Annotated in this window: 48 protein-coding genes and 3 tRNA genes; 21 read left to right on the top strand and 30 right to left on the bottom strand. The window is 44.1% G+C overall.

Translation table 11 applies throughout. From position 1 onward, the window contains the following. Positions 1 to 69: 69 nt before the first annotated feature. On the top strand, positions 70 to 1,065 hold the full coding sequence (locus JMX94_RS10120; RefSeq protein ID WP_201565221.1) for an NERD domain-containing protein: 996 nt from the start codon (positions 70 to 72) through the stop codon (positions 1,063 to 1,065). Positions 1,066 to 1,263: 198 nt separating this feature from the next. On the opposite strand, the gene JMX94_RS10115 is transcribed toward JMX94_RS10120, so the two are convergent. The 10 genes from JMX94_RS10115 to JMX94_RS10070 all read right to left on the bottom strand — a co-directional run bounded on the left by JMX94_RS10115 (position 1,264) and on the right by JMX94_RS10070 (position 13,840). Then, on the bottom strand, positions 1,264 to 2,232 hold the full coding sequence (locus tag JMX94_RS10115) for a DUF4424 family protein (protein WP_201565220.1): 969 nt from the start codon (positions 2,230 to 2,232) through the stop codon (positions 1,264 to 1,266). After that, positions 2,225 to 3,196: a peptide ABC transporter ATP-binding protein gene (locus JMX94_RS10110; RefSeq protein WP_201565219.1), complete on the bottom strand. Its 972-nt coding sequence runs from the start codon at positions 3,194 to 3,196 to the stop codon at positions 2,225 to 2,227. Before JMX94_RS10110 ends, JMX94_RS10115 begins: the two co-directional genes overlap by 8 nt. Continuing rightward, positions 3,186 to 4,232, bottom strand: a complete 1,047-nt coding sequence (locus JMX94_RS10105; RefSeq protein WP_201565235.1) for an ABC transporter ATP-binding protein — start codon at positions 4,230 to 4,232, stop codon at positions 3,186 to 3,188. Before JMX94_RS10105 ends, JMX94_RS10110 begins: the two co-directional genes overlap by 11 nt. 43 nt (positions 4,233 to 4,275) lie before the next feature. Beyond that, the gene (locus tag JMX94_RS10100) at positions 4,276 to 5,190 is read right to left on the bottom strand and encodes an ABC transporter permease (RefSeq protein WP_025650615.1); all 915 of its coding nucleotides are present in this window, start codon (positions 5,188 to 5,190) and stop codon (positions 4,276 to 4,278) included. Positions 5,191 to 5,340: 150 nt separating this feature from the next. Continuing rightward, a complete protein-coding gene (locus tag JMX94_RS10095) occupies positions 5,341 to 6,357 on the bottom strand; it encodes an ABC transporter permease (protein ID WP_201565218.1) in 1,017 nt (338 codons plus the stop codon). Between the two features lie 220 nt (positions 6,358 to 6,577). Continuing rightward, the gene (locus JMX94_RS10090) at positions 6,578 to 8,218 is read right to left on the bottom strand and encodes an ABC transporter substrate-binding protein (protein ID WP_201565217.1); all 1,641 of its coding nucleotides are present in this window, start codon (positions 8,216 to 8,218) and stop codon (positions 6,578 to 6,580) included. Between the two features lie 543 nt (positions 8,219 to 8,761). After that, positions 8,762 to 10,405, bottom strand: coding sequence for a GMC family oxidoreductase (locus JMX94_RS10085; protein ID WP_201565216.1), 1,644 nt, complete (start codon positions 10,403 to 10,405; stop codon positions 8,762 to 8,764). Positions 10,406 to 10,636: 231 nt separating this feature from the next. Next, positions 10,637 to 10,963, bottom strand: a complete 327-nt coding sequence (locus JMX94_RS10080; RefSeq protein WP_201565215.1) for a DUF779 domain-containing protein — start codon at positions 10,961 to 10,963, stop codon at positions 10,637 to 10,639. Between the two features lie 210 nt (positions 10,964 to 11,173). Beyond that, on the bottom strand, positions 11,174 to 12,202 hold the full coding sequence (adhP, locus tag JMX94_RS10075; RefSeq protein ID WP_265088955.1) for an alcohol dehydrogenase AdhP: 1,029 nt from the start codon (positions 12,200 to 12,202) through the stop codon (positions 11,174 to 11,176). A 111-nt stretch (positions 12,203 to 12,313) separates the two neighbouring features. Beyond that, complete coding sequence (locus tag JMX94_RS10070; protein WP_201565214.1) at positions 12,314 to 13,840, bottom strand: aldehyde dehydrogenase family protein; 1,527 nt, start codon at positions 13,838 to 13,840, stop codon at positions 12,314 to 12,316. Between the two features lie 274 nt (positions 13,841 to 14,114). On the opposite strand from JMX94_RS10070, the gene JMX94_RS10065 reads away from it, so the two are divergent. The 4 genes from JMX94_RS10065 (at position 14,115) to JMX94_RS10050 (ending at position 18,680) form a co-directional block, all read left to right on the top strand. Further along, positions 14,115 to 16,046, top strand: a complete 1,932-nt coding sequence (locus JMX94_RS10065) for an AAA family ATPase (RefSeq protein ID WP_201565213.1) — start codon at positions 14,115 to 14,117, stop codon at positions 16,044 to 16,046. 161 nt (positions 16,047 to 16,207) lie between these two features. Then, positions 16,208 to 17,380 carry a type I glyceraldehyde-3-phosphate dehydrogenase gene (locus tag JMX94_RS10060; protein WP_227673601.1) on the top strand — a complete coding sequence of 391 codons (1,173 nt, stop codon included), beginning with the start codon at positions 16,208 to 16,210 and terminating at the stop codon, positions 17,378 to 17,380. A 155-nt stretch (positions 17,381 to 17,535) separates the two neighbouring features. Next, positions 17,536 to 17,626 (top strand) — tRNA-Ser (locus JMX94_RS10055). A 262-nt stretch (positions 17,627 to 17,888) separates the two neighbouring features. After that, positions 17,889 to 18,680, top strand: a complete 792-nt coding sequence (locus tag JMX94_RS10050) for a hypothetical protein (RefSeq protein ID WP_201565236.1) — start codon at positions 17,889 to 17,891, stop codon at positions 18,678 to 18,680. 106 nt (positions 18,681 to 18,786) lie between these two features. On the opposite strand, the gene JMX94_RS10045 is transcribed toward JMX94_RS10050, so the two are convergent. The 3 genes from JMX94_RS10045 to JMX94_RS10035 form a co-directional block, all read right to left on the bottom strand. Next, positions 18,787 to 19,530 (bottom strand): hypothetical protein, encoded by a 744-nt coding sequence (locus JMX94_RS10045; RefSeq protein WP_201565212.1) that lies wholly within the window; start codon positions 19,528 to 19,530, stop codon positions 18,787 to 18,789. Between the two features lie 237 nt (positions 19,531 to 19,767). After that, on the bottom strand, positions 19,768 to 20,103 hold the full coding sequence (locus JMX94_RS10040; RefSeq protein WP_201565211.1) for a CopG family transcriptional regulator: 336 nt from the start codon (positions 20,101 to 20,103) through the stop codon (positions 19,768 to 19,770). A gap of 208 nt (positions 20,104 to 20,311) precedes the next feature. Then, a tRNA-Asn gene (locus JMX94_RS10035) sits at positions 20,312 to 20,387 on the bottom strand. A gap of 572 nt (positions 20,388 to 20,959) precedes the next feature. On the opposite strand from JMX94_RS10035, the gene JMX94_RS10030 reads away from it, so the two are divergent. The 5 genes from JMX94_RS10030 to JMX94_RS10010 all read left to right on the top strand — a co-directional run bounded on the left by JMX94_RS10030 (position 20,960) and on the right by JMX94_RS10010 (position 25,247). Further along, positions 20,960 to 21,304 carry a multidrug efflux SMR transporter gene (locus JMX94_RS10030; protein WP_271134609.1) on the top strand — a complete coding sequence of 115 codons (345 nt, stop codon included), beginning with the start codon at positions 20,960 to 20,962 and terminating at the stop codon, positions 21,302 to 21,304. A gap of 174 nt (positions 21,305 to 21,478) precedes the next feature. After that, positions 21,479 to 21,967, top strand: coding sequence for a M48 family metallopeptidase (locus JMX94_RS10025; RefSeq protein WP_201565210.1), 489 nt, complete (start codon positions 21,479 to 21,481; stop codon positions 21,965 to 21,967). A gap of 83 nt (positions 21,968 to 22,050) precedes the next feature. Then, positions 22,051 to 23,253 carry a saccharopine dehydrogenase family protein gene (locus tag JMX94_RS10020; protein WP_201565209.1) on the top strand — a complete coding sequence of 401 codons (1,203 nt, stop codon included), beginning with the start codon at positions 22,051 to 22,053 and terminating at the stop codon, positions 23,251 to 23,253. 95 nt (positions 23,254 to 23,348) lie between these two features. Continuing rightward, a complete protein-coding gene (locus JMX94_RS10015; protein ID WP_201565208.1) occupies positions 23,349 to 24,293 on the top strand; it encodes a DMT family transporter in 945 nt (314 codons plus the stop codon). 117 nt (positions 24,294 to 24,410) lie between these two features. Next, positions 24,411 to 25,247, top strand: coding sequence for a sterol desaturase family protein (locus JMX94_RS10010; RefSeq protein ID WP_201565207.1), 837 nt, complete (start codon positions 24,411 to 24,413; stop codon positions 25,245 to 25,247). Between the two features lie 34 nt (positions 25,248 to 25,281). On the opposite strand, the gene JMX94_RS10005 is transcribed toward JMX94_RS10010, so the two are convergent. Further along, a complete protein-coding gene (locus JMX94_RS10005) occupies positions 25,282 to 26,034 on the bottom strand; it encodes a type 1 glutamine amidotransferase (protein WP_201565206.1) in 753 nt (250 codons plus the stop codon). A gap of 211 nt (positions 26,035 to 26,245) precedes the next feature. Here JMX94_RS10005 and JMX94_RS10000 point away from each other — a divergent pair. Both JMX94_RS10000 and JMX94_RS09995 read left to right on the top strand, forming a co-directional pair. After that, positions 26,246 to 26,322, top strand: a tRNA-Val gene (locus JMX94_RS10000). A gap of 364 nt (positions 26,323 to 26,686) precedes the next feature. After that, positions 26,687 to 27,664: a glutathione S-transferase family protein gene (locus JMX94_RS09995; protein WP_201565205.1), complete on the top strand. Its 978-nt coding sequence runs from the start codon at positions 26,687 to 26,689 to the stop codon at positions 27,662 to 27,664. Positions 27,665 to 27,761: 97 nt separating this feature from the next. On the opposite strand, the gene hemB is transcribed toward JMX94_RS09995, so the two are convergent. From hemB to JMX94_RS09970, 5 genes are all read right to left on the bottom strand, one after another. Further along, positions 27,762 to 28,769, bottom strand: a complete 1,008-nt coding sequence (hemB, locus tag JMX94_RS09990; RefSeq protein ID WP_201565204.1) for a porphobilinogen synthase — start codon at positions 28,767 to 28,769, stop codon at positions 27,762 to 27,764. Between the two features lie 256 nt (positions 28,770 to 29,025). After that, entirely contained in the window at positions 29,026 to 30,837 is a 1,812-nt protein-coding gene (locus JMX94_RS09985) for an efflux transporter outer membrane subunit (protein ID WP_201565203.1), read from the bottom strand. Continuing rightward, positions 30,834 to 34,082: an efflux RND transporter permease subunit gene (locus tag JMX94_RS09980; protein ID WP_201565202.1), complete on the bottom strand. Its 3,249-nt coding sequence runs from the start codon at positions 34,080 to 34,082 to the stop codon at positions 30,834 to 30,836. Before JMX94_RS09980 ends, JMX94_RS09985 begins: the two co-directional genes overlap by 4 nt. A gap of 34 nt (positions 34,083 to 34,116) precedes the next feature. Next, positions 34,117 to 35,514 carry an efflux RND transporter periplasmic adaptor subunit gene (locus tag JMX94_RS09975; RefSeq protein WP_201565201.1) on the bottom strand — a complete coding sequence of 466 codons (1,398 nt, stop codon included), beginning with the start codon at positions 35,512 to 35,514 and terminating at the stop codon, positions 34,117 to 34,119. A 673-nt stretch (positions 35,515 to 36,187) separates the two neighbouring features. Next, a complete protein-coding gene (locus tag JMX94_RS09970) occupies positions 36,188 to 37,117 on the bottom strand; it encodes a polyprenyl synthetase family protein (RefSeq protein ID WP_201565231.1) in 930 nt (309 codons plus the stop codon). A 793-nt stretch (positions 37,118 to 37,910) separates the two neighbouring features. Between JMX94_RS09970 and rplU the strand changes: the two genes are divergently transcribed. From rplU to lolA, 3 genes are all read left to right on the top strand, one after another. Then, positions 37,911 to 38,222 (top strand): 50S ribosomal protein L21, encoded by a 312-nt coding sequence (gene rplU / locus JMX94_RS09965; RefSeq protein WP_144297745.1) that lies wholly within the window; start codon positions 37,911 to 37,913, stop codon positions 38,220 to 38,222. Between the two features lie 91 nt (positions 38,223 to 38,313). Continuing rightward, on the top strand, positions 38,314 to 38,571 hold the full coding sequence (rpmA, locus tag JMX94_RS09960; protein WP_055123782.1) for a 50S ribosomal protein L27: 258 nt from the start codon (positions 38,314 to 38,316) through the stop codon (positions 38,569 to 38,571). A 459-nt stretch (positions 38,572 to 39,030) separates the two neighbouring features. Then, positions 39,031 to 39,717, top strand: coding sequence for an outer membrane lipoprotein chaperone LolA (lolA, locus tag JMX94_RS09955; RefSeq protein ID WP_201565200.1), 687 nt, complete (start codon positions 39,031 to 39,033; stop codon positions 39,715 to 39,717). A gap of 180 nt (positions 39,718 to 39,897) precedes the next feature. Here the strand turns inward: lolA and scpB are convergent, their stop codons facing one another. The 8 genes from scpB to mrdA all read right to left on the bottom strand — a co-directional run bounded on the left by scpB (position 39,898) and on the right by mrdA (position 47,890). After that, the gene (gene scpB / locus JMX94_RS09950; RefSeq protein WP_201565199.1) at positions 39,898 to 40,443 is read right to left on the bottom strand and encodes an SMC-Scp complex subunit ScpB; all 546 of its coding nucleotides are present in this window, start codon (positions 40,441 to 40,443) and stop codon (positions 39,898 to 39,900) included. 28 nt (positions 40,444 to 40,471) lie between these two features. After that, the gene (locus JMX94_RS09945) at positions 40,472 to 41,281 is read right to left on the bottom strand and encodes a ScpA family protein (protein ID WP_201565230.1); all 810 of its coding nucleotides are present in this window, start codon (positions 41,279 to 41,281) and stop codon (positions 40,472 to 40,474) included. A gap of 180 nt (positions 41,282 to 41,461) precedes the next feature. After that, positions 41,462 to 42,541, bottom strand: a complete 1,080-nt coding sequence (locus JMX94_RS09940; protein WP_201565198.1) for a tryptophan--tRNA ligase — start codon at positions 42,539 to 42,541, stop codon at positions 41,462 to 41,464. Between the two features lie 163 nt (positions 42,542 to 42,704). Then, positions 42,705 to 43,814 (bottom strand): lipid A biosynthesis acyltransferase, encoded by a 1,110-nt coding sequence (locus JMX94_RS09935; protein ID WP_201565197.1) that lies wholly within the window; start codon positions 43,812 to 43,814, stop codon positions 42,705 to 42,707. Positions 43,815 to 44,104: 290 nt separating this feature from the next. Further along, entirely contained in the window at positions 44,105 to 44,491 is a 387-nt protein-coding gene (rpsI, locus tag JMX94_RS09930) for a 30S ribosomal protein S9 (protein ID WP_183620735.1), read from the bottom strand. Between the two features lie 10 nt (positions 44,492 to 44,501). Beyond that, positions 44,502 to 44,930: a 50S ribosomal protein L13 gene (rplM, locus tag JMX94_RS09925; RefSeq protein ID WP_183620736.1), complete on the bottom strand. Its 429-nt coding sequence runs from the start codon at positions 44,928 to 44,930 to the stop codon at positions 44,502 to 44,504. Between the two features lie 211 nt (positions 44,931 to 45,141). Then, complete coding sequence (gene rsmD / locus JMX94_RS09920) at positions 45,142 to 45,834, bottom strand: 16S rRNA (guanine(966)-N(2))-methyltransferase RsmD (RefSeq protein WP_201565196.1); 693 nt, start codon at positions 45,832 to 45,834, stop codon at positions 45,142 to 45,144. A 64-nt stretch (positions 45,835 to 45,898) separates the two neighbouring features. Further along, the gene (mrdA, locus tag JMX94_RS09915; RefSeq protein WP_201565195.1) at positions 45,899 to 47,890 is read right to left on the bottom strand and encodes a penicillin-binding protein 2; all 1,992 of its coding nucleotides are present in this window, start codon (positions 47,888 to 47,890) and stop codon (positions 45,899 to 45,901) included. 673 nt (positions 47,891 to 48,563) lie between these two features. Here mrdA and JMX94_RS09910 point away from each other — a divergent pair. The 6 genes from JMX94_RS09910 (at position 48,564) to adk (ending at position 55,609) form a co-directional block, all read left to right on the top strand. Then, positions 48,564 to 49,898, top strand: coding sequence for a hypothetical protein (locus JMX94_RS09910; RefSeq protein ID WP_201565194.1), 1,335 nt, complete (start codon positions 48,564 to 48,566; stop codon positions 49,896 to 49,898). A gap of 240 nt (positions 49,899 to 50,138) precedes the next feature. Beyond that, positions 50,139 to 52,148, top strand: a complete 2,010-nt coding sequence (locus JMX94_RS09905) for a heme lyase CcmF/NrfE family subunit (RefSeq protein WP_201565193.1) — start codon at positions 50,139 to 50,141, stop codon at positions 52,146 to 52,148. 1 nt (position 52,149) lies between these two features. Beyond that, positions 52,150 to 52,836, top strand: coding sequence for a DsbE family thiol:disulfide interchange protein (locus tag JMX94_RS09900; RefSeq protein WP_201565192.1), 687 nt, complete (start codon positions 52,150 to 52,152; stop codon positions 52,834 to 52,836). Between the two features lie 56 nt (positions 52,837 to 52,892). Further along, complete coding sequence (locus JMX94_RS09895) at positions 52,893 to 53,456, top strand: cytochrome c-type biogenesis protein (RefSeq protein ID WP_374220415.1); 564 nt, start codon at positions 52,893 to 52,895, stop codon at positions 53,454 to 53,456. After that, positions 53,453 to 54,733 (top strand): c-type cytochrome biogenesis protein CcmI, encoded by a 1,281-nt coding sequence (gene ccmI, locus JMX94_RS09890; RefSeq protein WP_201565191.1) that lies wholly within the window; start codon positions 53,453 to 53,455, stop codon positions 54,731 to 54,733. The genes JMX94_RS09895 and ccmI overlap by 4 nt, the downstream gene beginning before the upstream one ends. Before the next feature lie 219 nt (positions 54,734 to 54,952). Continuing rightward, complete coding sequence (gene adk / locus JMX94_RS09885; RefSeq protein WP_201565190.1) at positions 54,953 to 55,609, top strand: adenylate kinase; 657 nt, start codon at positions 54,953 to 54,955, stop codon at positions 55,607 to 55,609. 206 nt (positions 55,610 to 55,815) lie between these two features. Here the strand turns inward: adk and secB are convergent, their stop codons facing one another. The 3 genes from secB to JMX94_RS09870 all read right to left on the bottom strand — a co-directional run bounded on the left by secB (position 55,816) and on the right by JMX94_RS09870 (position 57,514). Continuing rightward, complete coding sequence (secB, locus tag JMX94_RS09880; RefSeq protein WP_149488954.1) at positions 55,816 to 56,268, bottom strand: protein-export chaperone SecB; 453 nt, start codon at positions 56,266 to 56,268, stop codon at positions 55,816 to 55,818. Positions 56,269 to 56,464: 196 nt separating this feature from the next. Further along, positions 56,465 to 56,728, bottom strand: coding sequence for a glutaredoxin 3 (grxC, locus tag JMX94_RS09875; RefSeq protein ID WP_201565189.1), 264 nt, complete (start codon positions 56,726 to 56,728; stop codon positions 56,465 to 56,467). A gap of 330 nt (positions 56,729 to 57,058) precedes the next feature. Beyond that, positions 57,059 to 57,514, bottom strand: a complete 456-nt coding sequence (locus tag JMX94_RS09870) for a rhodanese-like domain-containing protein (RefSeq protein ID WP_201565188.1) — start codon at positions 57,512 to 57,514, stop codon at positions 57,059 to 57,061. Positions 57,515 to 57,671: the final 157 nt, after the last annotated feature.

The raw sequence follows: 57,671 nt of genomic DNA, 5'->3' as shown, positions 1-57,671 counted from the left end.
AAAGTAAGCATTAGTAAGGGATTATCGCTTAAAATAAGTAGTTTAATCCTTTATATAGTAGAAACAATCATGTCGCTAATGTCCAGCTTTAAAGGTGTTTTAGGCGAAACCGTCATCAACATTGCCATGTGGCTAAAACTTGAAAAAGACGTTTATCATCGCCTGAATAATATCACTTTGCCATTAGCCAATGGTGGCAGTACCCAAATCGACCATGTCATCGTTTCTATATATGGCATCTTTGTCATCGAAACCAAAAACTATAAAGGTTGGATATTTGGTAATGAGAAGCAAAGACAATGGACGCAGGTCATCATGGGTCGTAAGTATAAATTTCAAAACCCGCTCAGGCAGAATTATCTGCATATCAAGACATTAGCAGATTTGTTAGCGCTAGATTTGAATTATTTTCATTCGATGATTGCGTTCATTGGCGAGTGTGAGCTTAAAACTCGCGATGAGTTACCAGAGCATGTATTGACGAGCGGCATGGCATCTTATGTGAAGAAAAAACAAGATAAGTTCTTGAGCGAAGATGAAGTTAAAACTATCATTGAGCAGATTGAAAGTAATAGATTTAGTAAATCTTGGAAAACCAATAGACAGCATAAAGCCTATCTAAAAGACAAGCATAGCCCATCAAATAAACCAGCTAATCAGCCTGCGTCTGAGCCAATAGTAAAAGAACTCCCTAAAAAAGCTACCCTTCAAAGTAGAGAGGTGATGCGATGGTCTGGTCAAACGGAAGTGGGGCAGGCTGCTGATATCGCTATTACGCCGTCTATTAGGACTCAGCTTATCGATGAACAGACTAACAATAAACTGCTTAATAATGATGAGTTTTTTATCACCCCTTTTGAGGTTATAGAGTCAGAGCCAAAAACAAATAAAACGGCGACCATTGAGCCGATAAACCAAACAACTATTTTAGCTCAAATACCTAATTGCCCTAAGTGCAATAGCGAGATGGTTAAACGCGTTGCCAAAAAAGGCCCGCAGCAAGGTCAGACCTTTTTTGGTTGTCGTCAATTTCCTAAGTGTCGCGGCGTGGTGAATGTTGATTAGCTATTAGTAGGTATAGGCCGAGTACAGTTAGTAAAGCAAACCGTCCCATGCCTCGCATATTTTCCCAATTTTAAAGCATTGGATGCTGAGGCTAATAATTTTATTTTCTTGCTTGTTTTTGTTCACTAAAACCTAGATACAAGACGACTGTCGAATCAAGTTTTATCGACGCGCTAGACGTACTCTAAAAAATAACGGCTACTTCATAATAAAAGCAACGTCAAAATCATGGGTTGGCACAAAATTACTTTCTTTTATCTCAAACGTCGTTGGTCCAATTTTTTTGACTTTGCCCTTACCTTTCCAGCAAAACGAGACCAGCTCGTTAGGGTCACGTTTGACGGTCAATTTGAAACTGGCAATTGGTTTGGCCCAGTTTGCCCCCGTCGTTAGGATATAGCTTAAGGCATGATAGGGACGACCGTTCTTATTAAAGGCTCTCTGAGTTGAATCATCTACGCAAAAATCCCCGTATTGCCCACTGTCCAAATCTACAGAGCCACCCACTAACGGTTTATACGTGTGTTTGACCTTGGTGATAGTATTGGCTTTAAAAGTTTGCTCCCAACTATAAATCACCTGCGAATCCCAAGTCATATAAAGACTTTCTCTATCATATATGAATTTATCTAATGCCTTATTATTACAATCTAAAAGCTGTTGATTGACGTAGTCAGTATCAACTTGATACGTCCAAGGTCCCATCATATCAGCCTCGTTAAGACCACACGACTTGAATATTTCAGTCGTATCAAGAAAGATGTCTGCATAGGTTCTATCGCCATCTTTGACAACAATTGGACGCATAAAAGTACGGACATGCTGATCAGGAATGATAGGCTTACCATTGACCCAAAGTTTAAAATTATTATAAGTGGCACTAGTATCAGCGTAATCTGAGTCTGTAAAACTGGGCACAGCTGGCATAGGAAAAAGAACCGTCTCGGTAATGTCTTTATTGCTTAGATTTTTAAACTCATAATTGACGCGCACTTCATCTTTTGAGATGTATAAATCTTCGCTATGCATGCTGATATCTTTATTTTTAATATACTCAACGCCGCCTGCACCGACATAGCCGGTAGAGTCATTGGCTTGGGCAGCAGTCATCGCTATCAGCACAGCACAAGATAATGTACCGCTAAACACAAAATGTCGCTTATCCATATATTTCTTCCAAACGTAAACACGCAACCAATCGACCGTCCCACTCTCGCAGTTTTGGTTCTATTTCACTGCATTGTTGTTTGGCATAAGGACAGCGTTTGTGCAGGGCGCAGCCACTTGGCGGATTAAGCGGACTTGGCAGCTCACCATGTAGGGTTAAATCATTTTTATGACCGCTGACAGTCGGTGCCGCTGCCAATAGAGCAATGGTATAAGGGTGCTTTGGGGCATTATAAATCGCTTCTTTAGACCCATGCTCGACGGCTTGACCTAAGTACATCACCATCACATCATCCGCGACATGGCGTACTACTGACAAATTGTGTGAAATAAACACGTAAGCGGTATGATATTCGTCCTGTAAATCCATAAACAAGTTTAACACTTGCGCTTGAATCGAGACATCGAGCGCGGAGGTTGGCTCATCAGCGACGACAATTTTAGGATTAAGCATCATCGCGCGGGCGAGGGCAATTCGTTGACGCTGTCCACCTGAAAACATATGCGGATAACGGCCCGCATGTTCGGGACGTAGACCGACATGTCGCATCATCTCGTTTATTTTGTCACGCTTTTCTTCTTTAGATAGTTTGGTATGAATATCTAAGGGTTCAGTCAATTGATAGCCAATCGTATGACGCGGGTTTAGGCTGCCATAAGGGTTTTGGAATACCATCTGAATTTCGGTACGCAATTCTTTTAATGCTTTTCTACTATAACCGGTCGTTGCCTCATCGTTGATAAACAGCTCGCCGTCAGTGGGCTCTTCAATGAGGGTCAACTGGCGGGCAAGCGTCGATTTACCGCAGCCTGACTCACCAACGACCGCTAGCGTTTTGCCCGCTTCAAGCTCAAACGAGATACCATTTAGCGCTTTAACATACGCTTTAGGCTTGCCCAATCCTTGCGATACCGGGTAATGCTTGTGTAGGTTGTCTGCTTTTAAGACCACTTTATGACTCATGCTGTGACTCCAAAGTAGCAGGGTGAGGGGTGGAGGTGCGAGAAGGTAGATTAGGCAATTCAGAGTGAATACAGCGCACTTTGCCATTGGGCGTATCTAAAATGGGCGGTGGTACTTCACAAGCAGGTTCTTTATACGGACAACGGGGAGACAACAAGCAACCGCTTGGGCGATCATATTGGCTTGGTACCACACCCGGCAAACTATTGAGCCTGTCTTGACCGATAGCCAGCTCAGGGATGGCTTGTAGCAACGCTTCGGTATAAGGATGGGCAGGATGTTGAAAAATCTCCGGCACTGTACTGGTTTCAACCACTTGTCCGGCATACATGACGGCGACATCGCGTGAGTTTTGTGCGACCAAACCCAAGTCATGAGTAATCAAGACCATTGCCATTTGTTTTTCGCGTTGTAAGCGCCCGAGCAAATCCATAATTTGTGCTTGCACCGTGACGTCAAGCGCCGTGGTTGGCTCATCGGCGATAAGCAGTTTTGGCTCGCAAGCAATCGCCATCGCAATCATAACACGCTGACTCATACCGCCCGATAATTGATGCGGATATACTTTGAGTCGATTTTTGGCATCCGGCATCTCAACCAGTTCGAGCAGCTCTAAGATACGCGCCTGTACCGCTGCACCGCGCAGTCCAAGATGCTTACGTAGTACTTCACCCAATTGCATCTCAATGGTGAAGCTTGGATTTAGACAAGACATCGCATTTTGAAAAATCATAGAAATATCTTTGCCAATGATGCCGCGCTTTTCTTTGGCTGACATACTCAGCATATCTTTATTATCAAACATCACCCGCTTGGCACGAACTGTCGCAGAGGGCGGCAGAAGCCCCATGAGCGCCATCATAGTGACCGATTTACCTGAGCCTGATTCACCAACGACGGCGATGACTTCGCCTTGGGTGATTTTTAATGACACGTCATCGACGGCGCGAAAAGCACGTGCGCCTTGACCAAAAGTGACCGAAAGATTTTCAATATCTAACAACAGTGGCGCTTCTTTTATTAACGAGCCATTCATAGAAGTATTGGTAAGCGCTGTTTTATCTAAGGTATCAGTCATCTTAGGTCACCTGCTTTAATTTAGGATCTAGCGCATCGCGTAAGCCATCACCCGTCAGGTTAATCGACAAGGCAGCTAAGAAGATGGCGACACCCGGCCAAATAGCGAGCCAAACATTACTTTGAATATATTGCCGCGCTGTACCGAGCATCGCGCCCCATTCGGCATCTGGCGGTTGCACGCCAAAGCCTAAGAAACCAATTGCGCCTGCTTCTAAAATAGCAGAGGAAAAAATCATCGTTGCTTGGACGATAAGTGGCGCCATACAATTTGGCAAAATGGTTATAAATAATAAGCGCAGCACGCCAGCACCCATGACTTGCGAAGCAACAAAGTACTCACGTTGTAGCTCTACCATGGCCGTCGCGCGTGTCAGACGGATAAAAGGCGGCGTACAAACCAAGGCAATGGTAATAATGGTGTTGGTCATAGACGGCCCTAAAATAGCCGCAATAATAATCGCCAATAGCAAGCTTGGATAGGACATCAAAATATCATTAACCAACATCACCGCCTTGCCCCAAACCTTTGGCCAAAACGCGGCGCTAAGCCCTAGCGAGACGCCGACCAACATGGCAAGGGTCGTCGCACTTAGACCGATAAACAACGAGTAACGTGCGCCATACATCACCCGAGATAAGGTATCTCGACCGGCATCATCAGTCCCAAGCCAAAACATCGTATCGCCGCCACTTAAAAATGCGGGCGGCAATTGCTCTTGACCGGTAAATAATTCATAAGGGTCATGCGGCGCAAGGGCGGGCGCGAGTATGGCAATAATCACCATCAAGGCCAGTACTATAAAACCAAGTACCGCGCCTTTATTGCGGCAAAATGTCGATAAAAATAGCTGCCAAGACGACGGCGGTGTGGCTGCCATCAGCTTAAGATCAGAGGGAAGAACAGAAGGCTTCATGAGCATTTCCTACAGTGGCTAGTGCTTTGCTAATATTTAAAGTTTAGAGTTTTAGCCTTAATAAGTCTTAAGCATTTGCTAAAAAATCACTCAAAACCATGCAAACACCAATAGCCACTATTTATAATATGAGTATTTATCAATGTTAAATTAAGAAGTATGTCTGATGCGCGGATTGATTAGACCATACAAAATATCAATAAATAAACTAACCAAAATCAAGGCGGTGGCGACCAATAAGATACCGTTTTGCACAATAGGATAATCACGGGTAAAGAAGCCATCGAGTAGCCAATTACCAACACCCGGCCAACTAAAAATAGTCTCAGTGATAATAGCGCCAGCGAGCAAGGTTGCCATTTGTAAGCCAATCACCGTCACCACAGTAATCAAGGCGTTGCGCATGACGTGTACCAATATCACGCGGCGCGGCGATAAACCTTTAGCGCGCGCGGTACGCACATAGTCTTCATCCAATACCTCCAGCATCGCCGAGCGCGTCATACGTGCAATCATCGCGAGTGGAATGGTCGATAAAGCAATAGACGGTAAGATAAAGTGTTTTACCACGTCCCAAAATGCGCCAGGTTCTCCTGAGGTCAAGGAACCTAATAACCATGAGCCATATAAAGGTTTGACGTCTAAAAACTGCGCGACAGATATCACACCGGCGACGGGTAATAGGCCTAGATAATGGGCAAATATACCGGTTAAGATAGGTCCTAATAAATAAATGGGCATAGAGTAGCCAGCCAGCGCTCCTGACATCAAGGTGTAATCAATCCATGTACCACGGCGCAGCGCGGCAAAAATACCTAAGCTCACCCCAATGATACTGGCAATGACAATGGCGCACACAGCTAGCTCTAAGGTTGGTACAAAATGGGCAAAGAAGTCTGGTAATACGGGGGTACGGGTACGAAAAGATACCCCAAAATCACCGGTCAATATACCGGTTAAATAATCCCAATATTGGATAACGAGAGGTTTGTCTAAACCAAGTCTTTCTAAGGCACGAGCATGGAGCTCTGGATCGACCATACGCTCACCCATCATAATCTCGACGGCATCTCCAGGGACGAGCCGAATCAGGGTAAAAGTAGATAGCGTTAAGCCAAGATAGACAGGAATGAGGATGGCAATACGACGCAAAATATAAAGTAGCATGGGCTGCTCAATAGTTATGGTTCAATAGTTATGGTTTAATAATTCTAAGTCGATGACTAGAATGTTAGTAATGATGAGAATATCGGTGACAGAATGCTTAACAAAGCGCTTGCTTAACAGGGTGCTTAATTCATATAAATACGGCTGGAGCAGAGTATCTGACCCAGCCGAATAGCAATTAAACAATCGTGCATGTCGTACCGGACTTCATCAGTTAAGATTATTCAATCTTTACACCATCGAAGCGTATTGAGCCAAGTGGACTGATTTTATAATCGACGACGTTTGGTGCGGTGAATACCGTTACCACCGAATGCGCCATCGTGGTCCATGGCAGTTGCTCTTTAAATATCTGCTGAGCTTTTACATAGTCATTGACGCGATCTTCTTGGTTGGTAATCTGACGGGCGTTGGTTACTAAACTGTCAAAGTCTTTATTACACCAGCGTGAGTAGTTATTGCCACCGACCGCATCACAAGATAATAGCGAACCAAGCCAGTTATCTGGATCGCCATTGTCACCCGTCCAACCTGCTAAGATAACATCAGGCTCACCTTTAGCGGCGCGTTTTAGATACTCGCCCCACTCATAAGTGACCAGCTTGGTATTAACACCAATCTTCGCCCAATCTGCTTGCAACATTTCAGCCATGAGCTTGGCATTCGGGTTGTAGGGGCGCTGAACGGGCATATACCAGAGATTAATGGCAAGTTTGTCAGCTCCTGCTTCTTTCATAAGCGCTTTGGCTTTTTCGACGTCATAAGGCGCATCTTTAATTGATTTATCGTAACCCCATTGCGTTGGTGGCATAGGATTAGTCGCTTTAAGCCCTTCGCTTTGATAAACGGCGTTGATAATAGCGTCTTTGTTGATAGCCATATCTAATGCTTGACGAACTTTAAGGTCGCTAAGCTTTGGCTTTTCAACGTTATAGCCGACATAACCGATGTTGAAGCCGGGTTGATCAAGCACGGTGGCCTTACCAGATTTTTTAACAGACTCAATTTCGGCAGGTTTTGGATAAGCGGACACATGACATTCGCCAGCTTGCACTTTTTGCGCACGAACCGCCGAGTCTTTAGTGATAACAAATACAAGATTATCGATATGAATATCGTCTTTGTTCCAATAATCTGGATTTTTGGTATAACGAATTTGCGCATCTTTTTGGTAGGATGTAAAGACGAAAGGTCCGGTACCTACTGGTTTGGTGTTGATATCAGCAGCATTACCAGCAGCCATTAACTTGTCTGCATATTCAGCAGAATCGATGTAAGCAAAGGCCATCGCTAGGTTTTGCAGAAACGGCGCGTTAGTTTCACTTAGGGTGATTTTTACGGTATTTTCATCGACTTTTTCGATAGTAGAGATAAGATCAGGCAATCCCATGCCGACTGAGTACGGGAACTCAGCAGGATAGGCTTTATTGAATTCAAAATCAGGATTGGTGATACGTTCTAGCGTAAAGACTACGTCGTCCGCATTAAAATCGCGGGTTGGGGTAAAGTAATCGGTTTTACCAAACTTGACACCTTTACGTAGATTAAAGGTATAGGTTTTGCCGTCTTCGCTAATAACCCAGCTTTCGGCTAAGGCTGGCTGAATCTCAGTGCCATCTCTTTTGAATTCTACCAAGCCGTTGTAGATAGGATAGGCGCTCGCATCAAAATCCGTACCTGCCGTATACTGTGCGGGATCGAAGCCAGCAGGGCTGCCTTCTGAGCAATAAAGTAGGGTTTTCGCGGCTTTGGCGTCTGAGCTGGCAGCAGTTCCGTCAGTGGTTTTGTTGTCGCCGCTACAGGCGCTGATACCTAAGATAACCGTCGCCAACAGGGTCAATTTGAAAAGTGATTTTTGCATTATTACATCCTATGTAATTATAATTGGTTGCCAAGCATCTTTATAAGTTCGTTTGCGAACCATAGATATGCTTGACGTCCTTTTAATTCCCTTTAAAGCAATTGTTTATATCGTATTATTGATAAGCAAATAAAAAAATGCGTCAGGTTCTATAAACCGTCAGTCAGGTTTGCAAAAAATACTGATATAAATAAGTCGTTTAAATATACTCTGTTAAACACTGCTAATGCAAGGCATCTATAAACTAATTTTGATAGAAAACGTTTCGTTTTAATATCTTTATTGCCGAATTTATTATTTGCCATTGAGTTCAGTAAGTTAGTACATCTTATCGATTTTTTTCGGTATTCTAAAAACCAGAACATAGACTGTTAATATAAAATTGCCTAAATAAGTTCTAAAGATAGCAACGAAAAAATATGAGCCACATTCTTATACCATCAGCTTATTCTCATTTTATTGAATATAAAGTTTTGAATAGATAAGCTTGTTAAAGAAAAGCAGCCATAATAAGCTGCTTATCCCATTCCATCCTAACGTATTTTATGACGCGGCTAGCTCAATATGATGATGGTTGGCTTTAATAAGGTCGGCCAATTTTTCAGCAATCATAATCGTTGGCGCATTGGTATTGGCGCTAATCAAGGTCGGCATCACAGACGCATCAATAACCCGTAATCCACTGACGCCGCGTACTTTTAATTCTAAGTCGACCACTGATTTGTCATCTGAACCCATACGACAAGTACCGACCGGATGATAGATGGTATCTGACTTATTGCGGATATAGCCGAGCATACCGTCTTTTTCAATATAAGGGGCAGGGTAATCTTCGGTGATATATTTGGCGATGGGCGATTCTTGCATGATGGCGCGCGTACGCTCAGCACCGGCCACCATATACTCTACGTCTTTTGGGTGTGAGAGATAGTTTGGATCAATCAATACCGCAGCTGATGGGTCAGCAGAATCAAGCCTAACGGTGCCGCGGCTTTCAGGGCGCAGATAGCAGCTATGACAAGAGACGGCAAAGCCGCGTCTAAGATCACGACCATGCTCAATCACGCGCGATATGACAAAATGCAGCTGAGTATTTGGCCAGTCTTTTGGGTCCTCACCGACACTAAAAAACGCGCCCGCTTCAGCATAGTTGGTAGACAAGAGGCCCGTGCCATCCTTTCTCCACTGGCGAATGCTTTTGGTTAAGGTTGAAATGCTTGCCATGCCAATACCGATGACATCAGTGGTATTAACCTTATAATCAAAGACCACGTCTAAATGGTCTTGCAGGTTACCGCCAACCTCGGGCGCATCGACTAAGACTTCGATATCATGTGACTGCAAATGCTCAGCAGGACCAATACCTGATAACATCAGGACTTTGGGTGAGCCAAAAGCGCCACCTGATAAAATCACTTCATGGTTTGCCATCACCGTATGCTCGACGCCATCTTTTTCATAAGCGACGCCAACCGCTCGTTTGTCTTCAAAGATGACGCGGTTGGCTTGGGCGTGGGTAATGACGGTCAGATTGGGTCGGCTTTGAACTGGATGCAAATAAGCGGCCGCCGCAGAGCAGCGTTGACCTTGTTTTTCGCCATGAAAATGGGTGACTTGATATAAGCCTGCACCGTCTTGTTTTTTGCCATTAAAGTCATCATTTTGATCTAAACCATTGGCAACGGCAGCTTCTACAAATGCTTTTGATATCTCACGCGGACTCAGTAAGTCACTGACGTGCAAAGGTCCACTATCACCATGCAGCTCATCTGCGCCATGGATATTGTTTTCAGCTTTGATAAAGTAGGGCAGTACATCGTCAAAACCCCAACCTTCGCAGCCTTGCTCAACCCAGCTCTCATAGTCTAAGGCACTGCCACGGGTATAAATCATGGCATTAATCGCGGATGAGCCACCCAAGCATTGACCACGTGGTTGGAAGCCGCGCCGGTTATTCAGATGCGCTTGCGGGGTAGTATGAAAGCACCAATTGTTCAATTTTAGCGGCTTGCCTGGGACTAGGAGAATCAAACCTGCAGGGACACGAACCGCAAGGTCTTTGCCTTCGCCGCCATATTCTAATAGGCAGACACTGATGTCTGGATTTTCTGTCAGCCGGCTGGCAAGCACGCAGCCTGCAGAACCGCCACCCACGATGACGTAATCAAACTTTGGATCAACTTCCATGTTATCTTCCTTATAGCATCCATGCTTATTAAAACGCGCTCATTAAAGCGAGCTTCTAAAATCGCTTCCGCCTTACAGTATCTATTATTTTGCTCAAATAATGCAATAAAAATGACCAAGTGGTATTTGGCAAAGTTGTATTGCTCAAAGTGTTATGAAAAACTCAATGTCCAATAAGACATAAAATGCGCTGATATGAGACTTATAGCTTATTGTGAATAAAGTCGCATTTTATAGCGCACATACTTCTGAGCGCACAATAAAGCGCTTACCTTCAGGTATCTCAAGCGAAAAACTGGCCCCGCGTCCATCGACCACATCGATGGTCAAATCGGTATGTTGCCAAAGTTTATGCTGCGCTTTACCCATATAAAAAGGACAGCCAGCGAGCTCGCCGATGAGCACGTCTTGGCCGCCCACTTTAAACTCGCCCAATGGATAACACATGGGTGAGCTACCATCGCAGCAGCCGCCCGATTGATGGAACATCAGATCGCCATGTTTAGATTTGAGTAATTCGATTAATGCTTTGCAGGATTCTGTCGCTTTAAGTTTCATGTCATACTCCTTATCTTCAAAATTATCACGGAATTACTGTCATGCTGATTACGAATATAAGCTGAGGGCGAATATAAAAGGCCGCATCATCATCACTCACATCATTAATAGCATGTGGCTGAAAACGATACGACCTGTTATTTGTGACCAAACGTCGTAATTATCGAGATAATTTCTAAAAAATAAAAATGTCTCAAGTAATTGACATGTCTACATAGAGTAATCAATGACGATGCGACCCTCAATCTTACCATCACGCATACGATCAAGAATGTCATTGATGTTTTCAAGTGGCTCAGCAGCGACAGTCGCTTTTACTTGACCTGCCGCTGCCATGTCGAGTGATTCTTGTAAGTCGAGACGGGTACCAACGATTGAGCCACGAATGGTAATACCGTTTAGAACGGTATCAAAGATAGAGACAGGGAAGTCACCCGTTGGTAGACCATTACAGACCAAAGTACCACCGCGTCGTAACATGCCTAAGGCTTGGTCAAATGCTTTAGAAGATACTGCTGTCACGAGCGCACCATGAGCACCACCGATTTCTGTTTGTAGATATTCGGCAGGGTCGGTATTTTTTGCGTTGACCGTGACTTTTGCGCCCAGTCTTTTAGCAAAATCGAGCTTTTCATCATCTATATCAACAGCAGCAACGTTCAGTCCCATAGCAATAGCGTACTGTACCGCCATGTGACCAAGTCCGCCGATTCCTGAAATAACGACCCAATCACCTGGTTTGGTGTCAGTCATTTTCAGACCTTTATAAACAGTGACTCCTGCACATAAAACTGGTGCAATCTCAACAGAGTCAACGTTCTCAGGGATAATGCCGACATAGTTTGCATCTGCTAGGACGTATTCTGCAAAACTACCATTTACTGAGTAGCCAGAGTTCTTTTGACTTAGGCACAAGGTTTCCCAGCCACCTAAACAATGGGTGCAGTGACCACAGGCAGAGTAGAGCCAAGGCACACCAACTCTATCGCCCTCTTTGACATGATGAACGTTGTCACCCACAGCAGTAATAAGACCTACGCCTTCGTGTCCCGGGATAAATGGTGGGCTTGGTTTTACAGGCCAATCACCTTCGACAGCGTGCAGGTCAGTATGACAAACCCCTGAAGCCTGCATTTTAACCACAATCTGACCAGCACCGGGGGTCGGAATATCTACTTCTTCAATCTGTAATGGTTGTCCGAATTCATGTAAAACGGCCGCTTTCATCTTATTAGTCACGTTACTTTCTCCTTATTACTGCCTTTTAAGTCGATATGCTCAGAGAGCACCAACTAGGCACTTTATAATTATTTATAAAGTGCCTTTAAAAAACTGAATTGAAAGACTGATTTAAAAGAAGCCCATCGCTTTAGGACTATAGGATACCAGCATGTTTTTGGTTTGCTGATAGTGATCGAGCATCATTAAATGGTTTTCGCGGCCGATACCAGATTGTTTGTAACCGCCAAACGCTGAATGCGCAGGATATAAATGATAACAGTTGGTCCAAACGCGACCGGCTTTAATGCCGCGACCGAAACGATAAGCGCGCGTACCATTACGCGTCCAGACGCCAGCACCAAGACCGTATAAAGTGTCATTAGCAAGAGTCAGCGCTTCTTCATCGTCTTTAAAGGTGGTGACAGCTAGCACAGGACCAAAGATCTCTTCTTGGAACACGCGCATATCATTGGTGCCCTCAAAGATGGTTGGCTGTACATAATAACCGTTTGCCATGTCGCCATCGTGTTTGGCAAGCTCACCGCCGACAAGGACTTTCGCGCCTTCTTTTTTACCGATATCGAGATAAGAGAGGATTTTTTCTAACTGATCTGAGCTTGCTTGCGCGCCTATCATGGTATCGGTATCAAGTGGGTTGCCCATTTTGATAGCTTTTACGCGAGCGATACAGCGTTTCATAAATTCATCATAGATGCTTTCGTGTACGAGGGCGCGTGATGGGCAAGTACAAACTTCTCCTTGGTTGAGCGCAAACATGACCAAGCCTTCAACCGCTTTATCTAAGAAGTCATCGTCTTCATCCATGATGTCAGCAAAGAAGATGTTTGGACTTTTGCCACCCAACTCTAGCGTGACTGGAATGATATTTTCACTGGCGTATTGCATGATTAAGCGACCAGTGGTCGTCTCACCCGTAAACGAAACTTTATCGATACGTGGGTTAGAAGCAATTGGCTTACCGGCTTCAACACCAAAGCCATTAATGACGTTTAGTACGCCTTTCGGTAAAATGTCCGCCGCGCCTATGACGTCAAGCATGTACAAAACAGAAGCAGGCGTTTGCTCGGCAGGCTTGAGGACGATACAGTTCCCAGCGGCAAGGGCTGGGGCAATTTTCCAAATCGCCATTAGAATAGGGAAGTTCCAAGGAATGATTTGACCGACGACGCCAAGCGGCTCATGGAAATGATAGGCGACCGTGTCTTCATCAATTTGGCTAATGCCGCCTTCTTGTGCACGAATAACGCCAGCGAAGTAACGCAAATGGTCGATGGCGATTGGAATATCAGCAGCGAGGGTCTCACGTACGGGTTTACCGTTTTCATAACTTTCGGCGATAGCGATTGCTTCTAAATTGGCTTCGATACCGGCGGCAAGTTTGAGCAACATATTAGAGCGTTCAGTGACACTGGTTTTGCCCCATGCGTCTTTTGCAGCATGAGCAGCATCTAGCGCCGCTTCGACATCGGCTTCTTTTGAGCGTGCGACCTGACAAAAAACTTTACCGTCTATTGGACTTGAGTTGTCAAAGTATTCGCCATCGACTGGCGCGACCCACTCACCATTGATAAAGTTGTCATATTTTTTGCGGAATTGAACGGGGCTGTTTTCAGTATTGGGATAGGCGTATAACATGAACGATTCCTTGTTGTGTACTATGATTATATAGATAAACATACCTGGTCTTCCTGACCAAGCTATGACTCTATCGTACTGAGCTTTGGCTTTGAGCGATAATGACTTTTTATAATGATATATTTCGTATCATATAACTTTAGGTTATGTAAGCTTGACGGGTTAAAGTGGTTCGCAAAACTGGCGTAGCTGTTATAATTGTGGGCAGCTTGTCCCTCATAATTTGTTCTTAAGCTCTTTTTCTTATTACTATTAACTAAATTGGTTTAGATATATGCGTCAATCTTCTGCTCTTGATATCTTAAAAACGGGTCAAAATGTATTTTTGACGGGCTCAGCAGGTTCAGGTAAGACTTATACTCTCAACCAATATATTGACTATTTGCGCGCGCGCCGTGTTCCTGTGGCTGTGACCGCGAGTACGGGTATTGCTGCCACACACATGAACGGTACGACCATTCATAGTTGGTCGGGCATTGGTATCAAGGATGAGCTGACTGATCGTGATTTAAGCAATCTATCGCGCAAGCAATTTTTGGCAGATAGATTAAAAGATACTGCGGTATTGATTATCGATGAGATATCGATGCTGCACGCCAAGCAGATTAATTTGGTCAGCCAAGTGCTTAAGCATGTACGCAAAAATGATGCAGCGTTTGGTGGTATTCAAGTCGTCGTTGCAGGCGACTTTTTCCAGTTGCCACCGATTGGTAGCAAGGGCGAGACCAATCGTGAGAAGTTTGCCTTTATGTCGGAAGCATGGCTTGATGCTAAGTTCCATATTTGCTACTTGTCTGAGCAACATCGTCAAGTAAGCGAAGCGGCGAATGGCGGACTTGATTTAGACGATATTCTCAATCAAATCCGCCGTCAAGAAGTGACTTTTGAGGCGATTGCTGCCTTAGAGGCCACCTTTGATCAAAACGTCGATATCAAACGTACCCGTTTGTATACCCATAATCTCAACGTTAATAGTATCAATGATAAAGAGCTTGCCGCGTTAGATGGCGAGATGATGCGTTTTACCGCCACCTCTACGGGTGATAGTAAACTGGTTGAGACCCTTAAAAAGACCGTCCGTACCCAAGATGATTTGGTATTAAAAGTCGGTGCTAAGGTGATGTTTATCAAAAACAATACCGAGCTTGGCGTCTCTAACGGCACCATGGGTGAGCTGATAGGCTTTGCTGCGGTAAAAATTAATGATGATAAAGACAATAATGATGATTTGATAGAAGACGATAGTGAAAGCATTGAAAGTGATACTGATAAGAATATAAAAGGCAAAGGTAAAAAGACCACCAAGGATAAAGAGAAACCAAAAGTTAAAAAACCAACGACGCAAAAGATGCCCGTGGTTAGGCTAAATTCCGGTCGTGAAGTTATTGCCGAGCCGGAAGAATGGATTATCGAAGATGAGACTGGTGACGTGCTGGCAAGCTACGAGCAAGTGCCCTTATGTCTGGCGTGGGCAATTACCATTCATAAATCACAAGGTATGACCCTTGATGCAGCAGAGATTGATTTATCGCGCACCTTTGAGCTAGGACAAGGTTATGTGGCATTATCACGGCTAAAGTCGCTGGCAGGTTTGCAGCTGCTTGGTATGAATGATATGAGTTTGCAGCTTGATCCGCTGGCACGCGGCGCAGATAAGCGCTTTTTAGCATTGTCTGATGAGGCTGATGCCAATTATGCGATGCTCGATGAAGAAAGTATGACGCAGGCACATGAGAAGTTTATCTTAAAGTCAGGTGGAACGCTTAACAAATCAGTGATTGATGCTTATGCCAATTTGCAGAAAAAACGCCGCGAGCAACAGCAAGCGCAGCTCGATAAAAAACAAAAACTCGGCAATCAAGTATCTGATAAGTCGGACAGTACCTTGCTCGCCACCCGAATATTATTAGAAGAAAGCTTATCTATTGCGGAGATTTCGCAAGCGCGTCAGCTATCACAATCGACCATTATGCGTCATATTGGCGAGCTAAAATCTCAAGACCCAAGCCTTGCTTGTGATCATTTGCGCCCAGACGATGAAGTGATGACGGCAGTGGGTAACGCTTATGTGGCGATTAAAGTCGCCAACAATCCAAACGACTTTAATGATGATGGTAGTATTAAGCTGCGCCCAATCTTTGACCATCTTAAGCAAAGCATCGATTACAACACCATTCGTTTGGCTTTGATTTTTATTACGCCTTAGTAAGCCAACTGAGCCAATAAATCATGGTTAAGCCATTTGTATAAAAGCCAATGATAAGAAGTCGGTCATAGTAGTCTGTTGGTTTTTTCATGAGAGCATTGAGCTTGCAGCGCTCAATTTTTTATATCCCTTTATAGCGATACACCTTTATGTCTGATGTTATGCCTGATTTTTCTAGCGCCACTTATCAATTGACGTCTGACCCAGCGGTAGTCGCATATCCTACCACTGGCGAGCACACACAGCCTCTGAGAGTCGCTATTAATGGCTTTGGTCGCATAGGGCGCAATGTACTTCGCGCCTTACTAGAGCGCTTTGAGGTATTAGGTCGTGCCATTCATGTGGTGGCGATTAATGATTTGGCACCGGCTGACATTCTGCTGCATTTACTTAAATTTGACAGTACCCACGGTCGCTTAACCCGACTGGGTGTCAGCGCTGATATTGTAATGAGTGACGTCGATGCTGGTAAAGATGATAGCAATACGACTGTTAATACAGACACTCAGCTGTGTCTAACGAAAAACAATTTAACGTATTGTATTAAGATGCTCTCAGAGCCCGACCCAAAAAACCTACCATGGCAGGAACTGGGCGTCGATGTGGTGCTAGAGTGTACGGGGCACTTTCGCTCTTATGAGCAAGCGCAATTGCATATTGTGGCGGGCGCGCAGCAAGTCATCATCGGTGCCGCACCCTTTGATGATGTCGATGCCTGTATCGTTATGGGCGTCAATACTGATGAGCTCACGCGTGAGCTGCCGATTATATCGAGCGTTTCTTGTACCACGCAGGCATTGGTGCCGCTGATTGCTACCCTTGATAAAGTGTTTGGCGTCAAGTCAGCGATGATGACGGAGATTCATGCCGTCACTGCTGATCAGACCGTACTCGATCAAGCGCATCGTGACCCAAGGCGGGCGCGGGCATCTGGTCACAATATTATTCCTACGACTTCCAGCAGTATCGCGGCCACTGAGCGCGTATTGCCAGCGATGGTCGGCAAAATAAACGGCCATTCAATCAGAGTGCCGACCATCGATGTTGCCGCTATTGATGTGACTTTTGTCTTTGATACCCCTGATGTCAGTATAGAAGCAGTTCGTGATGTGCTTAAAACGGCTAGCATAGGTCATTTGCTTGATATCATGGCCTATACCGATGAGCCATTGGTCTCAAGTGATTTTATCCATCAAACGGAGTCACTGATTATTGATGGGCAACAGCTTATGCACGTAGGCGACCAGTATAAAGTTTTTGCGTGGTATGATAACGAATGGGGATATGCCAACAGGTTGCTTGATATGTGCTTGCACTTAGCTTCAAGTAAATAAAATAGCTTAAAGTAAATAGTTTAAGCTAAAGAGCTGAATAAATAGTTGCGAGCAAACGGTAAGTCATTGATTTAAAACCAGCCGCAAATTAATTTCATTTTTTTAATATGAACCGCTTGCATTATCTAATGATATCTATATAATGATGCACCAATGGAGACGTGGCAGAGCGGTTGAATGCACCGGTCTTGAAAACCGACAAGGGTTCATAGCCCTTCGAGAGTTCGAATCTCTCCGTCTCCGCCAAATTCGAAAAAGCCCCAATCAGCAATTGATTGGGGCTTTTTTTATGTCTAAAAAATAGTTATGACGTAAAAGGCAGTGAAGATAATAGGGTATAGCTAAGTTTGAGACTAAAGACTTATATTGATAAGAATGTTTATATATTACAAAAAATGAATTTAAAGGAATTAAATAATTAGTATATATTTACTTTATTGAATATAATCTAGTTGTAGTTCAATGTAATTCCTACAACCTCGTCGTTAAATAACCTGAGGATAGTCTAATGAATAAACTAGCGTTGTATCTCTTAGCTGCTACTGCCCTTTTAGGTTGCGGTAGTGATGACTCTAATCCGACACCGACACCGACACCAACACCAACACCAACACCGACACCAACACCGACACCAACAGTCAAGCTAACTTCAGGTTTTTATACAGGGACTGATAGTGAACCGGAGGTTTTAGATGGTTTGGTCGATGATGAGGGTAAATTATGGGTAACCTACATCGAAGTTGATTCTATGAGTGGAGACGAGGAAGCAATAGGGTTTGTTAAAAGTAATAATCCAGTATTACTTAGCAATAGTAAGTTCAAAATTCCAGCAAAAAACTATTCGTTTGATAACCGTCCTTCTCGTGATATTGAGGTTACAGGAGACTATCAAGCAGGAACTATCAATGGTAAATTAATCGAACTCCCTTCAAATCAAATAAGCTATGAATTAAAATTAGACACATTATCATTTAAAAAGCATACTTTTAATCAGATTAACAATAAGACATTTACAGGTCCGTTATATGTGACAGGCGGTATAAACAATACTGCAAAAATCACTTTTACTACCAATGGTAATTTTACGGGTAGCGATAGTAAAGGTTGTAATATGACAGGTAAATTTACCCCAGCTGCTTCAGAGCGATACTATGTAAGCACCGTAACTTTTAGTCAAATCAGCTGTGCTGCTGCCGGAGAAACTCTGACAGGGAATGCAATATTAGATGATGATGACAAAAATTTACTGCTTCGTGCTGCCAATGGCAGTGGTTCTATAGGGATGTCTTTTGGTGAATGATATCAGTAATCAATGAATGCTATTAGAGTGAATTCAAAAAGCCCCAATCCATTACTGATTGGGGCTTTTTTTATGCGATATTTTTACAAGTTTTATAAACATCGTCTTATTTTTCTAGCAATTCATTAAACTCAATTTCCTGCCCATCCACTAATACCAGCTTACCTTTGCTAATTTCGATGCTTATCCCTGTGTTATTTTTAATCGCCCGCATGACATTGATGTCTTCAATGCTGCTTTCAATAATTATTTTGCCAGATTGCTCCGGCTCGATTGGTGGTTTGAACTGCGTTAACGGCACATTAAAGGTTTTACTTTTGGTTAAATGCTTCTCTTTCATGGTGAGCTTACCTTTAAAGCTTTTAATCGCCACCTTGCCGTGGTTTGAGAGCATAAACTGTAGCTTCACTTGGTTTAAGCTATCGCTATCACTGGTCTTAACTGGCAGTAAGGCAACAGGGTAGTTTTGCGCTTTGGCAGTACCGACTTGCGGACTGGTCACAATCGGGCTTTTCTTACCGGTTGGGTTATTTGGATGCAGGCGCTCATATTCACGCTGTTGGACGAGTGCTTGCTTGATGGTGATACGAGGCATCGCCCCAGATTCATAAGCACCACTGAGCTTCATGCGCAGCATATAGCGGCTTAGCAGCTGCCTATCATCTTCAGGCAAACGCTCAAAGGTATCGCCCAGCTTTTTTTGCCACTGGTCAGAGTTGGTCGGTATGGTCTGTTTACTGGGATCGGCGGGCGGCTGTGAGCAGCCATTGATAACAGGCAGCATCGCCAAGGTAAATGCCAATAATATGGCCTTTCTTAGATAGCTTGCAGGTTTATATGAACCAATCATCTTATGCCTCCTTCTCAACCCATATAAATGGTAAAGACTCTTATACTAATATAGTGCCTATGATAATTTTGTATGTTTATTTATCGCTAAAAGCCATTTGACGTTATTGGATTTATCGAGGAGGGCTTGTTTTAAGTGACAAATTAAGTGACAAATTAAGTAGCAAAAAAAAGACTAAGCGCTATTAAGCAAACTTAGTCTTCTTATTTGGTATGTATTACTAGCTCATGGCTGGCGTTATTTTTTATCTTTATCTTGCAGCTCAGACAGCGGATGGGTGATATTGTTATTATGAGTCACCACAATCGCCTCATCAATGATGCGTTGGCTGACGCCGCGCTTACGCAAACTTTCGATAAAGACTTCATCATGGGCTAGGGTGTAATCCTGATGATCGCGATCAAGACCTTGACGAATATAAAGACGAATAAGTCCTTGAATACGCTTAAAACCCAGCTCTTTTGACGTGGCTTCTAATAGCGAAATCATTTCTTCAGACAAACGAATACTGACCGGGCGCATGATTTTTTGCGGATAGTCAGAGAATTTATTTTTTACACGTACAGGTATCATAATAAACCATTATTTTTAGTGAGTAGGAGTAAAGCACTCAGACAAAAACTGACTCAGTCACTGCTAACCTTACCATACAACAAAAGTTGCTAAAAGAACACTGTCGCTGTATTAATATTGTGCGGGCTTAAGCCAATGCGATTAGCAGCTAAAAACGGCGAGCATAAAAAAACCTCCATCAAATAAGTGATGAAGGTTTTTTCAAATATGGCTCTCCAACCTGGGCTCGAACCAGGGACACACGGATTAACAGTCCGTTGCTCTACCAACTGAGCTATTGGAGAATAAGTTGTTTATAACGGTTACTATCGCAAGTTTTACAAAGGCTTTGGTAGGTGCGATTGCTTATCTTGTTTGCGTTATGTGGGGCACATTTTAGCCAAGTAGTTATGGGCTGTCAACCTTATTAGGCGATTAATTATAAATATAATTGCAATCCGTATGAAATTGAGCTTTTTTGCTTTTAAAGTGGCTGAATTATTGACTGTTTTAATAAATGACCCTGATACAGTCTATCGAACCTATATATAAAACTGACTTGCAAGAAAGGTTATGAATTTCACTTTATTAGTCAGGTTAATTAGACTATCTATTTGAAAGTAAAGTAAAACCCTGCATTACTGTAAACCTTCAAATCTCTATTTCAAGCGCTGCTATAAACCTATAAAATAGCCACCCGAGCGTTTCTTTAGCATTTTGGCTGTAATTTGCTTTACTTTAAAGCTTTTTAACTTTATCCGCGGCCATGCAATATGTTTTAACCAAGCACTTTCTAAACAATTATTTTCTAACCAGTTTTTTTTCTAACCACTCACTTTCTAAAAACCACGTTCTAACCAATATAGGTGCCTAAAATATGAGTCCAACCATGATTGCTTACGGTTACCTTGCCATCGCTATTGTTTGTGAAGTAATTGGCACTACTTTTTTAGTCAAATCAGAGCAGTTTACGCGCTTTATACCCACGCTGATTATGGCGGTGCTTTATGCGATTTCGTTCTATTTATTAACCCAAACCATAAAAACCATCCCTATCGGTATTGCTTATGCACTATGGGGCGGGCTTGGTATCGTGCTGACTTCTTTGGTAGGGCTGTTCTTCTTTAAGCAAACGCTTGATACTGCTGCTGTGATTGGTATTGCGATGATTGTTGGCGGTGTCGTGGTGATGAACTTGCTGTCTAATTCAGTGGCGCATTAAGCAGCTATTAATTGTTTACCAGCAATCATGAGTTTTTAGCCATGAAGCGTTACATTGATATATTGGCAGAAGGTGCATGGCTAATATAAAGTATATTTAGAGCAAATTTAGAATAAAAAATGTCTATCGCACAACGCTAAAGATAAAACGTCAAAGATAAAAACGGTGACCATATTGACCACATTAAAATATATCGCTCATTATTCTGAGCAGATTCAAAGTCAAGCGGCGACGCTGATTAGCACGGGCAGATTGGGCGATTATTTGGATAAAAATTACCCCAATCGCCACCAAGTACAAAGCGACAAAGCGCTATATCAGTATATTAATGACATTAAAAATCAATATATGCGCAAAAGCAGCCCGCTGTCGCAAGTGACTTATAATAGTAAACTTGCTGTCCTCAAACACGCGCTTGGCATTCATACCTATCAATCGCGCGTGCAAGGCAGTAAGCTAAAATCACATAATAGCATCACGGTGGCCAGCCTATTTAAGGAAGCGCCGCCTGAGTTTTTGCGTATGATTGTGGTGCATGAGTTGGCACATTTTAAGGAGCAAGAGCATAACAAGGCTTTTTATCAGCTCTGCTGCCATATGGAACCGGATTATCATCAGTATGAGCTCGATACCCGTTTGTGGTTGCATTGGCGGGAACGCTAATCTATCTTGGTGCTAAGCAATAGTTAGCTGAATTTTGTTTAAGCCGACTTTTAGTAAATGTAAAACTGAACAAGGACGTTTTTATGAAAGTATTGGCCATAGGTGGTAGTGGCGGCATGGGTCGTGCTGCGGTGCGTGCGGCGATGAGCTTTGATTTTGTTAGCGAGATTATCGTCGCTGGTATTGACAGTGAGCTGGCGGAGCGTTTTGTTGCCGAGTTAAATAGCAAATCGCTAAATAGAGGAAATACAGAAGCTCTTAAAAAACCTGTCCGCGCGCTTTACTTGGACGTAACAGATAACAATAGCCTACGCCAAGCGATTCGCGACGTCGATGTGGTACTCAATTCAGCAGGGCCTTTTTTTCGCTTTGGTGTACCGATTTTAACGGCGGCGATAGAGGAAGGTAAGCATTACTGTGACATTTGCGATGATTGGCAACCGACCGTCGAGATGCTTAAATTAAGTGCGCGTGCAAAACAAAATAATGTCACCGCCGTGATTGGTTTAGGCGCGAGCCCCGGTATTTCTAATTTACTGTGTGTGAAAGCGGCAACGGCGTTGGATGAAGTGGATACTATCGTGTCGGCATGGAAGCTATCGGGCGCTGTGAATGCCGATGATGGATTTAGTCGGCCGGCTAATGAGGGTCAAGTTGACGCAGCGGCAGTACATCTTATACATTGTTTATCTGAAGATATCCGCGTGTTAGCAGCTGGAAAGATGGTCGATACGAAACCATTAGCCCATTCAAAAATCGACTTCCCAAGGCTTGGTGAGCTTGATGTGTGGTCACTCGGACATCCTGAAGCGGTCACTTTAAATAGGCGCTTTCCACGGCTAAAAAACTGCTATAACGGTATGCTTGGTATCGATGATATCGTTGATAATCTGCGCCAAATTGCGTCGGCAGTAGCGGTGGGGCAAATGGCTGTTGAGGATGCAGCACGGTTATTGACTGATAAAGATAGTCGCAAAGCACGCCAAACCCATTTAGCCGAAAGCGAGGAAAAAGAGATTCCAGGCTTAATAGCCTATGCGCAAGGACGCAAAAATGGTCAACCTGCCAGCGCTGGCGCTTTTATTCGCAATACGCCCGCAGGTGGAATGGCAACGGTCACTGGAATCCCGCAAGCGCTATTTTTACCGCTGCTACATCAAGGTCATTTAAAGCAAAGCGGTGTCTTTGCGCCAGAAGAAATCATTGATCCCGATGTGTTCTTTGCTTTATTCGATACTTTTTGTGGACCACAAGGTTCCGGTTTAACAGTCCTTACCTCAAATTAAAATTTTCTAGAGCGCAGCAACAAAGCCTAATAAGGTTAAACTTCATAAGTAAAACTGGACCTAATATAATAGCCGTTTTAAGAGTAAGGTAGTTTATGAGTGGGTCAACGCAGCAAGGTATGGCTAAAGGTAAAAAAGCGTGGCTCATTCCTGTGCTGTGTCTTATCGTTGGTGGTGGATTAACCGGTATTTCGACCAATTTGGCGAAATTTGCAGGCGAGGTCGGTCTGACGCCGCTGGCATTTCTGTTTTGGTCTATCACTGGCGCGGCGTTGATTTTATTCAGTTATGCGCTTTTTCGCCATGAACTGCCGCCGTTAAGCAAACCAACATTGAGCTATTATCTAGTGGCTGCGTTAGTGAGTGTGGCAGGCTCCAATCTCATTTTCTTCTCTGCTATTCCGCATGTCGGCGCAGGTTTTGTCGCATTAATTATCTCTCTGCCGCCGCTTCTGACTTATCTGGCCGCAATCATCTTAAAAATAGAGCGCTTTACCAAGCTGCGCGCGCTTGGCGTGGTCGCTGCACTTGCCGGAGCAGGGGTGCTCGCCGCCCGTAAATTTGCTGCGCCCGATGCCAGTGTGTTTTGGATTGGGCTTGCGCTTTGCGGGCCGGTGTTACTAGCAATTGGCAATATTTATCGTACCTTATACTGGCCAGATAATCTGTCTCCAAGCGCACTTGTACCCGGTATGCTGATAGCAGCCTCCGTGTTACTTGGTTTAGTCAGTCTTATGCCGCACTTTTCACTAGCGGTGCCGATGACAGAGATATTGCCGTTAGGATTGATTGTGGTGCAGGCGTTCGTTTTCGCTGGTCAGTTTTTACTGTTATTTTTACTGCAAAAAACGGGCGGCCCAGTATTACTAAGCTTATTAGGTTCGGTCGGGGCGGTCGTCGGTGTGCCTGTCGCTATATTTTTGCAGGGAGAGAGTCCGCCAGAAGGGCTGTTTTTGGGTGCATCATTGATAGCGCTGGGTGTCGTCTTAGTCACCTATGGCGGGGTAAAAATGGCGACATCTATACCAGATAAGCGCTAAGATAGTGATATATTAATTAACTTATGTTGGTACTATTAAGTACTTATAAAGGTTCTTAATATCTTCATTTGCTTTCAATGCTTTATACTTGCAAACGTAATGTTCAATAGGTGACATATGGATGTGTTTTCGTATTGGCAAGGGTTTTATAACGACCCTTGGTTTTGGCAGTTCCCCATGGCGACCCTTGCTATTAGTACGACCGCCTTTCTAGCAGTTGCCATTCCATGGACGATAGTTGCTTGGCGCGATCCGGTATCCTTGCGTAAATATAAAATTCAACAAAAACCGTTTGAGATGAAACAGTTTTTATTACCGTCTATCGGCCGCATCATTATTAATAATATTATTTTAGCTGCGCTATTGGTGCTGGCTTGGCCGCTGTTAAAGCTGACCGGCGTGCATAATGGTGAGATGCCAGTTTGGTATATTATCATCGCCCAGTTGATTTTTTTCGTGCTGCTTGATGACTTTTTATACTATTGTATGCACCGTTATATGCATGAAAATAAATGGCTGCTAAGAAACATCCACAGTGTGCACCACCGCATTCGTAATACCTGCGGTATCAATGGCAATTATATGCACTGGGTCGAGTATTCATTGACGGCGTCGCTGACGTTAGTAGGTCCAATCATTTTAGGGGCGCACATTTATGTGGTGTGGATGTGGGTGATTTTACGTCAAATCGAAGGCGCAGATGGGCATATCGGCTACGATATACCGTGGAATCCCGCGCATTTATTACCGGTGTATGAAGGCCCTGTCTATCATGACTTTCATCATGCCAAATTTAAAGGCAATTATGCAGGGTTTTTGCCTTACCTCGATAAATACTTGGGCAAAACCCATATTCCCACTTATCTTAGTTATCTGAAAGCTAAGAAAAATGGTTTAACGCCGCTAGAAATTGAGCAAAGTGAACTTGCGGCTAAAAAGCGCAAAAGCAGCTAAACCGTTAAGCTTTTTTAGGATTAAAAGATTAGGTTTAAATGTCAGTAGTCTTTGCTATGCGATTGAGCATGGCTGCTAAGCGCGCGTTGTTATCGGCGATATACTTATCGCCAAGCGCTATTATGTCAGCCGCTGATTGTACCGTTTTAGGATAGTCGACCAGCCCTTTTTGGATAGCATGGTTGCCATTTGCTACCATTTGAACGATACTTTCTTCGGTCACTTCAAAATGACACTGCCAAGCCATTACCCAAGTACCGAGCGCTTTATGCTGCGGCGTTTGATAAAGGAAGCCTTGATTGGGCCATGCTGCTGATGTCGCTAACGGAATCGCTCCTTGTGGATATTCAAACCCATCGCCATGCCAATGAAAAACGGTAAAAGGCTGCTTTGGTAAGTCCTGTAATAAAGGATGCGCCTGAGCGTCTGTGGTTAACTGAATAGGTAGCCAACCGATTTCTTTTACGCCCGCTGGCTCTACGCTCGCCCCCAAACAATGCGCAATAAGCTGGGCACCCAAACACACCCCAAGCACTGTTTTTCCGCTATCTATACTTTGCTTAATCAGACGTTTTTCCTCTTTTAACCAAGGATGGTCGTCCTCATCATGGACGCTCATCGGCCCGCCCATTATGATTAACCAGTCAAAACTGGCGAGCGCTGGCAAGGTGTCTTTATTATAAGAGCGGGTGTAGGTAATGGTGTGCTGATGATTAACTGCCCAGTGCTTAATAAAGCTGAGGTCTTCGTAATCTGTGTGAAATAAGGCATGAATGCGTAAAGTCATGTGATGGCCTCTATTAGGAAGTTATGTTTTTATGATATTAAAAGTCTACAAGGTATGAGCTATCTTAGATAGCGGAAACTATTTAGAAACACCGGATTTTCTTAAGTGCTTCATTATAAAGCTTAAAATTAGGTATTCTCATAATAAGTCAATATTGTGATAGAAAAGGCTTGCAAAGTTTTAAAAACTTGCTAAAATGCATGACCTAAATAGGCGTATAGCTCAGTTGGTTAGAGCGCTACCTTGACATGGTAGAGGTCGCTAGTTCGAATCTAGTTACGCCTACCAGATTCGAAAGCCCCAATCTTTATGATTGGGGCTTTTTTTATGCCCGTTTTATAAGGGTTGTAGCGGAGACGGAAATTTCGTATCTGTAAGACGCTCAAATTTTATAATTCGCCTGCCTCTTAAAATAAGTTTTTTGACTTTTTCTAAAAAAATCTATCTAGATTTAATCCGCACCATAACTTTGCCTTTTAAGATAAATGCTGTTTGAGAAACAAACAAAGCTTAATGGCTGGGCAACATAGAAATGTTACTATGAGCTTTAAAGTTGAATAAATATGACGATAGCAATTATTTTATTTGCATCGTTTGATAGTTGTCATTTTTAATCACATAGATTTAAAACTAAAATAAAGCGGGGCAAGATATGGGATTGTTAGTCGACGGTCAATGGCAAGATAAATGGTATGACACCAAGGCGAGCGAAGGACGCTTTGAGCGCGAAGATGCTGGTTTTAGAAACTGGGTCACGGCTGATGGCAGCGCAGGCCCATCAGGTATCGGTGGCTTTAAAGCTGAGCCCAATCGTTACCATTTATATGTCTCGCTTGCATGTCCTTGGGCGCATCGCACCACCATTTGTCGTAAGTTAAAGGGCTTGGAGGACATGATTTCACTGTCTATAGTGCATCCCTTTATGGGCGATAAAGGTTGGACATTTGCAGAGGGCGCAGGTGTTATTGCTGATCCAATCGTCAAAGCAGACTATCTATATGAGGTTTATATTGCCGCGAAGCCTGATTATACGGGACGCGTGACAGTGCCAGTATTATGGGATAAAGAAACCAATACCATCGTCAGTAATGAATCGTCTGAGATTATTCGGATGTTTAACTCAGCCTTTGACGAAGTAGGGGCAACAGCAGTTAGTTTTTTGCCAACAGAATTGCTAGCAGAAATCGATACGGTTAATGAGTTTGTTTATTCAGCGGTCAATAACGGCGTTTATAAAGCAGGGTTTGCTACAACCGAAGCTGCTTATAAAGAAGCGGTAGTAACGTTATTTGATGCGCTAGACACGTTAGAGGCGCGTCTGGTAGACCAACGTTACTTACTAGGAAATACGATTACAGAGGCAGACTGGAGCTTATTTACCACGCTCGTGCGCTTTGATGCGGTATATGTTGGGCATTTTAAATGTAATATTCGCCGCATTGTTGATTATCCCAACCTTTGGGGCTATCTGCGTGATTTATATCAGGTGCCCGGTATCACAGAGACGGTAAGTATCGAGCATATAAAGGCGCATTATTACACCAGCCATGCCAATATCAATCCCACGCGTATTATACCCGTCGGTCCGCTGCTTGACTTTGATACAGCGCATGACCGTGCGCATTTATAAGTTTTATTGAGCTTTTAAAATAAGGCCAATAAAAAACCGTGTCAGCTAATACATAAGCTGGCGCGGTTTTTTTATATACAACGCAATTTAATGCATATTAAGCATTATTCAACTGACGAGCCGCTTCTAGGGCAAAATAAGTCAAAATTCCATCAGCGCCCGCACGGCGGAAACCTATCAAGGATTCTAAAATCACCGCATCGGTTAGCCAGCCATTTTGAATAGCAGCCATATGCATGGCATATTCGCCCGACACTTGATACGCAAAAGTCGGTACGCCAAAGGTGTTTTTGACTTCACGAATAAGGTCTAAATACGGCTGACCCGGTTTAATCATCACCATATCAGCGCCCTCGGCTATGTCCATGGCAACTTCATGCAGTGCTTCGGCGCGATTACCAAAGTCCATCTGATATTGCTTTTTATGACCGCCTTTTAAGTTGCCGGCACTACCGACGGCATCACGGAACGGACCGTAGTAAGCAGAAGCATATTTGGCAGAGTAGGCCATGATAGCGGTATTGACAAAGCCTTCGGCTTCAAAGGCATCACGCATGGCTTTGATGCGGCCATCCATCATATCACTTGGCGAGATGATATCAGCGCCAGCGCGGGCGTGGACGAGCGCTTGCTTGACCAATACTTCCACTGTTTCGTCATTGACCACATAGCCGCTGTCATCAAGCAACCCATCTTGACCATGTGAGGTATAAGGGTCTAGCGCCACATCGGTCATCACTACCATTTCTGGCACGGCATCTTTCACCGCTTTGACTGCACGTGCGCTAAGGCCGTTTTCATCATAAGCCGATTTACCATCAGGGGTTTTTAATGAATTATCAATCACGGGAAAGATGTCAATCGTGGTGACACCCTCCGCTAATAATTCTTTGGCATAATTAATCAGCAAATCAATCGATAAGCGCTCAACACCGGGCATACTAGCGATTGCTTCGCGCTTATTGTTGCCTTCTAAAACAAAGACAGGGGCGATAAAGTGCTTGGGATGCAGCTCAACTTCACGAATCATCGCGCGCACGTTATCGTTATAACGCAAGCGACGTAGGCGAGTTTCAGGGAATTGACGGTTAAAAGTATAAGTCATGAGGTTTCCTTATTTGATATTAAGCATGTGTTACTTATCAGCTTGATTAAATAAGCTGTTTTAATGCATGTTTTTTATAAAATTGGCACCGCAAAAGTGATAAAAGCGTCGTTAATATAATGTTCTATTATACCCAGCACTACTATAACCAATAGTCGCTATCGAAAGCAAAAAGCCCTACCAAGTCGGTAGGGCTGATTGTACGTATCGACTGTCAATGCGAGGGTAGTGCCCTCACAATATCTTTTATGATTGTTTAAGGCTCAACAATCTGGGTAACAGGTACTTGCTCAACACTGGTGTCGTTAAAGGTCGTCTTTTCAGTGACCACACCTACCGCCGCGTCTGTTTTGCCATCATTATTGACATCAACCACAGCGGTCGGCTTAAAAGTTGCCTTTTCTGTTGGTTGCGCCTGCTTAATCGCTTGGGCTTCTTGTGCAGAAGCCACACGAGCTGAGCTAGCCGCATCGATGGCATCGACCGCTTTTGCTTTATTGCTATTGGCAGGTAGATTGACCAATTGCACTAAGTTTTTATGCGGTACAGGAATCACCGTTGGCACGTCAAGGTTAGCGCCGCCGCCTAAGACTTGATAAAGCTCGACTTGGCTAATGATTTTTTGTAGTTCTAAGTCCAAGATACCTTGCTGCGTTGAGAACAATGAGCGCTGCGCATCAAGCACATCTAGATAGTTTGCAATACCCGCTTTAAAGCGTGCATCGGCAATCTGATAGGTCTGCTCAAAGTTATCTTGCAGACGGTATTGTGCGGCGAGCTGATCACCCAATGTTGCGCGTGTTGCCAACACATCTGATACTTCGCGGAACGCGGTTTGGATAGATTTCTCGTAGCCAGCTAGCGTCTGTTCGCGCTCAATTTTCGCCACGTCGTAATTGGCATCCAAACGACCAGCATCAAAGATAGGCACGCTAATGCTTGGGCCAAATGACCAACCGACCGAACCACTCTTAAACAGGTTATCTAAACTGCCGCTACTCAAACCTACGCTACTGGCTAGGCTGATAGACGGGAAGTAAGACGCGCGTGCTACTTCGATATTGGCACCAGCAGCTTTTAGATTGTATTCTGCTTGCAACACATCAGGACGATAGCGCAGTAACTCACTCGGTAAGCCGGCGCTAAATATCTGCTGATTTGTGATGTTACTGACCGCAGGCGTTGGAATAAGGTTGGTTGGAATCGGTCCACCTACCAAAAACTGCAAGGCATTACGCGCTTTTAAAATACTGCTCTGCGCCCTTAAGACAGCAAGTTTGGCATTTTCTAATGACGCACTGGCTTGCAAAGATGGCAATTTAGGATCAATACCTGCTTCAAAGCGTTTATCGGCAATAAATAGTGATTTCTCACGACTTTCAACCGTAGCTTCTGCCAGTTTTAATTGCGCTAAGCTATAGCTTAAGTTGGCATAGCTTTGAGCGATATTACTGATTAGGCTGATTTGGGTCGAATCTTTTGCCGCTGTCGTGGCCAAGAAATTCTGTAACGCTTGGTCTTTTAAGCTGGCAATTTTACCCCAAAAGTCTAACTCATAATTGGCCAGACCAAGATTGACGTTATAGGAGCTGTTAGGGTTTTTGTCAGTTCTGTTTTGCGCTTGGCGCGTGTAACCACCACTACCATCAATTCTAGGTAGGTCGTTAAGATCGGTGATTTGATATTGGGCGCGCGCTTTTTCAATCGCTAAGCGGGCGCTTTCAAAGTCTTTATTGTTCTCTAAACCTAACGCAATTAGACCTTTTAGGCGCTCGTCGCTATAGAAATTCTGCCAGCGTTGACCGGCGATACTTGGCTGATCAGCGCTACTCACGGTTTCTTTATCAAACGCGCCATAAGTTTGTTCGATAGGTATATTCGGCTCAGCAAGGACAGGGCGCATATCCGCTTTTGGAATGGTATTACAAGCCGCCATGCTTAACGCTAAAGCGGTCAAGCCGATTAGACGACCGCCATTTTTGCGCAGTACTGCAAGCGCCGGTTGCGCAGTGGTAGCAATGTTTGCTACCGCTGCTGAGCTTAAGGTAATGTTTTTTTGAGCACTCATTGTGTATTATCTCCAAGGCTTACAGGCTGATAACTCTCAGAAGGCATTGGGTCAGAAGGCGTTGGGTTTTGCGGGCCAGATGTGCCGTCATTGCCATCATCTCTATCGTTTGGTTTGTTGTTCTCATATTTATGCGGGAACATACTACGTACCCAAATATAGAACATCGGAATAAAGAAGATACCTAAGATAGTTGCGGTGACAACACCACCAACCACACTAGTACCGATGGCGTTTTGACTGCCCGAGCCCGGACCTGTGGCGATGAATAATGGCACAACACCGAGTCCAAAGGCAAGTGAGGTCATAATAATCGGACGCAGACGTTGACGCGCCGCTGTCATGACCGCCTCTTTTAGACTATAGCCTTCTTCTTGGTGTTCTTTTGCAAACTCAATAATCAAGATGGCGTTTTTGGCCGATAGACCAACCACCGTCAGTAGACCAACTTGCAAGTAAATATCGTTATTAAAGCCGCGTAGCCACGTAAATATCACCGCACCTAGCACCCCAAGTGGGATAACCAATAGGACAGAGAAGGGGATAGACCAGCTTTCATACAAGGCGGCTAGACATAAGAATACCACTAAGATTGACAGTGCATAAAGCATCGGCGCTTGGGCACCTGACTTTTGCTCTTCAAGTGACATACCTGTCCACTCATAGCCAACACCTTCAGGCATTTTCTCCATTATGGCTTCCATGGAGCTCATTGCTTCACCCGTACTCAAACCGGGCGCGGCACTACCTTGAATATTCATCGACGGTAAGCTGTTATAACGGGTCAGACGCGGAGAGCCTGATTGCCATTCGCTACTAGAGAAAGCATCGAATGAAATCATATCACCGCTATCGTTACGGACAAACCACTTACCGATATCATCAGGGTTGGTTCGGCTGCTTGGCTCACCTTGGACAAACACACGCTTAATACGACCGCGGTCGACGAAGTCATTGATATAGCTTGAACCCCACGCGGTAGAGATGACGCTATTGATATTACCCAATGACAAACCATAAGCAGCAGCTTGTTCTTGGTTGATATTAATTTTTAACTGCGGTGCATCTTCTTGACCGTTCGGACGGACGCCTGCGACTTTGTCATTTTGCGCCGCCATACCGAGGAGCATATTACGAGCTTCAAGTAGCCCATCATGCCCAAGGTTACCGGTGTCCTGAATCATTAAATCAAAACCACTGGCGTTACCAAGTTCGGTAATCGCGGGCGGTACAATCGCAAATACTTGGGCTTCATTTAACTGGGTAAAGAAGTAACCCATGGCACGATCGGCCACCGCTTTTGCCGTGTTTTCTGCACCGGGACGATCAGCCCAGTCAGATAAACGTACGAATGCCAGTCCCATATTTTGCCCTTGTCCAGCAAAACTGAAACCTGCAATAGTAAAGACAGAGGCAATATTATCGCCTTCTTGGGTATCATAATAATTACTGACTTTATCGAGTACATCTTGCGTTTCATCCAGCGTCGCACCAGCAGGAAGCTGAACTAAGGTAAACATAATACCTTGGTCTTCTTCTGGTAAGAACGAGCCGGGGATACGTAAGAATACCACTGCCATAATACCGATGATGGCAGCATAGCCGATTAAATATAACCATTTAAAGCGGAAGCTTTTACCAACCGAATTTTCATAGCTACGGCTGACTTTATAAAAAGAGCGGTTAAACCAACCAAAGAAGCCTTTTTTCTCTTCTGTCGAGGCTTTGTCATGGCTTTTGCTACGTTTGAGCAAGGTCACACACAGAGCAGGGGTAAAGATAAGCGCGACCAGTGCCGATAAGACCATGGCAGTAATCAAGGTGATTGAGAACTGACGATAAATCACACCAGTTGAACCACCAAAGAAGGCCATCGGTACGAATACCGCTGATAGAATCAAGGCAATACCGATAACGATTTTACTAATCTCGCGCATCGATTGTAGGGTAGCGTCTTTAATGGAAATATGAGGATCTTCTTCCAAAATACGCTCGACGTTTTCTACCACCACAATGGCGTCATCGACCAGTAGACCGATGGACAGTACCATGGCAAACATGGTTAGGACGTTGATACTAAAGCCTGCAATATAGAGTACCGCAAAGGTACCTAATAGAACCACAGGAACGGCAAGGGTCGGAATAATGGTCGCACGCCAGTTCTGTAAGAAAATAAACATGACGATAAATACCAAGACAATCGCTTCAATCAGCGTCTTGACCACTTGCTCGATAGACAAACGTACAAACGGCGTGGTGTCATAAGGGACGACTGATACCAGACCCGCTGGGAAGTTTGCTTCCAGCTCGGCCATACGTGCGCCAACCGCTTCGCGAGTTTCCAGTGCGTTTGCACCACCGGCCAATGAGATACCCAGACCAGCAGCTTCATTACCGTTATATAGTGAAATAACACTGTAGTTTTCACTACCGATTTCAACTTTTGCAACATCGCCTAAGCGAACTTTTGCGCCAGAGGTATCGGTTTTTAAGAGAATATTTTCAAATTCTTCAGGGGTTTGTAGATAGCTTTGCACCGTAACGGTAGCGTTGATAACCTGTTGGTCGGTATCAGCAGGCGCTTGTCCTAGCTGACCGGCAGACACTTGCGCGTTTTGCGAGCGCACAGCATTGACCACATCAGATGGCACCATGTTATAGCTACGTAGACGGGCAGGGTCGAGCCAAATGCGCATCGCATAAGCCGAACCAAACACCTGTACTTCACCTACGCCTTCAACACGGCTTAACTGGTCAACAACGTTTGAGTTGACATAATCGGCGATATCCGCGCGATCCATGCTGCCGTCTTCAGAAATAAAACCTTGCACCATTAAAAAGCTGCTAGAGGATTTATTGACGTTGACGCCTTGACGCTGCACCGACTCAGGTAATGAGCTCATGGCGGCTTGAAGTTTATTCTGTACCTGTACCTGCGCGGTATCAGAATCAGTACCATTTTCAAAGGTCAAGGTTACTGACGCGCCACCGTTTGACGAGCTTGATGATGACATATACATCAGACCATCAAGACCCTTCATACGTTGTTCAATAATCTGTACAACGGAATTTTCAACGGTTTGAGCGTTGGCACCAGGATAGCTTGCGCTAACCGAAATCGTTGGTGGTGCAATACGTGGATACTGCTCAATCGGCAAATTAATGACCGATATCACCCCGATGAGCATGACCAAAATAGCCATCACCCATGCAAAAATAGGGCGATTAATAAAAAAACGTGACATAGTATATCCCTAGTCTTCCTATCTTTGAATGGAATTAGTTAGCGGTAGATTCTGCAGGCTTTTTAGCAGCGGCATCTTTACTAGCTGGCTTATCCATCGCTTTTGCAGCTTGCTGCGGCGTTTGGGCAGTAGGTGCACCTGGCTTAGCAGGGGCTGCATTGGCATCTGGTAATGGTTTGGCGACCACCTCTTGCTCAGGCTTCACTTTTGCACCGCCGATAACCACCACTTTATCCCCTGCTTGTAGGCCGTCTGTGATGACCCATTGCCCTTGATAGGTACCATTAATAGTGACAGGACGTACTTGAATTTTATTGTTCTCATCAACGATATAAACTTGCGTTTCACTTTTCGGGGTACGCATCACGGCACTTTGCGGTACCAAGGCGGCATTGGTAATGACGCTTTGGGTTAAGCGGGCGCTGACATACATACCAGGCAATAAGATATTATTTTTATTAGAGAAGACCGCGCGTAAAGTCACCGCACCGGTTGACTCGTCAACTTTTGCTTCAGATAAAGCAAGCTCACCGCGTACAGGATAAGTTGAGCCATCTTCTAATACCAATTCAACCGAGTTCATGCCTGCTTGTGCTTTACCTGCAGAGATTTGCTGGCGTAACTTAAGCAATTCGGATGAAGACTGGCTGATATCGACATAGATAGGATCTAGGCGTGAGATAGTCACTAAAGGATCAGGTTGACCGGCGCTAACCAACGTACCGGCAGTCACGCTAGAGCGGTCAGTACGACCTGAGAGCGGCGCACGTACGATAGTACGGTTTAAATCCAACGTGCTGGCTTGTAAACCTGCCTTGGCAGTTTGGATGCCCGCTTTAGCACTCTCGATACCTGCTTCCGTTTGTCCGATAGCCGCACGCGCACTTTCGACTGCCGCTTGGGCGGTACGAACTTGGGTGACAGCTTGGTCATATTGCTGCTTTGAGATAGCATCAATTTCGATCAAACCTTGCAAGCGTTGTAAATCATTCTGCGCTTGTGATAATGATGCTTGGCGACTGACCAATTCAGCTTTAGCATTGGCATTGTTTGCCACCGCTGTCTGATAGTTGGCTTGAGCCTGCTGAATAGCCGCCTGCCCACTGGTGATAGACGTCGCGTAGTTATCAGTATTGATACGATATAAAGGTTGGTCTTTTTTGACGTTGCTGCCCTCACGGAACAACACTTCGTCAATAATGCCATTAACCTGTGGGCGAACGTCTGCGGTTTGATAAGCCGCGGTACGTCCAGCAAAGGTCTGTACTTGGGGTACGGTATCTAGAGTGACAGTCTGAACGTTGACGACAGCAGGTGGCATTTGCTGCTGTGCGGCTGCGTCACCAGCTGCGTCCTCGTTTTTGTCACAGCCAACCAGTACAGCTCCAGATAGTACAGATGCTATTACAAGCGCAAGAGTAGAGTGCTTCATCAATGTCCTCGGCAATATAAATATCATATAATAAATAATTACAGTATTAAAAGTTTAGGGGTAAATCTTAACGTGGTAGATATGAAAAGTAATATGCATTTACCGTTGCCAATATATTAATCGCTAAACGCGTAACAATCGGATAAGCAGATTTAATTTAATGAATGATTATAAACTATAGGGTATACCCTACAGTCAAGGTGTAAAAAACCGTTTTTGTGTCTCACAATTGTCTTCTAGCTCAATAAATGCCTAACAGCCATTGATAATACAAGCATAGCGTTAAAAATACCTTGTAAAATTCGTAATGAATGCTGAACTAGAATATTGTTAATTTTTGTTTTTTTAAATACGATTCAGAGATAGTAGCAAGAAAGCTGTATAAAAATACAGTAGAAAACAAAGGAGACAGAAAAATTCTGTATTAGCAATACTTAAGTGTGAACGCTAAAATATGGAGGCAAAATGTATGCGCTTAAGTCAGCGTTTGGTATGAGTAATGAGGAGGCTGCTAGTATCATAGCTAAACTTTCCTCATCTTTTATGTCTTATTATTATAAAGTCAGGCTTAACTTAACCTTTAATAAATAAAGTGGTCTTTATCTGATATATTGAAATCTTGGTATATAGAGAATATATAAAAATCTCGATATATCAGATAAATAAATAGCCTTTATACTAAACGCGCGCTGGCAAGTTCCGTCAACTGATATAACCCTTGGCGGTAGCGATTATCAGGTAAGCTGCTAAGCGCTTGCTGGGCAAGTTTGGTCTCTTCTAACGCACGCTGCTTACAGTATTCAAGCGAGCCTGAATGACGTACCAGCTCGATAAGCTGCTCAGCATTTGGTGTTTTACCGGTTTGCACGGCGATACGTAACTGCTCATAGCCTGCGGTATCGCTGTCTTTTAATAGCTCAAGCGCCTTAATGGTTGGCAGCGTTGGTTTACCTTCCGCCAAATCGTCACCGAGATTTTTGCCCATCAGCTCGCTATCGCCACTATAATCGAGCACGTCATCGACGATTTGGAAAGCATTACCGAAATGCTGACCAAAATCAGCCAATGCCTGCAGGTGCTCAGTTTTATTTTGCAAAATAGCCGCGCCTTGGGTCGCCATCATAAATAAGCGCGACGTCTTTCCATCGATGATATTTAGATAATCGGCTTCAGTGGCTTCAGGATTGTGCTGATGCTGTAGCTGTAACACTTCGCCCTCGGCGATATCACAGGTACCATCTGAGAACACTTGCAATAGTGGTAAGCTTTGAAACCCAACCAGTAAGTTAAAGGCGCGAGCAATCAGGTAGTCGCCGACCAGCACTGCCGTGGCATTATCCCAAGTAGCGTTTGCGGTTGGCTTACCACGGCGCTGCCCAGATTCATCAATCACATCGTCATGGACTAAGGTTGCGGTATGCAGCATCTCAGTAATCGCCGCCAAATGCATCGCTTGCCGCGACGGCTCATCATTAAACATCCGCGCGCATAACAAGGTAATGAGCGGGCGCATACGTTTACCGCCAGCATTAATCACATGCTGCGAGACGCTCATGACCAGTTGAACTTTGGAATTCAAACTGCCAAAAACTTGCTTGTCCATAATGTCAAAATCATCAGCAACGATGCTTTGAATATCGGCATAGCTTAGGGTGTCAGCATGGTTTGGTTCAGCATTGCTTGGTGTGCTTGCTAAGTTAGTTAAGGGTGTGGTTGATGCTGCAGCGGCGTTAGATAAAGAGTTACTGGTCATAATGAGTCGTCATACCAATGAAAATAAAAGAGGGTTTGGATAGCGGTCTATCTATTTATAGTAATTGCTTATAACAAGTATTGATAGTGAAGCTATCGTTTGACGCATAATAGCATAGCTATCTGGGTCAATTGTTGATTTTAGTATAGCAGAATGCAGGGCTGTCTTTATATTTAGCCGTCTGTTTAGGCTTATATTTTGATATATTGGTTGTCTAATTAAACAATAATAGATGGATGTTTATTAAGCTAATTAGCATATAGACTAGGGTCTATTCACCCGCATTGAGTAATAATAAGCCAATATTTACAAAAAACTGTAAGTAACTGATTATATAAGTTATAATAGCCGCTGTTGGATTTTAACCAATGATGGTTTGATGTCTTATACTTGAATAAAGATAGTGGTCTTAACAGCGGTGGTTTATACCCTTGTTAATCAATCACATCATTTTCATATATAAGTATAGACAAACATTTGAGCCAGTATTATTGGTATTACCACCTGAGTAAAACAAGAGATGCGGCTTGCTTTTATGAGCAAAAAGCCGTAAAATCTTGCCTTTAATTTTTCCCTGTCGTGTTCGTCGTAAAAGCGTTGGTATGATATCAGCCACGGCACACGGGTTAAACGGAGTCATACAATGTACGCAGTAATCAAAACTGGTGGTAAACAGCACCGTGTAGTCGTCGATGAATTGCTTAAAGTTGAACTACTAAAAGCAGAAAAAGGCGAAACAATCAAATTTGAAGACGTGTTGATGGTTGTTGACGGTGAAACTGTCAAAATCGGTCAGCCTGTCGTTGAAGGCGCTAGCGTAGAAGTTGAAGTGGTTGAACATGGTCGCGGCGAAAAAATCCGTATCATCAAACACAACCGTCGTAAGCATTATCACAAAGAGCAAGGTCACCGCCAATGGTATACCTTGTTAAAAATCAAAGCTATTAATGCCTAATTATTCACTTAGCAATTACTGCTAAATAGCGCACTAAATGCTTAAGAGTTGTCGCATTAGCGATAAGTCACATTAACAAGGAGATTTTCTCATGGCACATAAAAAAGCTGCCGGTTCGAGCCGTAACGGTCGTGATTCAAACCCAAAAATGCTAGGCGTTAAAATCTTTGGTGGCCAAGCTATCACAGCTGGTAACATCATCGTTCGTCAACGTGGTACAGAATTCCACGCAGGCGAAGGCGTTGGCATGGGTCGTGACCATACTTTATTTGCACTAAATGACGGTGTGGTAAAGTTTGCGACCAAAGGTAAATTCAACCGTCGTTATGTTATGGTTGAAAGCGCATAATTGCCCATCTGGGTTATTTTAATCGAAGATTAAAATAACTTGATGACTAAAAAAAGCCCTTATTACCGTTTGGTAGTAAGGGTTTTTTTATGGTGCTGGTTCTTTAGTAAAAGCAGATTATCAAAAGCAAATGATTATAAATAGCAGGTCATGACATTAGCAATAGCTCGCAAACTGCTTTTAAATAACCCTATTTTATACATAAAACAGACAACAAATAGCAGTGAATGCTATGTAACGCTACTGGTTACAAGCGTGTATGGCAGCGGTAGTAATGATTGCAAATCATGACTAGGCGCGTAATAAAAAAACTGGCACACTGTCTGCATTGTTTAATCACGTCAGTTTAAGTTTATTGATTCTGAACTGAGCATCGTGAGATAAGCACTTATTGAAAACAAAAATTTTAATTAAAACGTTTTATCTTTATGCTATTTTGCATTTAAAAGAGGATTTATAATGACTTTATTAACAAACAAAACAACTTTAAAACAAAAAGTAATGAGCGGTGCTTTAGCGGGTGTATTGATGACCTCACTTGGTGTTGCCGCGCCGATGATGGCTTTAACGCAATCTGCAACGGCTGCTCCGGCTGATAATCTGACCGCTGCCAAACGCTTAAACAAGCTACTAAGTAATACCAAAAGCATGACGGCTAACTTTAGCCAAACCACCAAAGGCGCAAATAGTGGTACCTTTACGGGTACAATGAGCGTCCAGCGTCCAAATAACTTCCGCTGGGAAACCAAGTCGCCGTCCGAGCAGCTGATTGTGGCAAATGGCAGCTCGATGTGGGTTTATGATAAGGATTTGGAGCAAGCGACCAAGCAAAATGTCGATAGCCAAGTGGGTAATACCCCAGCGCTATTGTTGTCAGGTGATCCAAGCAAAATTGATAAGAACTTTAAAATCACTCAGCCATACGCCAATAAAAACTACTATGTATTATATCCAAAGTCAGAGAGTGCCAGTTTTAAGAGCTTATCGATGAGCTTTAGCGGTGGTAAACCTGTGATGATGGTATTGAATGATAGTTTAGGACAAACCACGACGATTAAGTTTAGTGGTATCAAAATGAACCCAAGTATCGGTAGCAGTCAGTTTAAATTTACGCCACCAAAGGGCGTTGATATTATTAATCAATAATTATTAATCAATAATCAATACTGTTAATCTAACCGTACTTATTTAAAAAAACTGGTTTAAAAATTTGCTATAAAAAACTGGTTTCAAAAAAAGGACAAGCCTATTCGGTTTGTCCTTTTTTATGGGAGTAAGAATAATGTGCAGGTCTTATTTTAAACTAATTAAGAAAATGCTTTGATGCTAAGACAGCGCTTTAATGGCTTCCATATCTGGCAATGCGGGCAGCTCATCTAAATTGGTCAATCCAAACGCATCTAAAAATTGCGGCGTGGTATGTAGCAGTGCAGGGCGACCCAAGGTTTCTTTGTAACCTTTCTCTTCAATCCAACCTTTATCAAATAGCTGACGCAGTATATTACTTGATAGCGTCACACCGCGCACGTGCTCGATGTCACCGCGTGTCACTGGCTGCTTATAGGCAATGACACTCAACGTTTCAAGCAGGGCTTGGCTGAGGCGTTCTTGTCGCTGCGGGAATACACGCTGAATTAACGGACTATAGCTATCTGCGATTTGTAGCCGATAACCACTGGCCGTCTCATGTAAGGTCAGTACACCAGAATCTAGACGCTGTTGTAATATCTCCAACGCTCGCGCAAGCTCGTTAGTATTTAACGATAACTGCTTCTTTAACACATTAGCCTTAAGAGGCGCCTCAGAGGCGTGCAGGAGCACCTCGATATGCTTGCTCATCTCATCTAAGTGTCGCTGCTGCGTATCTGTCATTGCATATATTCTCTATTAAAGAAGACCATTAAGCCAGCCACTGTAACGTTAACTGCCCTATATGGCTGTTTTCTGCAAACTCATCGTCAGCAGCAGTACCGTGACCTTTTAAATCAGCGTTTATAACACCAACCAACTGCCGTTTCATCAGCTCTAAGACTGCGACAAAGCTAACCACCACACCTATCTTACCTTGAGTTTTATCCAACAGCTCATAAAACGAGTGCGCGCCACTCGTGCTTAGCTGCCTACTAATACTGGCAATACGGTCGGAAAGGGGCACGGCATCAACTTTGATGGTATGCATCTGATAATCAGGCTGCAGCTGCATTTTAAATAAGCTATCAATCAAAAGGTTCGGCGAGTAACTGGGTAATTCCGCATTCATAACGTCTTGACTGGGCATACTGACCATCGCTAAAAACACATCGCGCTCAAGACGCACCAGATTGTCCAAACGCTGACTGGCTACTTTAATTTGCGCATATTCTTCAAGGCGCTCAATCAGCTCAGCTTTTGGATCACGCTCATCGCTCGGCGTTTCGGGCTTTGGTAGCAGCAGCTCGGTTTTAATCGCAATCAAGGTTGATGCCATCAGCAGATAGTCACCCGCCAATTCAAAATGTTCGGTATCCAGCTCATTGATATAAGCCAAATACTGCTCCGTAATTGGCAATATCGGCATTTGGGTCAGATCAACGTTGTTTTTTTTGACCAGATATAATAAAAAATCCAATGGCCCAGCAAACTGCTCTAACCAAATGGCAAACGCTTGCGGCGGCACATATAAATCTTCTGGTAGATGCTGCACCGGCGTCTGATAAATGCGCAGCGACATGTCATTGATAGCTAAATGGTCGTGTTGGCCATCATGCTCGCCATTGCTATCTATAAGCTCAGAGTTTTGATACGCGCCTACAAGAGAAGCGGCTTTTGTTAAAGCCGCTGGTTGATTTGTTAGCTCAGTCTGCACGCTTAGCATCCGCTTTGATTACGATAAGTTAAAGCAGTCAAAGACTTACTTAAGCTTAGCAAGTGGACGGATACCAATGGCACGACGAGTCTTATCTAGTTGCTTACGACTATGGCGTCGCGCTTTTTCTGCGCCCATTTGTAAGATTTCTTCCAGCTCTTTTGGATTGGCCATAAGCTCTTCATAACGTGCGCGGAATGGAGCAATCTCGCTATTGATTTTGTCAAACAGGGCTTGCTTGGCATCACCCCAGCCAATACCGGCGGCATACTGCGCCCGCATATCTGCAATCTCGGTAGGCGTCGCAAAAGCTTTATAAATCTCGAAAATAGCTGAATCATCAGGGTCTTTTGGCTCAGCCGGTAACTGCGAGTTGGTCACAATTTTCATGATGGCTTTATGCATCTGTTTTTCGGCGCTGACTTGTGGATTAGAATCACCAAATAATGGGATGGTATTGCCATAGCTCTTACTCATTTTACGTCCATCAAGCCCCGTCAGTAGTGGAATATCGTCATCTACAACCGCAGATGGGAGCGTAAAGAGGGGTTTATAGCGATGGTTAAAGGTACCTGCAATATCACGTGCCATCTCGACATGCTGAATCTGGTCTCGACCAACAGGCACATGCGTGGCGTTGAACATCAAGATATCGGCTGCCATCAGTACAGGGTAGCCAAATAGACCCATATTGATACCTTGGTCAGGATCGACATCTTCTTTTTGCATATTGATGTCGACTGCCGCTTTATAAGCATGCGCGCGATTCATCAAACCTTTGGCGCATGAGCAGTTTAAAATCCAGGCAAGCTCTGGTATTTCGGGCACATCGGATTGACGGTAAAAAGTGACACGTTCAGGGTCAAGACCACAGGCAATCCAAGTCGCAGCAATGGCCTTGGTCGATTCATGAATAATAGTAGGGTCATAACAGCCGATAATGCCATGGTAATCTGCTAAAAAGAAAAACGCTTCGTCGTCACTGTTTTGGATAGACTGAATCGCTGGACGAATCGCGCCAACGTAATTGCCTAAATGTAAAGTACCAGTCGGCTTGATGCCGGTTAGGATACGTTTACTTTCTATTTTAGCTGCGTCTGTAACTGCGTCAGTTTGAGTGCTCATGAAAAATCCGTTATTTTATTTCTCACGTTATTATTGATATCAGTGAGTTATTGATGTAAATGAGTTATTAATATAAGTAAGTTAATAATATAAATGATATGCAGAATAAAATATCAGCTGCAAAGTATAGCAAATTTCGTCGCGATGTTATTGCCAAAAAAGGCTACCGATAGATATCAGTACGACCATCAGGGCCGTTTTTAAAGCGGCGATGGAACCACATCCACTGGGTCGGATCGATACGAATCAATCCTTCTAGCACTTCATTAACGCGCGTTGCATCGGCAACCTCGTCATCACTTGGATAATTATCAAGCTCTGGCGTAATGGTTAAATGATAATGCGGACGTTTGCCCTTCGGTAGGTTATCTGGCGTTTGCCGATAGGTATGCAGTGCCATCAATGCGGGCGGATGCTGTTTGTCGCCCAGTTTGGCCATACGCCGTGAGGCGGTAATAGTCGCTGCTGGCACACCAAAAAATGGTGCCATGACGCCTTGTTTTAATCCGTAATCTTGGTCAGGTGAGTACCAAATCACGTGGCCTGCTTTAATCGACTCAACAAAGCTACGCATATCCCTACTGGCTATTTGCTTACTTAATATATTGGTGCGTCCATTATAGATAAACCAATCGAGCAAAGCGTTATTTTGTGGTCGATACATGCCATCCATAGGGAAAAACTGCGTACATAGCATACCGCCAAGATCGAGCATCGTATAATGTGCCCCAAGCAAAATCACAGGACGACCTTCGTTTTGGGCATTAACTAAGTGCTGTAAGCCTGAGATAGAAACGGTACGGGTGAAAATATTGGGACGAAACCAAGCGCATAGCGTTTCAAACACCCCAATACCTTGATTGACAAAAACTTGCTTGGCCATCAGCTCGCGCTCGGCTTCGGGCTTTTCTGGAAAAGCCAATCTTAAGTTAATCAAGGTATCACGTCTGCGTGAGCTTGCTACTTTGTAGATTAAAATACCCAGCTTACGACCCAGCCAAAACTGCCAACGTAATGGCAGATATATCATCGGTAGAAAGATCGCCAAGACTAGCCAAATACCCCAATATTTAGGCAATAAAAACTGCCATTGAAAGGGTTTCTTATCCACTTGCGCCGTTTGCTTATGCGTTTGCGTAATCGTTGGCGTGCCGATAGGGATAGCAGGTGACTTAGCCATTTTGCTATGTTTATTGTTATGCTCACCGGCCGTCGGTGCTGGCATATCGGTTTTTTCGGGCTTACTAGGGTCGTATTGTTCGGGGGCTTTCATAATGAGGACAAGGTAATAAAAGTTATGATTATGATGAGGCAGTGAGCGCGGCTTTGCAAGGTGATTTATGCACAAAAACTGGCACAGGTAAAAACCATCATTCAAAAATCCTCGCTAAAAACTGTCGTTAAAAAAGCATGGTTAAAATAATCGCTAAAAACCAGCCATAAAAAAACCTTATAAGCTGTGACCAGCTTATAAGGTTTTGCAAATCTATTCTTTTGCTTAATACTACTATGGCGACTCTGAGATAAAGACGGCAGCAGTAAAAAGCAAAGAGATAGCTTTGATTAACGTTTCGAGAATTGTGGACGTTTACGTGCTTTACGTAGACCCAATTTCTTACGTTCAACTTGACGTGAGTCACGAGTAACAAAACCAGCTGCTTTTAGAGCAGGTTTGTTAGACTCATCAAGCTCAATCAATGCACGCGTGATGCCGTGACGGATTGCGCCAGCTTGACCACTAATACCGCCGCCTTTTACAGTGATGTAAAGGTCATAAGCAGTAGGGGTGTCAAGTAATTCTAAAGGCTGACGAACAACCATACGCGACGTTTCGCGGCTGAAATACTCATCAAGTGGTTTGCCGTTAACAACGATAGCACCAGTACCTTTAGCTAAAAAGACACGAGCGGTAGAAGTTTTGCGACGACCAGTTCCGTAATTGCGTTCCATAAGTATATCCTTAGATGTCTAGTTCTTTAGGTTGCTGAGCTTCATGTGGATGTTCGGTACCCGCATATAGTTTCAGCTTTTTGATCATCGCGTAGCCAAGAGGACCTTTTGGAAGCATACCCTTAACCGCTTTGTGTAGAACATCTTCAGGCTTATGTGCAATCAGCTTGGTGAAGTTGGTTTCTTTAATACCGCCTGGGTAACCACTGTGACGATAGTATTTTTTATCTTGTGCTTTTTTACCCGTTACCGCGATTTTCTCTGCGTTGATAACAACGATAAAATCACCAGTATCTACGTGAGGCGTATAACAAGTTTTATGTTTGCCACGTAAGCGTGTAGCGATTTGAGTAGCTAGGCGACCAAGGGTTTTGCCGTCAGCATCTACGACATACCAGTCATGGGTCACTTCAGCTGGTTTTGCACTAAGTGTTTTCATGATAAAACCTTAAAATTAGAATTCGTTGAGAGTTTAGCTGGGAACGGGGCTCTCAAAAAACAGACTGCACATTATAAGCAGTAGCGCCTACGCTTGCAAGCTGCATTGGGGTTTATTTTCGCCTTATATACATTAAACTGCAGCGTTGGCCAGTTTTTTAGCGGTTTTAAACATTTGTAAAATTTGTTAATGGCTTTCGTTAACCGGACAATTATGACGGCAATATACGATAAAGTCCAGCGACAACTTGTCCGACTTTAGTTTGTTTTAAGCACTCAAAGCCTATGATGCCTTGCGTTGTCTCTGCTTGAGGCGCAGAGTTCTCGTTAACACTGGCTACCAATTGATTCAATTGCAGCGTTAAATCTTTATCCGCTTCTAAATAAATCAGCGTTTCTGTGGTGATTAAGGATCTTTTTATCAATGCCGTTAAAATCGGCTGCCATAAGTCTTGGGCATAAGGTGGGTCGATAAAGACGATATCAAAATGATGAGGAAGGGTTTGGTTTTGGGTCAGTACTTGCTCAGCTGTGCCTTGAACGATTTGATAATTAGCGGTATCGAGGCGTAATTGTTCGGCGCTTTGGCGCAGCATGTCGCTTTGTGCCGGATTTATTTCGATAAAGGTGGTATGCGCCGCGCCGCGTGATAATGCTTCGAAGCCTAAAACACCGCTGCCAGCGCAGCTATCAAGCACTTGGGCGTCATGAATATCGGCAATCAACCAATTAAATAAGGTCTCACGCAGGCGGTCTGGGGTCGGACGCAAGCCTTCGGCATCGATAAAACTCACGCTACGGCGCTTAAACTGACCACCGATAATACGTACATCACCAGCAGCACTGTTTTTCGTTTTTGCTTTATGTTTTTTTTTAGGCTGTCGCGTACTGGATGTTTTTTTCATAGCGCTTTCTTATTAACCCTGTTATTAACTATCTTATCAACTGTTTTATTGACTCACGCTATCATCACTCAGAGGTAGCAGCGCTCGTAGTTGTTTCCGCACCTTGCGCTTCTGCTTGCTCTGCGAGCGCCTGTTCTTTATCACGTACCGCATCACGCATGGCTTTTTCAAACGCTTTTTGCCGTTTAATGACTTTTAATTGATCGGCAGTAGGCGGCAAAATAGGGTCGGTTTTACGCTGTAACATCCAGTAATCAAATAAGGCACGACCGATAGGAGCAGCAACGGCACTGCCGCCGCCGCCGTTTTCGACCAATACCGCAAGGGCGATTTCTGGTGCTTCAACAGGAGCAAAACCATTAAACCAAGCATGATCCCAATGGCGTTTATCAAGGGCGGCTTTATTATAGCTTTTACCTTGGGCAATCGATTTCACCTGTGCGGTTCCGGTTTTACCAGCAATGCGATAGCGCGGCGTATAAATACCACGCCCTGTACCTGCTTTGATGGTGTCTTCCATCGCATCGTGCATACGTAACCAGTCGGAAGGTTTACCGTTGTATTCGATTTTGCCATCAGGCTTGGTAATCACGTCGACCGCCGCCGCCCCATCGCTGCTTTTTAATAAATGCGGGGTGATATGATAGCCCTTATTGGCGGTCATGGCGGTGGCATTGGCAATCTGTAGCGGGGTGGCCAAGAAATACCCTTGTCCGATGCTAACAGAGATGGTTTCACCCGGCAGCCAGCCTTTATCATAGGTGTCTTTTTTCCATTTTGGCGAGGGCATAATGCCTGGTTTTTCATTGGGCAGGTCAATACCCGTTTGTTCGCCAAAACCAAAGCGTACCATCCAGTCGTGCAAGCGCTGAATACCCATCTCATATGCCAGCTTATAATAATAAGTATCGACCGACATCACGATAGATTTCTTTAAATTCACCGTACCGTGTCCGCCTTTTTTCCAGTCACGAAAACGGTGTGAATCACCGGGTAGACTAAAATAGCCGGGGTCATAAATGGTGGTTTCCCAATCACGTAAGCCGTAATGAATACCGCCTAAACCTTCAAAGGGCTTAATCGTTGAGCCGGGCGGATAGGTGCCTTGTAGCGCGCGATTATAGAGCGGCTGATCAAGGTCTTCTCGCAGGTCACCATAATCTCTAAAAGAGATACCGGAGATAAAGGGATTGGGGTCATAGCTTGGATTACTGACGAACGCCAATACATCACCATTTTTTGGGTCGATGGCAACGATGGCGCCTCGGCGACCATCAAGCTGCTGCTGGGCAATGGTCTGTAAGCCATAATCTAGGCTTAGAGTGATATCATTACCGGCGATTGGCGCTTTGGTATCGAGCTGGCGTATGACATTGCCGTGCGCATCGGTTTCTACGGACTGATAGCCTGGTTGCCCAAGTAAAATATCTTCATAAAAATCTTCAATGCCAATCTTGCCGATAAGGTCGGTGCCGGCATAGCGATCTTTATTGATTTGCTTCGATTCTTTATCGTTAATCCGTCCAACGTAACCAATCACATGGGCAAACAGCTCGTCATAGGGATAAGAGCGCGTGAGCTTGCTCTGAATACTGACGCCACGAAAAAAGGGTTTTCGCTCACTAAACTGTGCCAATTGTGCTTCAGTTAAATCAATCTTGATGGTCACAGGGTCATTTTTGGTTTTGCTTAAGCGAGCCAAGATATCGGTGATATTTTCATCTGTTAAATCAAAGATAGGCGCGAGCAAGTTTAGCGTACGTTCTGGATCTTCCACTTCATCAGGGCTCAGCATGGCAGTAAATACTGGCTGATTGTCCGCAAGGATAACGCCGTTTCGATCGTAAATATAACCGCGACTGGGCGGCGCAGAAATCAGTTTAATGCGATTGTTATCGGCTTGGGTGGCGTACTTATCGTGGGCATAAACTTGCAGATAACCATAGCGCGCAATCAAAGCCGTCAAACCCACTAACATGCACAGCCCAAGGATAATAACGCGGCTGGTAAAAATGCGATTAACCTGTTCGGTATCGGGAGTGAGCGGTTTGTTCATATAAAGTCAGTACCCGGACGGTCAGTGAATCGGTCGTTTATGAATTGATAAGTTGATAATGAATAAATCAATAACAGTTAGTATGAGAGAAATAGAGGGCGCTAGATTGATGCATTTAAAGCGAGGTGAGCATAAAGGATAAGCGACACTCTTTCAATAACATAGCCTGATATTTTATCAATAAATCTCGATTGATTTGCTTGAGTATAGCGGCTAACCATTCACGCAAGGCAACCATAAATTATAACAGAACAAATGCATTGACGCAGTACGCCGTTATTTATTTTATAGGGTCGTCATTATAATAATTATCTTTGTTGTTAGCATGGCTGTTGTCGCCGTTTTTAGTGTTGCTATTTGGGTTCTCTTTTCATCGAATTAGACACTGTAACGGTTGATATGCTGATGGTTCATGCTGCTAGATGATAGTAAAGGTTTTAGGAGTGAGAGTAGCGGGCAAAACGTGTCATCGCTAGTCACAACTTGCCGAGGGTCGATATGTGCTAATGAATAGCAAGTATGCTAAAATCAGGCGATTTATTTTAGCCAGTTAGCGCGTTATTTCTTAGCTATGTGGTTATTGGGGATAGAGCGGCTTTTTGTTAAGCGTTCTTAATCTGCTCAGGATATTTGGTTAACAACGACAATCATTACCTCAAGGATAATTAGAGTCATGGATGCAAATTCATTGTGGCAGACGATAGCAGAACATCCCGAGTTTTTTGCTATGCTGACCATTCCACCGGTGACCGCATTTGTCACTTGGATACATGTGTGGATGGCACTCAAGATGCTATTTTATCCGGTTAAGTTTTGGGGTATTCGGATTCCAAACTTTCCGTTTTTTGGCTTACCGGGCTTAGGTTGGCAAGGTATCGTGCCGCGCAAAGCAGGCAAGATATCGGGCGTTATCGTGGATCAGACGCTCTCAAAGCTCGGTTCGCTCGATGAGTTTTTTCAGGCGATGGAGCCTGCGCAGATGGCGGTATTTATCACCAATGCGGTCGATGAAAACCTTGAAGTCTTGATTGATGAGATTATGCTTGACCATTCGCCAGCGCTGTGGGGCAATCTTCCTTACGCATTAAAGCGCCGTGTCTATGCCCAAGCGCACCAAGAATTGCCAAATATTATGCAATCCTTGGTGACGGATTTGACCTATCACGTCGAAGATTTGGTCGATATGCGTAAGATGATTGTCAATAAAATGGAAAGCGACCGTCGCTTGATGGTCAATATGTTCCTAAAAGTCGGGCAAAAAGAGATCGATTTTATTTGGCATATCAGTGCCTTGATTGGCTTGATATTCGGTATTATCCAAATGTTTATATTTTTGGTGGTGCCGCAGCATTGGACCGTACCGTTTTTTGCCGCCATTTGGGGTTTTCTGACCAACTGGATTGCGATTTGGATGGTCTTTAACCCAGTTGAGCCGCATTTTATCCCTTATGTGAAGTTTTTTGCCCTGCAAAGCCGCTTTCCATTTATTAAGCCGCAGCTACCGCATATCGCTCAATACCGCTTTCAAGGGGGCTTTATGAAGCGCCAAGAGGAAGTCTCTGAGGTTTTTGCTGAGATTGTGGTCAAAGATTTGGTGACACTTGAGAACATCATGAATGAGATGATGTATGGTGACCGCGCCATAGAAACGCGTGAGCTGATGAAATCCCACCTGTATAAGGTGTTAGAATCGCCAGTTATCAGTACCACATTAAGAGTAGGACTGGGTCGCCGCGAGTTTGGACAATTAAAAAATACCATTATCGACAAATCAATCGTCGCTACCATGGTGCCACTGCGTGACCCTGAGCTCAATGAAAGCCGCGCCAGTAAAATCTTTGGGCTATTTCGCGACCGTATTCGCGCGCTATCACCCGATGAGTTTCAAAACCTATTGCGTCCCGCTTTCCGTGAAGATGAGATGACGCTGATTGTATTGGGCGGCTTGACAGGGTTTTTGGCAGGTTGGTTACATCTGGTCTTGGTGTTTTTCCCTGCCATGCAGTGATAGATGGTTTTTTATGTTCTTTACACACATCGCATACAGAGTGGATACAGAAACGTGACAAGTTGACGCTAATGTACCATGCTGTAAGCGCCTGAAGCTGCAACGGCTGATGGCGATAAGCGTATAATAATAGCAACCGAAAACACCTACAGTAACGAATACGGGATACTTTCGAATATCCCACAACACCAATCCCTAAAATAAACAATGACCGTATTAAGGTAAACAAGGTTAGACCGTATGTTAATCACAGAATTGGGTTATTTTGCCTTGCTGGCCGCTTTCGTATTGGCGATTTTGCAGGTGGTACTACCAACTATTGGCGTCATGAATAACCATGTTGCTTGGCAGCGTCTCGCACCAAGCTTAGCATGGGCACAATTTGCAGCCATGATTGTCTCGTTTGGCGCATTGATGGCAGGCTTTTATTTTAATGACTTTAGCTTGGTCTACGTCACTCAGCATTCTAATACCTTGTTGCCTTGGTATTATAAATTGTCCGCGACGTGGGGCGGGCATGAAGGCTCGCTATTGCTTTGGATGACCATTATGGCCACTTGGTGTGCCTTGGTGTCGTACTTTAGCCGTGGTTTGCCATTGTCAATGCGCGCACGCGTACTGGTGATATTGGCTGGCGTACAGATGATGATGCTGGCGATGCTAATCTTCACCTCATCACCGTTTGATCGTACTTTGCCAAACTTACCGGTCGATGGTGCAGATTTAAACCCTGTGCTTCAAGATTTCGGTTTGATTATCCATCCACCGATGCTTTATATGGGCTATGTGGGTATGGTTGTGCCGTTTGCCTTTTGTATGGCGGCATTATGGGAAGGGCGCTTGGATGCGGTCTGGACCCGTTGGTCGCGTCCATGGGCGCTGGCTGCTTGGGGCTTTTTGACCATTGGTATCGCACTTGGCTCTTGGTGGGCCTATTACGAGCTTGGCTGGGGCGGTTGGTGGTTCTGGGATCCGGTAGAAAACGCTTCACTGATGCCTTGGCTTGCCGGTTTAGCCTTGCTGCATTCGTTGGCAGTGACTGAGAAGCGCGGTGTCTTTAAAGCATGGACCATTATGCTGGCCATCTTTGCTTTTGCCTTAAGTCTCTTGGGTACTTTCCTTGTACGTTCAGGGGTCATTACCTCAGTGCATTCGTTTGCTGCCGACCCAACGCGTGGTCTGGTCATTTTAGTGATTTTGGGCATTATCGTTGGTGGTGGACTGCTGATGTTTGCCATTCGCGGTTGGCGTTTGACAGTTGAAAGTCAGTACCAGCTGGTATCGCGTGAATCATTTTTAGTGATTAATAACGTTATTATCCTCATTGCAACCTTAGTGGTATTACTTGGGACACTTTATCCTATTATCGCTGACTCCTTTAATTTGGGTCAGGTTTCTGTAGGCCCTCCATATTTTAATGCGCTATTTGTGCCATTAACTTGGTTGCTGCTAATAGCGATGGGCATGGGTTCTAATATTCGCTGGAAGAAAGACAGTCGTCCGCTATTGGGCGCAGGCATGGTCATTGCGGTCAGCAGTCTGGTATTGGCGGCGATTATTGCTTATTTCGTCAGCCCGTCCGACATGCTTAATATTGGCGTGACGCTAGCGGTGAGCTTTTGGGTCTTATTTTGGATGGTCGTCGACTTTAAAGACAAAACCAAAAATGCCCCGAGTTTCTTTAAGGGTCTAGGTCAATTACGTTTGAGCTATTGGGGTCAGCAGACCGCGCATATTGGGGTAATCATAGCCGTCATCGGTGTTGCCTTTACCAGTACCTTGAGTATTGAGCGTGATGTGGCACTGGGCGAAAATGATACCGTGCATGTGCAGGGCTATGACTTTGAAGTCAAAGACTTCCATGAAGTCAGAGGCAGTAACTTTGATGGTATGCAAGCGCAGGTTGAGGTGACTAAAGACGGTCAAAAAGTGACGACCTTGTATCCTGAAAAACGTACCTATGTGATTAGTATGATGCCAATGACCGAGGCGGCGATTGATGCTAGCCTGATGCGTGACGTCTATGTGGCACTTGGCGAGCCTATCGCTGAAGACAGTAATAAGTGGGCGGTACGTATTTATGTTAAGCCACTCATTCGCTGGATATGGCTTGGCGCGATTATCATGGCATTAGGTGGTTTATTAAGTATGCTCGATAGCCGCTATCGTATTAAAAAGACTAAAACATCCGCTCAAATTGCGGCAAATAAAGCCGGCTTTATCACTGAAGCTGAAATAGGGGAGAAATAAGATGAGTCCATCAGATAATTCTTCCCAAAAAACGCCTGACAATAAAGGTACTGCTAACAACAAAGCGGCTGCTAATAATAAACCTACTAAAACCATGAAAAAAAGCCAGATGAAAATATGGTTTTTGATTCCGCTGATTGTCTTTGCTGGTTTTGTGGTCATGCTATATATGCGCTTGGGTCAGCCAACGGATATCGTCACCAACACTGCGCTTGAGCGTCCGGTGCCGACGTTTGAGCTGCCATTATTGTCAGATACCAGTCGTATCATGACCAACGACAATCTGCCGGATCAGCCGTTTTTAATGAACATTTGGGGCTCTTGGTGCCCAACTTGTATCATCGAACATCCTTTTTTGATGCAATTAGAAGAACGCGGTGTCAATCTGGTTGGGGTGAACTATAAAGATGATATCGGTAATGCCCTAGGATATCTAAATCGCGGCGGCGATCCTTTTTCGATGTCTATTCAGGATTTGTCCGGTCAATTTGCTCTAGACTTAGGGCTGACTGGCGCGCCTGAAACCTTTGTGGTTGATGGTGAAGGTATTATTCGTCAGCATATCGTTGGTGAGATTAATGAGAGCAATTGGCAAAGCCGTATCACGCCTTGCTTGATGCTGCTCAACGAAGCTGATAAGAACAATGTTAGCCCAGACGCTACTCAGGTTAAGGAGATGTGCAAATGACGGCTCTCTACTTAAAAGCTAGGCGCGTACAAGCAATGCACCTAACAGTTATGCAAATGAAAAACCTCACGATAAAGCTAGCAGGCTTACTGCTTGCTTGTCTGCTCAGTTTTGGCATTAGTTTTAGTGCGCATGCAGCGATTGAAGTTTATGACTTCGACTCCGTACAACAAGAAGCGCAGTATCGCGGTCTTATCGAAGAGCTGCGCTGTCCAAAATGTCAAAACCAAAATCTAGCGGGTTCTGATGCGCCGATTGCGCAAGATTTAAAGCAAAAAACCTATGATTTGATTAAAGAAGGTCGTAGTGATACCGAGATACGTGCTTATATGCAAGAGCGTTATGGCGATTTTATTACTTATAAGCCGCCCGTACGTCCGTCGACATGGATACTATGGTTTTTTCCGCCATTACTATTGATTGTGTTGGTGATTGGCTGGTTTTGGCAAAGTAAACGCAGCCAGCGCGTTGCCCGTGGTCAAAGCGGCGTCACCGTAGATAGCGTTGCGGCGTTATCAGCGGCAGAAAAAGCGGAACTTGATCGTCTGTTATCGCGTAGCAATAAACATAGCAATGACAATAACGAGCATGACATCACCAGTACAGAGGACAAAAAATGACCCTATTTTCTACTTTTGGCTTATTTATTGCCCTAAGCTTACTGATTGCGCTGTTACTGGCGGTCATCGTTATCATGCCATGGTTACGAGCATCACGCTTACGAGACAAGCCGGTTGACAATCAGCTGCTAGATATTAATATTGCGGTATTCCGTGAGCGCCTAGCAGAGCTGCAAACGGATAAAGACGGCGGCACTATCGATGAGGTGCATTACCAAAATCAAAAGCTGGAGCTTGAGCGTCAGTTATTGGATGCGCAGCGTACCGTAACGCCGATGGTCGCGCCCGGTATCAAAAGCCGTTTGATTATCATGGTATGGGTGCCAGCATTAGCGGGACTAGCGTACTTTTTAATCAGCGACCGCACGCCGGTGTTTGAATTATGGGCAGCGGAAGATAAAGTTTCGCAAGTGGCAGATGACTTATTGACCGGTAAAATCGATCAGCCGCCCGCTTGGGCGATTGAAGACGGTACGCAACTGATTAGTGCCATGCAGACCAACGTTTATCGTCATGCTGATGACCCTGATCGCTGGATGCGTCTGTCTGAACTATTCTTATCATTAGAAGCCACCGATTCGGCACTTGAAGCCTTGTCGCGCGCTTATCGTTTGTCACCAGATAACGAAGAGATTGCCACGACTTATGCGCAAATCAGCTTTTTTGCCAATAAAGGGCAATTAGATGCTAATAGTCGCCGCGTCTTACAAGACGTACTGGCGAAAAACCCGCAGCATGAAGGCGCTCAAATGCTAATGGCAATGGGTGAGGCACGCGGTAATAACTTTGAGCAAGCACAAGGCTGGATTAAGCGTTTACGCGCCAGTATTGCTGCCAAACCGGGTGACCATAGCCAAGCGCTGGCAAGTCTTGATGAGTTGAGTGCGAATGTAAGCACGCAGCAGCAGCAAGCTTCTGAAGGCATTGACGTGACTGTCTCTATTAGTGACAGTCTGTTGCCATTGGTCAAAGCGGATGATGTGCTGTTTGTTGCTATCCGTGATGTCAAAGGTGGGCCGCCATTTGCCGCCAAGCGTTTACCGATTAGCGTGATTAAGCAGGGTGAGGCAAATATTAGCCTAAGCGACTTAGATGCGATGATGCCAGAGCGTACGTTAGCTTCTGCTCGCAGCGATAAAGTTCAGCTTGCCGTCATTGCGCGTATCAGCCATAGCGGTACTGCTACTGCTGAGTCAGGCGACTTATCTGGTAATCCTGTGGTGATTAGCGCCGACCAAAATCAGGTCAATGTGGCTATTAATCAGCAGATTCCTTAATGACTAAATATCAAGATATAAGTGGTTAATAATTGCGCGCTATCGGGCTTCTGATGGCGCGCAATCTTATCCTATGAACAGATAAGTCATCGTAACTTGCCGCATCAAGACTAAAAATACTTGAGCTTTTGAAGGCCTCAAGGTAAGGTAAGCTCTGCAACCCACCAATCCCTAAGTTTTATTAGTCCCAAAATCCTATCTTTTAAGGAGAGTCGTATAATGATGCGTATTATTTTGCTAGGTCCACCAGGCGCCGGTAAAGGCACCCAAGCCCAGTTCATTTCTAAAGAATATGATATCCCGCAAATCTCAACGGGCGATATGCTACGTGCCGCAATCAAAGAAGGCAGCGAGCTTGGCAAACAAGCCAAAGACGTAATGAACGCTGGTGGTTTGGTTTCTGATGATCTTATCATTAACCTCGTGCAAGAACGCATCGCTAAGCCTGACTGTGTCAACGGCTGTATTTTAGATGGTTTCCCGCGTACCATTCCACAAGCCCAAGCGCTTGCAGATGCCAACGTGACGATTGACCATGTGATTGAAATTAGCGTGCCTGATGATGAAATCGTTAAGCGTCTATCAGGTCGTCGTCAGCATGCAGGTTCTGGTCGCGTTTATCATATCGACCACAATCCACCTAAGGTCGATGGTATTGACGATGTGACGGGCGAGCCATTGATTCAGCGTGAAGACGACAAAGAATCTACCATTCGTGACCGTCTAGCGACTTATCATGAGCAGACGTCAACCTTGGTTGGTTTCTATCAAGATAAAGCCAAAGAAGGCGGCGACGCCCCTAAATATGACAAATTTGATGGCACTCAAGGCATTGATGATGTTAAACAGCAAATTTTATCTGCGCTAAAAGGCTAATGCTTCTTTAGAATTGCTGATAGGACTTGTTGATTAACAGTCATATTCAAAACCCTGCTACTTGTAATCACAAGCAGCAGGGTTTTTTATGGTCAAGATAAACGCTAAAAAACCTCCATAAAAAAAGCCGCTTACTTAGAGAAGTAAACGGCTTTTCGCTACTATTAGTTTAATGTAGCTTAGCTAACGCTTTATTATGCTAAGTGTTACGCGTTACCTTGCGCATCAACTTGTGCTTGCTGTTGGCTTTGTGCATAAGCTTGGTCAAAGTTCACTGGTGCAAGCAATAACTGCGGGAAGCTACCACGCGTTACGATGTCGCTGATGACTTCACGAGCATACGGGAACAACACGTTCGGGCAGTAAGCGCCTAGGATTTGACCGATTTGGTCTTCTGGAATATCTTTTAATAAAAAGATACCCGCTTGATGAACTTCGGCGATAAATGCCGCTTCCTCTGCGTTTTTAGCATTAACACTGACCGTCAATACCACTTGGTAATGATCATCGTCCAATTTTTCCGCGTTGCTTGATAGATTGATATCAAGCTCGGGGTTCCACTCTTTGGTGAATACGCCCGCGCCTGGGACTTCAAGTGACATGTCTTTTACATAAATGCGTTCTAGTGCCAATTGTGGTTGTGCTTGTTCTTCAGCCATGGTAATTCCTCTAAAATTTAATCAAATAATGGGCAAATGGTCATTGTCATAAAATATCATTGTAATATAAATCGAGATAGAGTTTTGAGATTTTATCTCGATGTTTTTCAGCAACATGGTTTTTAACAAGTTGCTTTACCCTTGCTACCGTCTATTTTTACCTCGATAAAAACAGACCGCAAAACAAGATAGCAAATTAACCTGCCAATAGCTCGTCAAGTTTGCCTTGTTGGTTCATTTGGTTAAGCTCATCAAAACCACCGACAAAGGTATCGCCAATAAAAATCTGTGGCACCGTGCGATAGTTATTGGTTTTTTGCATCAATGCTTGGCGCTCTTCACGGCTTATATCATGCATGCCAATCTCTTCATAATCAACGCCTTTGGTTTTTAGCAATTGCTTGGCGTTTGAGCAGTATGGGCAGATAGGGGTGGAGTAAACTTTCACAGATACAGTCATGGTTAGTCCTTGTTTATAAATTTATGCGGCAACAGTTTTATTATAAGTAATATGATAAATAGTGATATAAAAAATCATAGCGTAGCAATTAGCATAATCCGTTACCAATACGTAAATTGCAAATCTATTCGATGCTGCTCAGTATAAAGTGGGGATGGCACTGCTAAATTCAAGCATTATTGGCTGAAAAGCGCTGACGGTAGCATAACTGCCACATAAAAAAAGACACCTCTTTAAAAGGTGTCTTTTAGATTAGCGCTGTATATTTCCAAAGCTACATTGTGCTTATACTTACTTAGCCCTGCATAAACCAACGCTGAATCTACTGTCTTACTTATGCAAACTTGGCTTGGCTTTGCCTTTATTCTTTGGCTTAGCATCTTTTACACCAACCAACGGCATGCCAGCGCCTTGCCAGCCGCCGATACCACCTTCTAGGCGATAGACACTGTCTTTACCAATCATCTGAATCGCCGCGCCTGCTTGCACGCCCATATCACAAATGATAATCACTGGTTGCTCAATCGCACGAATTTCCTCAATGCGGTCTTTAAGCTCAGTGAATGGTATGTTGCGGCTGCCTTGGATATAGCCGGTTTCAAATTTCTTTTTGGCGCGAATATCGATCAGCTGCGCATTTTGCGAGTTAACCATCATACCCAAGGTATTGGGCGATATTTTTCTGCCACTACGTTTGTTTTCAATAGCAAAAAATAGCACGGCAAGTACGGCTAATATACCAAATAAAAACGGGTGGTTGCCCACAAATTCCAGCGCACGATCCAAACCATACCTCCAAAAAAATAAGTGTTCGGTTAAGCTGAGAAGACAGCCTAACGATATGAACAAGGCGCTATTATACCGATTAGACTAGCCATAGTAAACGTGTGATGAGCAACGTTTACTATGGCAGTGATTAATAATAAAAGTGATAATAAATCAT

It is taken from the genome of Psychrobacter sp. CMS30 (assembly GCF_904846565.1).
Lineage (GTDB): Bacteria > Pseudomonadota > Gammaproteobacteria > Pseudomonadales > Moraxellaceae > Psychrobacter > Psychrobacter maritimus.
This window is presented reverse-complemented; position numbering and strand designations above follow the sequence as displayed.

Coding starts and splice junctions, on each gene's coding strand:
- JMX94_RS10120 (WP_201565221.1), top strand. CDS start 70: ATGTCGCTAATGTCCAGCTTTAAAGGTGTTTTAGGCGAAACCGTCATC.
- JMX94_RS10115 (WP_201565220.1), bottom strand. CDS start 2,232: ATGGATAAGCGACATTTTGTGTTTAGCGGTACATTATCTTGTGCTGTG.
- JMX94_RS10110 (WP_201565219.1), bottom strand. CDS start 3,196: ATGAGTCATAAAGTGGTCTTAAAAGCAGACAACCTACACAAGCATTAC.
- JMX94_RS10105 (WP_201565235.1), bottom strand. CDS start 4,232: ATGAATGGCTCGTTAATAAAAGAAGCGCCACTGTTGTTAGATATTGAA.
- JMX94_RS10100 (WP_025650615.1), bottom strand. CDS start 5,190: ATGAAGCCTTCTGTTCTTCCCTCTGATCTTAAGCTGATGGCAGCCACA.
- JMX94_RS10095 (WP_201565218.1), bottom strand. CDS start 6,357: ATGCTACTTTATATTTTGCGTCGTATTGCCATCCTCATTCCTGTCTAT.
- JMX94_RS10090 (WP_201565217.1), bottom strand. CDS start 8,218: ATGCAAAAATCACTTTTCAAATTGACCCTGTTGGCGACGGTTATCTTA.
- JMX94_RS10085 (WP_201565216.1), bottom strand. CDS start 10,405: ATGGAAGTTGATCCAAAGTTTGATTACGTCATCGTGGGTGGCGGTTCT.
- JMX94_RS10080 (WP_201565215.1), bottom strand. CDS start 10,963: ATGAAACTTAAAGCGACAGAATCCTGCAAAGCATTAATCGAATTACTC.
- JMX94_RS10070 (WP_201565214.1), bottom strand. CDS start 13,840: ATGTTATACGCCTATCCCAATACTGAAAACAGCCCCGTTCAATTCCGC.
- JMX94_RS10065 (WP_201565213.1), top strand. CDS start 14,115: ATGCGTCAATCTTCTGCTCTTGATATCTTAAAAACGGGTCAAAATGTA.
- JMX94_RS10060 (WP_227673601.1), top strand. CDS start 16,208: ATGCCTGATTTTTCTAGCGCCACTTATCAATTGACGTCTGACCCAGCG.
- JMX94_RS10050 (WP_201565236.1), top strand. CDS start 17,889: ATGAATAAACTAGCGTTGTATCTCTTAGCTGCTACTGCCCTTTTAGGT.
- JMX94_RS10045 (WP_201565212.1), bottom strand. CDS start 19,530: ATGATTGGTTCATATAAACCTGCAAGCTATCTAAGAAAGGCCATATTA.
- JMX94_RS10040 (WP_201565211.1), bottom strand. CDS start 20,103: ATGATACCTGTACGTGTAAAAAATAAATTCTCTGACTATCCGCAAAAA.
- JMX94_RS10030 (WP_271134609.1), top strand. CDS start 20,960: ATGAGTCCAACCATGATTGCTTACGGTTACCTTGCCATCGCTATTGTT.
- JMX94_RS10020 (WP_201565209.1), top strand. CDS start 22,051: ATGAAAGTATTGGCCATAGGTGGTAGTGGCGGCATGGGTCGTGCTGCG.
- JMX94_RS10015 (WP_201565208.1), top strand. CDS start 23,349: ATGAGTGGGTCAACGCAGCAAGGTATGGCTAAAGGTAAAAAAGCGTGG.
- JMX94_RS10010 (WP_201565207.1), top strand. CDS start 24,411: ATGGATGTGTTTTCGTATTGGCAAGGGTTTTATAACGACCCTTGGTTT.
- JMX94_RS10005 (WP_201565206.1), bottom strand. CDS start 26,034: ATGACTTTACGCATTCATGCCTTATTTCACACAGATTACGAAGACCTC.
- JMX94_RS09995 (WP_201565205.1), top strand. CDS start 26,687: ATGGGATTGTTAGTCGACGGTCAATGGCAAGATAAATGGTATGACACC.
- hemB (WP_201565204.1), bottom strand. CDS start 28,769: ATGACTTATACTTTTAACCGTCAATTCCCTGAAACTCGCCTACGTCGC.
- JMX94_RS09985 (WP_201565203.1), bottom strand. CDS start 30,837: ATGAGTGCTCAAAAAAACATTACCTTAAGCTCAGCAGCGGTAGCAAAC.
- JMX94_RS09980 (WP_201565202.1), bottom strand. CDS start 34,082: ATGTCACGTTTTTTTATTAATCGCCCTATTTTTGCATGGGTGATGGCT.
- JMX94_RS09975 (WP_201565201.1), bottom strand. CDS start 35,514: ATGAAGCACTCTACTCTTGCGCTTGTAATAGCATCTGTACTATCTGGA.
- JMX94_RS09970 (WP_201565231.1), bottom strand. CDS start 37,117: ATGGACAAGCAAGTTTTTGGCAGTTTGAATTCCAAAGTTCAACTGGTC.
- rplU (WP_144297745.1), top strand. CDS start 37,911: ATGTACGCAGTAATCAAAACTGGTGGTAAACAGCACCGTGTAGTCGTC.
- rpmA (WP_055123782.1), top strand. CDS start 38,314: ATGGCACATAAAAAAGCTGCCGGTTCGAGCCGTAACGGTCGTGATTCA.
- lolA (WP_201565200.1), top strand. CDS start 39,031: ATGACTTTATTAACAAACAAAACAACTTTAAAACAAAAAGTAATGAGC.
- scpB (WP_201565199.1), bottom strand. CDS start 40,443: ATGACAGATACGCAGCAGCGACACTTAGATGAGATGAGCAAGCATATC.
- JMX94_RS09945 (WP_201565230.1), bottom strand. CDS start 41,281: ATGTCGCTGCGCATTTATCAGACGCCGGTGCAGCATCTACCAGAAGAT.
- JMX94_RS09940 (WP_201565198.1), bottom strand. CDS start 42,541: ATGAGCACTCAAACTGACGCAGTTACAGACGCAGCTAAAATAGAAAGT.
- JMX94_RS09935 (WP_201565197.1), bottom strand. CDS start 43,814: ATGAAAGCCCCCGAACAATACGACCCTAGTAAGCCCGAAAAAACCGAT.
- rpsI (WP_183620735.1), bottom strand. CDS start 44,491: ATGGAACGCAATTACGGAACTGGTCGTCGCAAAACTTCTACCGCTCGT.
- rplM (WP_183620736.1), bottom strand. CDS start 44,930: ATGAAAACACTTAGTGCAAAACCAGCTGAAGTGACCCATGACTGGTAT.
- rsmD (WP_201565196.1), bottom strand. CDS start 45,834: ATGAAAAAAACATCCAGTACGCGACAGCCTAAAAAAAAACATAAAGCA.
- mrdA (WP_201565195.1), bottom strand. CDS start 47,890: ATGAACAAACCGCTCACTCCCGATACCGAACAGGTTAATCGCATTTTT.
- JMX94_RS09910 (WP_201565194.1), top strand. CDS start 48,564: ATGGATGCAAATTCATTGTGGCAGACGATAGCAGAACATCCCGAGTTT.
- JMX94_RS09905 (WP_201565193.1), top strand. CDS start 50,139: ATGTTAATCACAGAATTGGGTTATTTTGCCTTGCTGGCCGCTTTCGTA.
- JMX94_RS09900 (WP_201565192.1), top strand. CDS start 52,150: ATGAGTCCATCAGATAATTCTTCCCAAAAAACGCCTGACAATAAAGGT.
- JMX94_RS09895 (WP_374220415.1), top strand. CDS start 52,893: ATGAAAAACCTCACGATAAAGCTAGCAGGCTTACTGCTTGCTTGTCTG.
- ccmI (WP_201565191.1), top strand. CDS start 53,453: ATGACCCTATTTTCTACTTTTGGCTTATTTATTGCCCTAAGCTTACTG.
- adk (WP_201565190.1), top strand. CDS start 54,953: ATGATGCGTATTATTTTGCTAGGTCCACCAGGCGCCGGTAAAGGCACC.
- secB (WP_149488954.1), bottom strand. CDS start 56,268: ATGGCTGAAGAACAAGCACAACCACAATTGGCACTAGAACGCATTTAT.
- grxC (WP_201565189.1), bottom strand. CDS start 56,728: ATGACTGTATCTGTGAAAGTTTACTCCACCCCTATCTGCCCATACTGC.